The organism is Chryseobacterium sp. OV279, from assembly GCF_900128945.1.
Taxonomy (GTDB): domain Bacteria; phylum Bacteroidota; class Bacteroidia; order Flavobacteriales; family Weeksellaceae; genus Chryseobacterium.
In genome coordinates, this window is record NZ_FQUD01000002.1 from 451,635 (window position 1) to 509,305 (window position 57,671).

52 protein-coding genes, 1 tRNA gene and 1 riboswitch (2 of these 54 cut by a window edge) are annotated in these 57,671 nt (G+C 37.9%); of the genes, 22 read left to right on the forward strand and 31 right to left on the reverse strand.

Going from position 1 to position 57,671, the window contains the following annotated elements:
- The 4 genes from BUA72_RS09980 to BUA72_RS09995 form a co-directional block, all read right to left on the reverse strand.
- Positions 1-2,645: the 5' portion of an ABC transporter permease/M1 family aminopeptidase gene (locus tag BUA72_RS09980; RefSeq protein ID WP_072922807.1), read on the reverse strand. It extends 523 nt beyond the left edge of the window; the window shows 2,645 of its 3,168 coding nt (coding positions 1-2,645); the start codon lies at positions 2,643-2,645; its stop codon lies beyond the left edge, outside the window.
- Positions 2,646-2,647: 2 nt separating this feature from the next.
- Positions 2,648-3,520 (reverse strand): ABC transporter ATP-binding protein, encoded by an 873-nt coding sequence (locus BUA72_RS09985; protein ID WP_072922808.1) that lies wholly within the window; start codon positions 3,518-3,520, stop codon positions 2,648-2,650.
- Between the two features lie 285 nt (positions 3,521-3,805).
- Positions 3,806-4,009 carry a helix-turn-helix domain-containing protein gene (locus tag BUA72_RS09990; RefSeq protein ID WP_034726695.1) on the reverse strand — a complete coding sequence of 68 codons (204 nt, stop codon included), beginning with the start codon at positions 4,007-4,009 and terminating at the stop codon, positions 3,806-3,808.
- Positions 4,009-4,524 (reverse strand): DUF2975 domain-containing protein, encoded by a 516-nt coding sequence (locus BUA72_RS09995; protein WP_072923155.1) that lies wholly within the window; start codon positions 4,522-4,524, stop codon positions 4,009-4,011. Before BUA72_RS09995 ends, BUA72_RS09990 begins: the two co-directional genes overlap by 1 nt.
- 165 nt (positions 4,525-4,689) lie before the next feature.
- On the opposite strand from BUA72_RS09995, the gene BUA72_RS10000 reads away from it, so the two are divergent.
- Entirely contained in the window at positions 4,690-5,034 is a 345-nt protein-coding gene (locus tag BUA72_RS10000) for a TfoX/Sxy family protein (protein ID WP_072922809.1), read from the forward strand.
- A 67-nt stretch (positions 5,035-5,101) separates the two neighbouring features.
- On the opposite strand, the gene BUA72_RS10005 is transcribed toward BUA72_RS10000, so the two are convergent.
- From BUA72_RS10005 to BUA72_RS10030, 6 genes are all read right to left on the reverse strand, one after another.
- The gene (locus BUA72_RS10005; protein WP_072922810.1) at positions 5,102-6,163 is read right to left on the reverse strand and encodes a nucleotidyltransferase domain-containing protein; all 1,062 of its coding nucleotides are present in this window, start codon (positions 6,161-6,163) and stop codon (positions 5,102-5,104) included.
- Complete coding sequence (locus tag BUA72_RS10010) at positions 6,163-8,403, reverse strand: ATP-binding protein (RefSeq protein WP_072922811.1); 2,241 nt, start codon at positions 8,401-8,403, stop codon at positions 6,163-6,165. The genes BUA72_RS10005 and BUA72_RS10010 overlap by 1 nt, the downstream gene beginning before the upstream one ends.
- Positions 8,379-9,620 (reverse strand): ATP-binding protein, encoded by a 1,242-nt coding sequence (locus tag BUA72_RS10015; RefSeq protein ID WP_047448873.1) that lies wholly within the window; start codon positions 9,618-9,620, stop codon positions 8,379-8,381. The genes BUA72_RS10010 and BUA72_RS10015 overlap by 25 nt, the downstream gene beginning before the upstream one ends.
- A 152-nt stretch (positions 9,621-9,772) precedes the next feature.
- On the reverse strand, positions 9,773-10,504 hold the full coding sequence (locus tag BUA72_RS10020; RefSeq protein WP_047448870.1) for an ATP-grasp domain-containing protein: 732 nt from the start codon (positions 10,502-10,504) through the stop codon (positions 9,773-9,775).
- A 34-nt stretch (positions 10,505-10,538) separates the two neighbouring features.
- Positions 10,539-11,144 carry a hypothetical protein gene (locus BUA72_RS10025; protein ID WP_072922812.1) on the reverse strand — a complete coding sequence of 202 codons (606 nt, stop codon included), beginning with the start codon at positions 11,142-11,144 and terminating at the stop codon, positions 10,539-10,541.
- Positions 11,145-11,220: 76 nt separating this feature from the next.
- Positions 11,221-11,970: a nucleotidyltransferase domain-containing protein gene (locus tag BUA72_RS10030; protein WP_072922813.1), complete on the reverse strand. Its 750-nt coding sequence runs from the start codon at positions 11,968-11,970 to the stop codon at positions 11,221-11,223.
- 342 nt (positions 11,971-12,312) lie between these two features.
- On the opposite strand from BUA72_RS10030, the gene cobT reads away from it, so the two are divergent.
- From cobT to cobC, 3 genes are read left to right on the forward strand one after another with little or no spacing between them, the layout of a single operon-like run.
- Complete coding sequence (gene cobT, locus BUA72_RS10035) at positions 12,313-13,317, forward strand: nicotinate-nucleotide--dimethylbenzimidazole phosphoribosyltransferase (protein ID WP_072922814.1); 1,005 nt, start codon at positions 12,313-12,315, stop codon at positions 13,315-13,317.
- Entirely contained in the window at positions 13,318-14,100 is a 783-nt protein-coding gene (locus tag BUA72_RS10040; protein ID WP_083544173.1) for an adenosylcobinamide-GDP ribazoletransferase, read from the forward strand. It begins immediately after the preceding gene.
- Positions 14,085-14,639 (forward strand): alpha-ribazole phosphatase, encoded by a 555-nt coding sequence (cobC, locus tag BUA72_RS10045; protein WP_072922815.1) that lies wholly within the window; start codon positions 14,085-14,087, stop codon positions 14,637-14,639. The genes BUA72_RS10040 and cobC overlap by 16 nt, the downstream gene beginning before the upstream one ends.
- Before the next feature lie 257 nt (positions 14,640-14,896).
- Here the strand turns inward: cobC and BUA72_RS24450 are convergent, their stop codons facing one another.
- The 3 genes from BUA72_RS24450 to BUA72_RS10055 form a co-directional block, all read right to left on the reverse strand.
- Positions 14,897-15,034, reverse strand: a complete 138-nt coding sequence (locus tag BUA72_RS24450) for a hypothetical protein (RefSeq protein WP_165571878.1) — start codon at positions 15,032-15,034, stop codon at positions 14,897-14,899.
- Positions 15,035-15,478: 444 nt separating this feature from the next.
- Positions 15,479-16,498 carry a helix-turn-helix transcriptional regulator gene (locus BUA72_RS10050; RefSeq protein WP_072923157.1) on the reverse strand — a complete coding sequence of 340 codons (1,020 nt, stop codon included), beginning with the start codon at positions 16,496-16,498 and terminating at the stop codon, positions 15,479-15,481.
- Positions 16,499-16,970: 472 nt separating this feature from the next.
- On the reverse strand, positions 16,971-17,303 hold the full coding sequence (locus BUA72_RS10055) for a HopJ type III effector protein (protein ID WP_072922816.1): 333 nt from the start codon (positions 17,301-17,303) through the stop codon (positions 16,971-16,973).
- 156 nt (positions 17,304-17,459) lie between these two features.
- On the opposite strand from BUA72_RS10055, the gene BUA72_RS10060 reads away from it, so the two are divergent.
- From BUA72_RS10060 to BUA72_RS10070, 3 genes are all read left to right on the forward strand, one after another.
- A complete protein-coding gene (locus BUA72_RS10060; RefSeq protein WP_072923158.1) occupies positions 17,460-18,842 on the forward strand; it encodes an RtcB family protein in 1,383 nt (460 codons plus the stop codon).
- Positions 18,843-18,942: 100 nt separating this feature from the next.
- Positions 18,943-19,040 (forward strand) — tRNA-OTHER (locus BUA72_RS10065).
- Between the two features lie 188 nt (positions 19,041-19,228).
- Positions 19,229-20,980: a hypothetical protein gene (locus tag BUA72_RS10070; protein WP_072922817.1), complete on the forward strand. Its 1,752-nt coding sequence runs from the start codon at positions 19,229-19,231 to the stop codon at positions 20,978-20,980.
- A gap of 167 nt (positions 20,981-21,147) precedes the next feature.
- On the opposite strand, the gene BUA72_RS10075 is transcribed toward BUA72_RS10070, so the two are convergent.
- Both BUA72_RS10075 and BUA72_RS10080 read right to left on the reverse strand, forming a co-directional pair.
- On the reverse strand, positions 21,148-22,332 hold the full coding sequence (locus tag BUA72_RS10075) for a DUF1501 domain-containing protein (RefSeq protein ID WP_072922818.1): 1,185 nt from the start codon (positions 22,330-22,332) through the stop codon (positions 21,148-21,150).
- A gap of 165 nt (positions 22,333-22,497) precedes the next feature.
- Positions 22,498-23,880: a DUF1800 domain-containing protein gene (locus BUA72_RS10080; protein ID WP_072922819.1), complete on the reverse strand. Its 1,383-nt coding sequence runs from the start codon at positions 23,878-23,880 to the stop codon at positions 22,498-22,500.
- 238 nt (positions 23,881-24,118) lie between these two features.
- Between BUA72_RS10080 and BUA72_RS10085 the strand changes: the two genes are divergently transcribed.
- The 6 genes from BUA72_RS10085 (at position 24,119) to BUA72_RS10110 (ending at position 29,746) form a co-directional block, all read left to right on the forward strand.
- The gene (locus BUA72_RS10085) at positions 24,119-24,682 is read left to right on the forward strand and encodes a membrane protein (RefSeq protein ID WP_034726654.1); all 564 of its coding nucleotides are present in this window, start codon (positions 24,119-24,121) and stop codon (positions 24,680-24,682) included.
- A gap of 115 nt (positions 24,683-24,797) precedes the next feature.
- Positions 24,798-25,847 carry a glucokinase gene (locus BUA72_RS10090; protein ID WP_047449166.1) on the forward strand — a complete coding sequence of 350 codons (1,050 nt, stop codon included), beginning with the start codon at positions 24,798-24,800 and terminating at the stop codon, positions 25,845-25,847.
- Positions 25,848-25,993: 146 nt separating this feature from the next.
- The gene (locus BUA72_RS10095) at positions 25,994-26,560 is read left to right on the forward strand and encodes a YceI family protein (RefSeq protein ID WP_072922820.1); all 567 of its coding nucleotides are present in this window, start codon (positions 25,994-25,996) and stop codon (positions 26,558-26,560) included.
- Between the two features lie 78 nt (positions 26,561-26,638).
- Entirely contained in the window at positions 26,639-27,268 is a 630-nt protein-coding gene (locus BUA72_RS10100; protein WP_034726648.1) for a YceI family protein, read from the forward strand.
- 389 nt (positions 27,269-27,657) lie between these two features.
- Positions 27,658-28,299 (forward strand): alpha/beta hydrolase family protein, encoded by a 642-nt coding sequence (locus BUA72_RS10105; RefSeq protein ID WP_034726646.1) that lies wholly within the window; start codon positions 27,658-27,660, stop codon positions 28,297-28,299.
- A gap of 103 nt (positions 28,300-28,402) precedes the next feature.
- The gene (locus BUA72_RS10110) at positions 28,403-29,746 is read left to right on the forward strand and encodes an ammonium transporter (RefSeq protein ID WP_072922821.1); all 1,344 of its coding nucleotides are present in this window, start codon (positions 28,403-28,405) and stop codon (positions 29,744-29,746) included.
- A gap of 86 nt (positions 29,747-29,832) precedes the next feature.
- Here the strand turns inward: BUA72_RS10110 and BUA72_RS10115 are convergent, their stop codons facing one another.
- Both BUA72_RS10115 and BUA72_RS10120 read right to left on the reverse strand, forming a co-directional pair.
- The gene (locus tag BUA72_RS10115; protein ID WP_072922822.1) at positions 29,833-30,456 is read right to left on the reverse strand and encodes an FMN-dependent NADH-azoreductase; all 624 of its coding nucleotides are present in this window, start codon (positions 30,454-30,456) and stop codon (positions 29,833-29,835) included.
- Between the two features lie 60 nt (positions 30,457-30,516).
- Positions 30,517-31,095, reverse strand: coding sequence for a Crp/Fnr family transcriptional regulator (locus tag BUA72_RS10120; RefSeq protein ID WP_072922823.1), 579 nt, complete (start codon positions 31,093-31,095; stop codon positions 30,517-30,519).
- Between the two features lie 191 nt (positions 31,096-31,286).
- On the opposite strand from BUA72_RS10120, the gene BUA72_RS10125 reads away from it, so the two are divergent.
- Positions 31,287-32,705 (forward strand): L-serine ammonia-lyase, encoded by a 1,419-nt coding sequence (locus tag BUA72_RS10125; protein ID WP_047448829.1) that lies wholly within the window; start codon positions 31,287-31,289, stop codon positions 32,703-32,705.
- 96 nt (positions 32,706-32,801) lie between these two features.
- Here the strand turns inward: BUA72_RS10125 and BUA72_RS10130 are convergent, their stop codons facing one another.
- The 3 genes from BUA72_RS10130 to BUA72_RS10140 are packed head-to-tail and all read right to left on the reverse strand — an operon-like array spanning position 32,802 to position 35,303.
- Positions 32,802-34,433 (reverse strand): serine hydrolase domain-containing protein, encoded by a 1,632-nt coding sequence (locus BUA72_RS10130; RefSeq protein ID WP_083544174.1) that lies wholly within the window; start codon positions 34,431-34,433, stop codon positions 32,802-32,804.
- Positions 34,434-34,438: 5 nt separating this feature from the next.
- On the reverse strand, positions 34,439-35,020 hold the full coding sequence (locus BUA72_RS10135; protein ID WP_072922824.1) for a YIP1 family protein: 582 nt from the start codon (positions 35,018-35,020) through the stop codon (positions 34,439-34,441).
- A gap of 10 nt (positions 35,021-35,030) precedes the next feature.
- Positions 35,031-35,303, reverse strand: a complete 273-nt coding sequence (locus BUA72_RS10140; RefSeq protein ID WP_072922825.1) for a DUF2089 family protein — start codon at positions 35,301-35,303, stop codon at positions 35,031-35,033.
- Between the two features lie 349 nt (positions 35,304-35,652).
- On the opposite strand from BUA72_RS10140, the gene BUA72_RS10145 reads away from it, so the two are divergent.
- Complete coding sequence (locus tag BUA72_RS10145) at positions 35,653-36,330, forward strand: hypothetical protein (protein WP_139259584.1); 678 nt, start codon at positions 35,653-35,655, stop codon at positions 36,328-36,330.
- Between the two features lie 187 nt (positions 36,331-36,517).
- On the opposite strand, the gene BUA72_RS10150 is transcribed toward BUA72_RS10145, so the two are convergent.
- Complete coding sequence (locus BUA72_RS10150) at positions 36,518-37,360, reverse strand: prephenate dehydrogenase (RefSeq protein WP_034726627.1); 843 nt, start codon at positions 37,358-37,360, stop codon at positions 36,518-36,520.
- A gap of 201 nt (positions 37,361-37,561) precedes the next feature.
- Positions 37,562-38,047 carry a hypothetical protein gene (locus BUA72_RS10155; protein WP_072922827.1) on the reverse strand — a complete coding sequence of 162 codons (486 nt, stop codon included), beginning with the start codon at positions 38,045-38,047 and terminating at the stop codon, positions 37,562-37,564.
- 339 nt (positions 38,048-38,386) lie between these two features.
- Between BUA72_RS10155 and BUA72_RS10160 the strand changes: the two genes are divergently transcribed.
- Entirely contained in the window at positions 38,387-39,037 is a 651-nt protein-coding gene (locus BUA72_RS10160; RefSeq protein ID WP_072922828.1) for a hypothetical protein, read from the forward strand.
- 426 nt (positions 39,038-39,463) lie between these two features.
- Here the strand turns inward: BUA72_RS10160 and BUA72_RS10165 are convergent, their stop codons facing one another.
- The 7 genes from BUA72_RS10165 to tsaE all read right to left on the reverse strand — a co-directional run bounded on the left by BUA72_RS10165 (position 39,464) and on the right by tsaE (position 46,256).
- A complete protein-coding gene (locus tag BUA72_RS10165; RefSeq protein WP_072922829.1) occupies positions 39,464-41,746 on the reverse strand; it encodes a cation:proton antiporter in 2,283 nt (760 codons plus the stop codon).
- A gap of 321 nt (positions 41,747-42,067) precedes the next feature.
- The gene (locus tag BUA72_RS10170) at positions 42,068-42,457 is read right to left on the reverse strand and encodes a hypothetical protein (protein WP_072922830.1); all 390 of its coding nucleotides are present in this window, start codon (positions 42,455-42,457) and stop codon (positions 42,068-42,070) included.
- Between the two features lie 109 nt (positions 42,458-42,566).
- On the reverse strand, positions 42,567-43,277 hold the full coding sequence (locus BUA72_RS10175; protein WP_072922831.1) for a LytR/AlgR family response regulator transcription factor: 711 nt from the start codon (positions 43,275-43,277) through the stop codon (positions 42,567-42,569).
- Positions 43,255-44,025 (reverse strand): sensor histidine kinase, encoded by a 771-nt coding sequence (locus BUA72_RS10180; protein ID WP_083544175.1) that lies wholly within the window; start codon positions 44,023-44,025, stop codon positions 43,255-43,257. Before BUA72_RS10180 ends, BUA72_RS10175 begins: the two co-directional genes overlap by 23 nt.
- Before the next feature lie 195 nt (positions 44,026-44,220).
- Entirely contained in the window at positions 44,221-44,592 is a 372-nt protein-coding gene (locus BUA72_RS10185) for a hypothetical protein (protein WP_072922832.1), read from the reverse strand.
- A complete protein-coding gene (locus BUA72_RS10190) occupies positions 44,592-45,785 on the reverse strand; it encodes an alanine dehydrogenase (RefSeq protein WP_072922833.1) in 1,194 nt (397 codons plus the stop codon). Before BUA72_RS10190 ends, BUA72_RS10185 begins: the two co-directional genes overlap by 1 nt.
- Positions 45,786-45,854: 69 nt before the next feature.
- Positions 45,855-46,256: a tRNA (adenosine(37)-N6)-threonylcarbamoyltransferase complex ATPase subunit type 1 TsaE gene (gene tsaE / locus BUA72_RS10195; RefSeq protein WP_034726600.1), complete on the reverse strand. Its 402-nt coding sequence runs from the start codon at positions 46,254-46,256 to the stop codon at positions 45,855-45,857.
- A 339-nt stretch (positions 46,257-46,595) separates the two neighbouring features.
- Between tsaE and BUA72_RS10200 the strand changes: the two genes are divergently transcribed.
- The 3 genes from BUA72_RS10200 (at position 46,596) to BUA72_RS10210 (ending at position 48,569) form a co-directional block, all read left to right on the forward strand.
- Positions 46,596-46,883 (forward strand): hypothetical protein, encoded by a 288-nt coding sequence (locus BUA72_RS10200; RefSeq protein ID WP_072922834.1) that lies wholly within the window; start codon positions 46,596-46,598, stop codon positions 46,881-46,883.
- A gap of 131 nt (positions 46,884-47,014) precedes the next feature.
- A complete protein-coding gene (locus tag BUA72_RS10205; protein ID WP_228407869.1) occupies positions 47,015-47,728 on the forward strand; it encodes a GLPGLI family protein in 714 nt (237 codons plus the stop codon).
- Between the two features lies 1 nt (position 47,729).
- The gene (locus BUA72_RS10210; protein WP_175548879.1) at positions 47,730-48,569 is read left to right on the forward strand and encodes a GLPGLI family protein; all 840 of its coding nucleotides are present in this window, start codon (positions 47,730-47,732) and stop codon (positions 48,567-48,569) included.
- Between the two features lie 71 nt (positions 48,570-48,640).
- On the opposite strand, the gene BUA72_RS10215 is transcribed toward BUA72_RS10210, so the two are convergent.
- Positions 48,641-51,610, reverse strand: a complete 2,970-nt coding sequence (locus BUA72_RS10215; protein ID WP_083544176.1) for a T9SS type A sorting domain-containing protein — start codon at positions 51,608-51,610, stop codon at positions 48,641-48,643.
- 130 nt (positions 51,611-51,740) lie between these two features.
- Between BUA72_RS10215 and dnaG the strand changes: the two genes are divergently transcribed.
- A complete protein-coding gene (dnaG, locus tag BUA72_RS10220; RefSeq protein ID WP_072922838.1) occupies positions 51,741-53,723 on the forward strand; it encodes a DNA primase in 1,983 nt (660 codons plus the stop codon).
- Positions 53,724-53,842: 119 nt separating this feature from the next.
- Positions 53,843-54,529: an ATP-dependent Clp endopeptidase proteolytic subunit ClpP gene (gene clpP / locus BUA72_RS10225; protein ID WP_034726592.1), complete on the forward strand. Its 687-nt coding sequence runs from the start codon at positions 53,843-53,845 to the stop codon at positions 54,527-54,529.
- A gap of 194 nt (positions 54,530-54,723) precedes the next feature.
- Here clpP and BUA72_RS10230 read toward each other — a convergent pair whose 3' ends face one another.
- Positions 54,724-55,848 (reverse strand): T9SS type A sorting domain-containing protein, encoded by a 1,125-nt coding sequence (locus tag BUA72_RS10230; RefSeq protein WP_072922839.1) that lies wholly within the window; start codon positions 55,846-55,848, stop codon positions 54,724-54,726.
- Between the two features lie 66 nt (positions 55,849-55,914).
- A riboswitch (cobalamin riboswitch) is annotated at positions 55,915-56,107 on the reverse strand.
- Positions 56,108-56,655: 548 nt separating this feature from the next.
- On the opposite strand from BUA72_RS10230, the gene BUA72_RS10235 reads away from it, so the two are divergent.
- Positions 56,656-57,671: the 5' portion of an esterase-like activity of phytase family protein gene (locus BUA72_RS10235; RefSeq protein WP_072922840.1), read on the forward strand. The gene runs 247 nt beyond the window's last position; 1,016 of the gene's 1,263 nt are visible here — the first part of the coding sequence; the start codon lies at positions 56,656-56,658; its stop codon lies off the right edge, out of view.

Here is a 57,671-nt window from a genome sequence, read left to right on the forward strand (position 1 = left end):
GCCGATGGATAGGCTGTTGCTGCAAAACCTCTGGTGAAAGAGGAGATTTCAGCAAAACTGACCGTTTTAAAAGGATATTTTCCAAAATTCTGTTCACAGTAATCCAGCGTAATTTTTGCATTTTCAAGAAGATGATCTGCGTTTTCGAAATGCTTTTTATGATAGAAGATATTGATGGTAATGCCTTTGTATAAAACACTTTTCACCTGATAGTCTGCAGAAGAAACCGCAAACCTGAACGGAATATTTTCCGCTTTGTACTGAAAATAGTTTCGCCCCGACTTCTTCCATTTTTTAACCAGATCTCCGGTGCCAAGGGCCGTCTGATCACCTTCCGTAGAAACCGTCATGTCTAAATTGATAAAATCCTTTTTAAAGACCTCTGGAGCTTCCGGTTTTTTCAGCTCTGCGAGTTTTCCCAGGTTGTTTTTCTTCCGCAACTGCTCGTCTTGGATTTCTTCATCTTTCTGATACCCGATCACAGGATAATATCTGCTGATCCGCATAAAAGAGCCATTTTCTATCACGGCATTGAAAGACTGATGCCCGTTAACTGCATACCATTTATAAGAAAGCTTGAAGTTAAGGTGAGCAGTTTCTCCGGGTTTAATGGCTTGTTTTAAATGAACCTCAGAAATGTTGTCATTAATTTTAACCGTCTCGGAACCTGTCTGAAAAACGGCGGATTCTGTCATAAGATCAGGGTTAAAATTAATCAAGACCTTATCAATAGGATGACCAGTAAAATTGGTCAGGACATATTTTCCTGTAATCTGGTAGGAGTTTTCGGAAGGATTCAACGTAATCTCAGTGATTACATCAGTGATTTCCGGCTGAGGCGTGTTTTCATACTTCTTAAAAACTTTTTCGTACTGAACGGCCGTTGCTATGTCTTTCTCTTCATTTTTAGGAATATAACCTGTCATAAACAGAGTTCCTGCAAAAATGCCGGAAATAAGCAAAACAAGGCTGGGAATAAGGGGGATCAGATTAAATTTTTTCGATCTGATCGCTTGATCTATCATCCATAAAAATGAAATGATTCCGGCTCCGAATAAAAGCCTTTCCGCAAAGGCATACAGATAAATGCCATAACCATTAAAATCACTGTAACTCCCTTTAAAGTCTGAAAATACTCTGAATAAAGGATAAGGAATGATCTTCCCGGATGCAGGACCGGCCAATAGAAATACCGCCAGAACGGAAATGCCCAGAGCAATCAATTTATTTCTGATCGCATGATTGATCAGAAGGATGAGTCCTGAGAAAAGAATCAACGGAAATGTATTGAAAAGAAAAACGCCCAGATAAGCATTCCAATCAATGTGAAGATATTGATACATGGTCTGAAAGACAATCCCCTGAACGATTAAAATTCCGGTAAAAAAGAACAGCAAAACACAGATAGAAATGAAATGCCCCGAAAGTCTGATTTTTGAGAAAAACGTACTGTCTTCAATCAGCGAAAATCCGGATGAACGGCTTCTCCAATACAGGTCATTGATGAAATAAGCCACAAGAAGAAGTCCAAACAATGGAAAGTTTTCTGAAATAGTGGTTGCCATAAGACCTGAACCAGCATACTTCTGCGGAAGACGGATTCCTTTTTCGATCTCAGCGTACATTTCCATTCCGACGAAGAACAGTAGCAGGATGGAAACGGCAGGAATGGTGATACTTTTGAAGAGGTAGAGTAAGTCAATTTTCGCATAAGAAAGGATCGATTTAAAAGCATTTTTATGACCGAAATTCACCCGGGATATGGTGTACGCAAATGATGAACTGCTTTTAATTTCTAAACTTGAATTTACTTTTTTTACTTTTTGCTTTGAAACAGAGGAAAAAGAAAACAGCCGGTAAGTGAGCCAAAGAAATAACAAAGACGCCACTGAGAAAATGACCCTGTTGATGATTAAATATCCCGAAAATGGTACTAATGAAGCGTTTTTCTGATCTACAGAAAGTGTTCTGGCTTCAAAAAAATAGGATGACAGTCCGAATGGATCCAGGAAGGCAGAAACTTGCTGCGTTTCTATGGATTGAGGCAAACCTCCAGCCATAAACGGAGAGTTAGAAAATACCAGAACCACCATGTACAGGACATACAGTAGAAGTCCGGCAACGACAGCAAGCAGTTTCTTCTTTGCGATTAATGAAATCAGAAAGATAAAGCTGCAGACAAAAAAAGTGTTGATGAGACCAAAAATCAACATAGGATACAGATAATAGCTCAAATTGAACACATCTTGCATTTCACTTCCGGTTCGTGTGACCTGACCAATGAGGAAACCCAGCATTAAAAAGGAAAAGCTGAAGAAAGTTTGCAGGAAATAGGTGCTGAATTTTCCGCTGAGATACGTCCATTTCGAAAAAGGAAACGAAAAGAGCACAAGATCAAATTTTGAATCCTGGTCCTTAAAAAGCAACTGTACGGCATAAATAACGGCTATAAATATGATCGAAAGACTCATCATTCCGGTCATAAAACCAATGGTGTACGGTGAATTGAGATAGATTCCGTCTCCAGCCGTCAGATTGAACTGGCTGCCGCAGAAAATACCGATGCCTGCTAAGAGTAAGGCGATAAGATAGGCTGCCCAGTGCTTGGTGATGCGTCTGGCTTCAAATAAAAATAGGGCGTTCATGACTAAGGTTTTTGAGTGAGTGTACGGAAGTAAACGTGCTCCAGAAGCGGATTGACTGCGTTGAAATCTTTCGGTTGGTCTTCTGAAAATACGGTAATATGGAGTTCTCTTTCAATCAGCTGGCGGCTGATGATGTCGTGGCTGGAAAGGTAATGGTCCAGTTCGTTTGTGTCGATGGGTTTGGACCAGATCCTGTCTTCCAGTTCAGAAATCAATTCTGCGGGTTTTCCCTGTCTTAAAATCTGTCCGTTATTCATCACCGCCATTTCCGAGCACAGATTCCTGACATCTTCCACCAGATGAGTTGAAAGGATGACGATAACCTCTTGACTGATGTCATTCAATAGCGAGTTGAAGCGGTTGCGTTCTTCGGGATCAAGGCCGGCCGTTGGTTCGTCTACGATAATGATCTTAGGATTTCCAAGGAGCGCCTGGGCAACACCAAAACGCTGTTTCATTCCCCCTGAAAAAGTATGGACTTCTTTCTTCCTGAAATCCGAAAGATTAACTTTTTCCAGCAGGCCGAAGATCTGTTCTTTGCGTTCTGTACGGTCTGTAATCCCTTTTAACACAGCAATATGTTCCAAAAGATCATACGCAGAAACTTTCGGATAAACTCCAAAATCCTGTGGAAGAAATCCGAGGTTTTGTTTAATGTAATCGGGATCTTTTGAAACATCCTTTCCGTTGAAGATAATATTTCCGGAAGTAGGTTTTTGCAGTCCCACAATGGTTTTCATTAAAGAGGATTTTCCGGCACCATTCGGACCCAATAATCCGAACATACCGTTCCCGATGTCGAGCGATATGTCTTTAACCGCTTGAAAGCCATTCTTGTAAATGAGGCTTAAATTGTTGATAGATAAAGTATTCATATGATAAGGTTTGGATAATAGAAGGGTAAGGCAGACCGTTGTGGTTGCTTGTGTATAGATATGAGATTTCAGATATCAGACGTCAGATTTTAGACTGATACAATGTCAATGGTGAATTTGAGAAGCAAGAGGCAAGAGGCAAGAGGCAAGAACCAAGAATCAAGATTTCAGATACAGGATGATCATTCATTAGCTTAATGACTACCAACTAGCAACCAGCAACTGACAACCAAAATTCATTCTCAAACTCTCCGACTCTCAAACACGAATCTAGCACCACGTAGTCTATTCCCTAAACTCCAAAATATCCCCGGGCTGACATTCCAGAATTTTGCAGATGGCTTCCAGGGTATCGAAACGAACCCCCTTTGCCTTGCCGGTTTTAAGAATGGATAGATTAACAGGGGTGATTCCTAATTTTTCTGCCAGTTCTTTACTCTGCATTTTTCGCTTGGCTAGCATGACATCTAAGTTGACTATGATTGGCATTATATAAATAGGTCTTGTTCGTTTTGCAAATGTAGTCCTTGCTTGAAGATATTCGCAAGAAACAGACAGAAAATTCCAAGCATGAAATGGATAAACACCAATCCCCAGATCATACTTTCTACTTCCACAAAGAAACTTGCTATGATAACTATGGGGAGGGGAATGAAAATATTATACAGGTAAAATCGCTTAAGCTGAAGTATATTTTCTTTTATAAACAGTTTTGACTGGAAAAATACTTTGAAAACTTTCGCCGAAAGCCAGAAAAAAATTCCATAGGAAATTAAGACCAGTGAAAATGAAAAGATGATATACGGATAATTACGTTCAATATTCAGAAATGGCTGCTCTGTAAAAGGATAGTTGATATGCAGAAACATATTATCCTTATACGGGGTGATCGCAAAACCGGTGAGCAGGCATACAATTGAATAGACAAAAGTGATCAGATACCCCGCCGAAAGTACGATACAAATGTAGTACAGAATCTTCGCAATAATTTTGGTCTGGTTCATGGCAATAATCATTTAACTATTGCAAATTTATAATTAATTATCGTAAAACAATAATTATTTTAAATAAAAAAATATTTATTGAATTTTAAACGGAGATAGAAAATGAAAAGATATGTGTTGTTTACTATGGTTTTTGCTTAAATTTAAATGATAAAATTATTTCTCATGGCATATAGTATTGAACTGGCGGACAGAGTTCGTGAACGGCTTTCGGAAATTCCTGATCTTGAGATTAAGGAAAAGAAAATGTTCAGCGGATTAGCATTTTTGGTCAATGATAAAATGTGCATTAATATAAGCCATGATCAACTCATGTGCCGATATCATCCTGATCTGGAAGAGGAAGTTTCAGAAAGAATAGGTTTTCTTCCCATGATCATGAAAGATAAGCAGCTCAAAGGATATTGCTATGTGGAACCTGTAGGTTTTCAAAAACAGCCTGATTTTGAGTACTGGATAAAAATATGTCTGGATTACAATGCAATAGCCAAAGCATCAAAGAAAAAATAACCTTAATATTCCTAATCTTTTTTTTACCACTAAGATGAAATTGAGTGATTAAGAATATTAAGATTGATCACTGGCAGTATAATTTTTCGCGTATTTCTATTAAAATTTTTTCCGTCTTTTTTATATCCGGACTGTCGGGAAGCAGAGAAGTTGAATGCTCATGTTCTATCGACTCTATCAGATCTTCAGCTTTTTGCATTACTTCTTCATAAGACCAGTTTCCGGCTTTAATATCAAGTAATTCCTCTCTGTTGTCTACGCGGATCTGTAAAGAGTTTGTCTTAAAAATATGCTCACACGACTGCAAAAGACGGATGGTATGCATCATGTTCTTGCTGTCATAATTCTGGCCATGCTGCTGATTGACGTTGTAGCGGTCTTCATTACGTTCAGACACCCATTTCCAGTATTCCTTATAGTCTTTGCAATAGGTGGAGTAGGCGTCCAGATTGCATGAAAGATAAGCTATGGGTTTTTCATCCTTAGGAACGGAAGACAGAGACACCTGATTGGCTTCTTCATGCTGAATAATTCCTTTATAACCCAGAGTTGCGGACTCATCATAAAACACGGCGTGCATCCCTTTTGTATTCCCGATGCTGACCAGTCCACATTTTTCCTGAACTTTTCGGTTGTCGGAGAGCCATTTTTTCAAAGGAACCGATCCCTGATTTTCAAGAATGTTGCAGAAATCCAGAACAGATTTTCTTTCTTTTTCGACGGGATTAAGAATCTTTTTATTGAGACCTTTTGCTTTTTTGATCTGTGATACAGCGTATCCTGCAAAGGTGTCTTTACATAATTTGGATAAAAAGTCTTTCGTACGAAGCAAATCCATCAGCGGATCTTTGTGCAGGATAAATTCTTCCGGACTTGCGAGCATTTCCAGAATATTGGGGTTGTTTTTCTGCAGAAGTTCTACAAATCGACCAATCTCATAATAAGTGATATCATTGGTTTCATTAGAAATCTGCGGGATATAATTCAGTCCGAAAAAATCTTCTTTCGGCAGATAATAAACCCCACGGATATCCGTATCCGAATTTTCTGTAGCCAGCCCGAAAGCGCGGCTGCCGGAGATGGCTTCGAAGAGGATGAGGTGGTTGGTTTTTAAGTCTTGGATGGTCATTATTTTTTTTCTCTTTTAAGTATTTTCTGTTCAAAAAATATTCTCTGTTCTTTGGGTAGCTCATAAAGTGCTGCCTCATTTTTATTAAAAATGACTTCAAGATAGGTATGTGCATATGATTCCAGAATTGTAAGTTCAGGAATGGTACTTAAGTTTCTTTGAATGAACGCTATTAAAAGTTTCAGGTCTGATACCACTATATCTGATGAGTTCATTAGAATATTGATGATCCAGTTGGACAGGATTTCGTTTAAATGACCTTCCTTAATGTCTTTCTCAATTTTATCTGATAATGTGAAAAGAGTATAATAGAATGGTCTTCCGGATAAATTTTTATAGAGTTCAGTTCGTTGATCTGCAGATAATGTGTCAAGATAATTTAGATATTCTGTTGTGAACTTTTCTTCTTCATTATTCCATAAATATGAGACTATTTCCAAAATAATGAATTTATATCTATGTGAATAATCTTCAAAATCTAAATTTATGATTTTTGAAATAAGTAGTTTTGCTTCATCATTTTTTTTTGCAACGATAAGATCAGCGCCTTTTAGAAGTCTTGAAAAGACATATTCGTCTGTAATAATTCCGTTATTTTCATGAATTTTATGTGTTAATTCTATTGCTTCTTCTATAAGCTCAGGCTGTTTATATTTTTCGGAAAGTTTAATTAATGTATGTGTGAATCTTTTATAAAAATCAGTATCATTTAATGCATGAGGACTTATAAGGAAAGATTCCTCAGTGTGAGTTTCTCTAAAATAAGTAAGGGCGTCTTCGTATTTCTCTAATTGATGTAAATGCAAAGCGATCAATGTGTTGATTTCATTCTTGTTTTCTGAAACTGTTGTGAAATAAATTTCTTTAGCTTTATCGTAATCTCCATTCGTTACTAATTCAAAAACTGTTATAATGATTTTTTCCAGTTTTTCCTTTTTTATATCCAGAGCCTGGTGAATCGCCTGAATCTCATAGAGAATATCTTTCTGCTCTTTTTCATTACAGGTATCCAGAAGTTCGGAGAACTTATTGTTTCTTTTAAGAAGTTGTTCTATATTATAATAGTGTGCCAAAAAATCAATAAACAATGTAGTAATTCCTTCTCTGTGCTCACCAACCTCTATGCTTATTCTGAGTAAAGGCTCGCTGATATCATAAAATTTGTTTCTTTTGTCGCTGGGATCTGTAATAATATCAACCAGATTTTTTCTGGAAAGCTCACTCATCTGCTTGCTTAAGGATTTCTGTTCTATAAAGCAGCTTTTAGAAATTTCTGTTCCTTTTTGCGGCTTTCGGGCAAGTGCGATGTATCTCAGTATCTTTTGCTGTTGAGGAGGAAGATAACGGATATATGTTTCGTAGTAAGGCTTTAAGTCATTAATAGTTTTAATAAAGTTTTCCGATACTTTAGCCAGAGTATCAGCCTTAAGAAAATGGTAAAACGTTACCAATAGACGATGGTTCCCTTTCACGAGATCATAGATGGCCCGGACTTGAGATTTTCCCTTTGTTTTTAAGTGTTCTATCAGTGCTTCATCTTTATCCAATTCAGCTAAAGACAACAGAAAATAATAAGACTCATCAAAAGAAAGATTTTTAAGATAGTAAGTCGTGAAGAAGCCATAAAAGGGACGGTCTTCTTTATCGAAGTCATCACTGATCGACTGGCTCGTTGCTATAATACTGACTTTATCATTTTCATATAACCAGGATCTTAATCTGCCCTGTTCCTCATTTCCCATGTGCCCCAGGATATCCCCGAAGTTCTCTGTGAGAATAAGCAGGGGTTTTTCACCTATGAACTTTTTAATGATTTTTTCCAGGTAAGCTAATTGATTCGCGGAAGAAGTGTTTTGCAGGGTCTGTAATTCCTTTTGCAGTTCTGCCTTTTCTTGGTCATACCATTTAATAAACGAATTTAAGATCCGAAGCAAAAAATCGAAAAAATTATCTACTCCGTATTCTTCTTCAGCAAAATAAGCTACGACCAGCTTGTTTTCTTTTACATAACGCTGTATTCTTGAATGCAGGACACTGAGGAGGTGGGTTTTTCCCATTCCCCGCTGGCCTATAATCAGCCAGAACTGGTTGTTGTGGTGCTGGATAATAGCATTCACTTTATCTTCCATAAAATCAGCTGCTACAGCTCTTCCTGTAAGCAGTTGCTCCAGTATTTTAGGATTGACGCTCTTTGCCCCGAAAGACAATACCGTATTTATGCTTTGTTTATTCTCCACCATTCTTTGAAAATTTTATATTTAAAATTATATACTCTGCCATCGGATGTCATTGTTTTTGTGAGATAATGGTCACTCACCAATACTTCCAGGGCTTCTTTGGTCTTTTCTTCATCACCGTTGATTTGAGGAATGATCTGGGATTCTGCAATACCAGCTGCATTTCTGGATAAAATGGAAAGAAGATCAGTCATGAGCTTTGAGGTTTCACGATAGTAAATGACAAGTCTTTCTTTCAATTGATTAAATGCTTTCTGATAAGTGGAATTGTTTAAAATTAAATCATATGATCCACTGATAGAGGTGTCATTAATTTCCTTATTAAATTCAGATTGAATAATAAGGAATAGGTTGGCGATATAATAAGGAAGTCCGTTACATAATTCATGAACGGTTTCAAACAGTTTTTTCTTTTTTCCAGGATCAACTGTATATCCGGATAAGAGATAGCATTCCATTAAAAACACCGAATCTTCTTTGGAAAAAGGGTTAAGGTTGAATTCGTACATGTCATTTGTAGGCTCACCTGTATAGCTTAGGTTATTTCTTAATGTTTGCAGGATAACTTTAATACCGATTGACCCGCAGTAGACAAATCTCAGACCCTTACTTTCCAATTCCTGTCTTCTTTCCCTGAGGATATCTAAAAATTCAGTTACTTCATCATGTCTTCCTGCCTGATACCATTCCCAAAGCATAATGGGAAGCTCATCTAGAATCAGAATAAGTTTACAGTTGTCTTTCTGTAAATTATCGCTTACATTTTCAAGGGTCTGAAAAAATATTTTTTTCCAGCTTTGTTTATATTCCGGGAGATTGACTGAGAATTCAGCTCCGTAAACATTTACTTTTACAGAGCCTAGTAATTTGTTTAAAAACTCACTGGTTTTTGAGAGGTCGATCTGATACCATTTTTTAAACACATTAAAACCATGAATTAATGTGTCAATCACTTCTCCCAGGTCTTTTCGGCCTTGTAATGAAAAGTAAATAGCTTTAAAATTCTCTTTTTTTAATTCTTCAGGGATTTCGTTGTTATTACAAAGGTATACGAGTTTTTTCAGAAGAAGTGTTTTCCCCATTCTTCGCATTTCTTCAATGGTAATGCTTTGAACACTGAGCGACTGAAGAATATTGAGTATTTCTTTTTCTCTTCCTATGATTTGTTCTTCTCTGATGGTGCCTGTAGAGGGAGTGAGTGGAAATGGTGTCGTTTGCATATTGTGTATTTTAAGCTAATGTACGACAAAATTATCTTACGACAAAATTATCGTAAGATAATTTTGTCGTGTTTTATTGGAAAATTATATTTTGATAAAAGCTCTTCTTGTTTAGATGATTGCTGCGAAATCAGATTTGGAGAAAAAAAAAATTAATTCTTCACACAACTCTCCACAATCACCTCCAGTGCCTTCTCCGCATCACAAGCATACAAACCGGAACACCAGGCCGGATTCGCTTCGATCAAAGCCCAGCCTTTTTCTTTGATAATCCCAAAATCCAAAACAATGGCTGCGGGAAGGGTAGAAGCATATTTTCTGATAAACGAATCAAAAAATATAAAAAGATCGTTTTCTTCCTGCTCTGAAAGTGGATTCATATCAAATGCATCGTTCCGCCAATAGGAAGAATAGGTTTTTATTTCACCATGTAAAACAAAGCATCTTACTTCCAGCAGCCACTCCACAACTTCTGATGTGAAAACTGTAGAGTTGAGATCTACCGTATCAAAACCTTTGATATCCGTAACTTTTTGATACACTCCGGCCTTGAAACTTTTAAAATCAGAACATTTAATGAACATATTTTCCTGATCAATATAGTCTTTCATCTGTCCGTAAGAAATTTTACGTTTTGTAAACTCCTCAGAAATAAGAGAAAGGCAGTTGTCATCAGGTTTCATAAGCGTCAGTCTACACTGATCAGCAACAATCTCGGCATAAATATCTTCACCATATACTGCAATAACATCTTCCCGGAACTCTTCGGGAACATTCCATTTGGCATTAAAACGGTTCAGTTCGTAAGGCGAATTGATGGACGCCTTTTTCAGATTGTTGCTGTCTTCCGTATACATAGGAGAAAGCGCTATTATATTTTTCATGTGTTCTGTTTTTTATTTCTACTAAAAGATTCTGCTAAAAAGGAAAGTTCTTATTTTTCTCTTTTTCATCCAGTAAATTTTGGATAATATCTTCCAGTAATTTAAAATCTTCCAGTTGTTTATATTGTATGCCAGCTGTTGTTTTATAAAGTCCATTAAAACTGGGATAATTCTGTCCTACATATCCTTTCAGTTCTGTGTTAAGGAGCAGATTCTCATAATCGAAATTAAGCGTGATCATAAGTTCTTCACCCGAAGCTTTAAATTCAGCATAGCATTGATTGATAAGATCAAAGTCCATAGTATTGCTGTGAAAAGAATCATTCCTGAGATTGAATTCAAATTTTGCCTCGTCTAATTGATCCTGTAAGTTTTTTAAATCCGCATCTGCACCATATACTTTCTCATAGTGCTCTACAACTCCTTGAATAAATTTTTCATTATAAAATACTTCAAGAAAATCATTGTCAAAATGCCAAAAAAGGCTGTAATAATAATGATCTACCGGAAGATTGAAACGAATCAGACAATCAATGGAAGACTGTGGAACAATCAACCCAAACTCTTCCTTTAAAAACTGGCATTGCTTTATGAAAGGATGAATTACTGATGCAGCATTTTTCACCTCCTTTTTAGCCATCAAAGGTTTATTTTTCCGTTTAAAAAAATCAAATAGTCCTATTCTCATAACTCATAACTTATCATTCATAACTCATCTACAGTTTCAATATCTCCCTAAAAACCCTCTCCATCTCCCTTTTATCCGGTTTCCCACCTCTAAGGCTTTTAGATTTCTCTTCGTTTTCCATAACTACTTTCTCCAAAAATCCAAAAAGCTCCCAGTCATTCGGGTGGTAATAGGATTCTCCTTTGGTAGCTTTTAAAGCGATAAGGTCTTCTATCTTTTTTCGGGTATGATCATCAACCAAAACCAATAGTTCACTGAATAAGACCGGTGGAACCGTTCCTTTTTCTATAATCCATTTTCCGGTCAGTGCCGTTCTCAGGCAATAAAAATAACTTTTCAGTTTTACTTCATCACTTCTGCAGGCTTCCAGATATTTTTTACTCATGCTTAGATAATGATAAGAAACCGCTACCGGTGAAAAACAGGCATCTGCCAAAGGAGTAAACAGTTCCAAAAATTTATCATTCTTCTTATAAACGATAGGTGAATAAAACCAGCTCAACAAAGCCGCATTCGACTTCAGCAACAAATGGAAAGTCTTTCGCAAATCCCATCCGGAGCCGTCCAGATCGTCTTCTGTCATAAATTCTATCGTCTCATCTTTATCCCACGGAGAAAGATACCAATCTTTTTCATGACGGTAGATAAAACGGATATCATAATCGCTGTCCGGAGAAGCAAAACCCCAGGCTCTGCTTCCGGATTCTACGGCTAGAAGGACTTCTATCCCTCGTTCAGCCTCTATTTCTCTTATTTTTTCTAGTATTTTTGGTGTCATTTTGTTCTATTTTAATGCAAAGTAAAAGAGGAAGTGCGCAGTGTTTTCGCGTTGCTTTGGTGAGTTTGAGAGTCGGAGAGTTTTGAAGAGTGATGAGTTATAAATTATGAATGATGAGTGATGAGTTTTGGTTGTTAGTTGCTGGTTTATGAGTTGCTGGTTTATAGATATATCATGTTGTGCATCTGGAATTTTGTTTCCTAACTATTGACTAAAATTAAAAGGTCATAATTTTCAATCTTCAGCACAATCTCTACAACCTGCTACCTAATATCTGCCACCCTATTCCTAATTTCACTAATATTGCAACTTCACAATTCTATTAAAACTACATACACATCCATGTTAGCACAACAACTACAGCATACAATAGATTTTAAAACAAAGCCCCTGGGAGCATTAGGACATTTGGAACATCTGGCTCACAAAATAGGAATGGTTCAGAAAACCGTTTCGCCAAAGCTTTCTAATCCGCATATGGTAGTTTTTGCGGCTGATCATGGGATTGCTGCTTCGGGAGTGAGTGCCTATCCACAGGAAGTTACTTATCAGATGGTCATGAATTTTCTGGGTGGAGGTGCAGCGATTAATGTTTTCTGCAGACAGCATGATATAGCCATTAAAATAGTGGATGCCGGAGTGAATTTCGATTTTCCTGAAGGCTTGGAGCTGATTGATAAAAAAGTGAGAAAATCCAGCCGGAATATTTTGGAAGTACCGGCTATGACAGCAGAGGAGTACCAAAAAGCTTTAGAAAACGGTAGATCTGTGGTGTCTGAAATTGTCAAAACAGGCTGTAATATTATCGGCTTCGGTGAAATGGGAATTGGAAATACGTCTGCATCTTCACTGATGATGAGTAAATTGTTTGATCTGCCGGTTGTAAGCTGTGTGGGTCGTGGAACGGGTCTGGATGATACCCAGCTGTCGCATAAAATTCAGATTTTATCAGAAGCGATTGAAAAATATCCTAATGTGAAAACAACGGACGAAATCGCACAGACTTTTGGTGGGCTGGAAATTGTGCAGATGATGGGAGCGATGGAGGAAGCCTGGCAACAGAATATGCTGATTATGGTAGATGGATTTATTGCAAGTATAGCCGCCGCGACAGTTTGGAAAAAAAATCCTCAAATAATGGACAACTTCATTTTCTGTCATGTCAGTGATGAAAACGCCCATCAGAAACTTTTAGAATTATTGGGACAGAAAGCTTTGTTGAATCTTAATCTGCGTCTGGGAGAAGGAACCGGCTGTGCATTGGCTTATCCATTAATCCAAAGTGCGGTGAATTTCCTGAACGAAATGTCAAGTTTTGAAGATGCCCATGTATCAAATAAAGAATAAATGAAAGTTATAAAAAACGAACTGATCTATTTCGCTACAGCACTGATGTTTTTCACTAGAATTCCCGTTCCGTTTACAATTCCGTATTCTGTTGAGATCATGAATAAGTCGCAGAAGTATTTCTCATGGGTTGGACTGTTGGTAGGTTTTGTGAATGCAGTGGTACTGTACCTTTCATATCAGCTTTTTAATCTGGATATTGCCATTGTTCTGATGATGATCAGCAGTGTTCTCCTGACCGGAGCGTTTCATGAGGACGGTTTTACAGATGTCTGCGACAGTTTCGGCGGCGGATATGGTAAAGAAAAGATCCTGACCATTATGAAAGACAGCCGGGTAGGAGCTTACGGAGCGGTAGGCATTATATTGCTGTTTGCTTTGAAATTCTTCAGTATTCAGGCTTTGGGGACTGTAGATTTAATTAAAACCCTTGGTCTGATTGTTCTTGCTCACACGGCAAGCAGATTTATTGCCGGAACCATGATCTATACGCACCGTTATGTGACGGATATTGATGTCAGCAAATCAAAACCTTTAGCCAATAAACCTCTGGATGGATCAGCATTGATGGTTAGTTTTATCAGTGTTTTGGTTTCTTTTCTTCTGATTCCAGACTGGCGTTTGATTCTGGCATTTGCATTGGCTTATTTGGGGAAAATCTGTATGGGCTGGTACTTTAAAAAGCATATCGGCGGATATACCGGAGACTGTCTGGGTTCTGTACAGCAGGTGACTGAAGTTTTGTTTTATTTAGGAGCAATGATTATATGGAAATTCATGTAATCCGGCATACAGCTGTAGAAAATCCTGAGAATCTGTGTTATGGTTTTTCAGATATTCCGTTGCGAAATGATTTCAGTGAAGATTTCAATGAGGTGATTATTGATGAGAAATTTGATAAGATTTTTTCAAGTCCGTCCGGCAGATGCATTCTTTTGGCAGAGCATTTTAAATTGAATTACAAGACGGATGAAAGGCTCCGTGAAATGAATTTCGGCGACTGGGAAATGAAGAAATGGACAGATATTCCCAAGGAAGAGATCCATCCATGGTATGAAGATTTTGTTCAGATAAAAGCAACTGGTGGAGAAAACCTCTTGGAAATGCAGAATCGTGTTTTAAACTTTTGGAATGAACTTACTTCTGAAACTAACGCAGATAAAGTGTTGATCATCACCCATGGAGGAGTCATACGCCTGATTCTGCAATCTATTTTACAGTTTCCTCTGGAGAATATATTTAAAATCCAGATTGATTACGGAAAGAAAATGATTATTGAATTCAATGAAGGACACTTTTCTGTGAAAAAGCTGAATGTATAATTTGCTTACACAAATAAGAAAGATTGTCATTGCGAACCTTTAGGTGAAGCAATCTCAGATTTAAGTCTTAAGAGATTGCTTCGCCGCTTCGCTCCTCGCAATGACAGTGTACAATTTTATCGAAGATAAAATCCTTGCGCCTTACAACAAGGAGCATGAAAAAAAATAGAGTCTTTGCGATATTCCAACAAAAAAGAGGCTATACAAATAATTGACAGCCTCTTTTCAATAAAATTAAATTCTAACTACTTCTCCATTTAAGCAGTAATCTGCTTAGGTCCTTTTCCTTTATCTTCTTCTTTTTTATCCAATCTCTCAGATATCTTTTTTACGATATATTCTATCGCAATAGGTGCTATAATTGCAATCAATGCTTTAAATATTCTTGATTTCATAGTAAGATTTTTTAATGTGCAGATTAATACAATTTCTGAGCCACTTTGAAATTATTTGTGGTAGCAGGTGTTTTAAAGCATACATCGAACCACGCCTTCATAAATCTTTTAAATTTTCGCTACCTTCCATGGGAGAGGAGTTTTTCGCAGGTTCAATGATTATTACTCATCAGTATAAAAATCATTGATATTTATAGAACTTATATGATCTTCTTTTTACAAAGTATTTAAACTTCTAGAAACTTAAGTGTAAGGCTTTTGTGACTTTTGTGGTTGGATTTTTTAACCACAGATTGCACAAATTTTCACAGATGTTTATGGATAGTATTCCGAATAAAAATCAAAGATTTTCATAGAACTTAAGTGGTCTTCTATTTTCAAAGTTTTCAACTTCAAAATAACTCAAAAGTTCAAAAAACTTTGGTTTCTTTTGTGGTAAAAGAACTAGCCTTCATCAGGAATATCCAGTTTTTCATAGTTCTTAAACCCGGCACTAAACTTTTCCTGCAACCGTAATCTTAGCTTTCTCGGTTTGTGAACGATCAGAGATTCGCCAAAACCCAGCAGTAATCTTTCCAGTTCAAAATTGATCTGTACACAGATCTTAAATAACGTTCCTTCCTCCGTTTCATTTAGAATTTCCTGACTTTTATGAAGCGGTTTGGTCTTTACATACGGAGCGTTGTGAGCATCGACAAAGAAAATGACATTTCTCGGAGCCATGGTTTCCGAAACCGTAACGCCGACAATATCTTTGAAATACTCATCGCCATCCAGATCTTTATCAATATACGGAACATTTTCATCAGGTTCAATACTTTCCATCCGGTCCAGAGCCAGATTGTACATTTTTCCCTTATGCTGACAGATCAGGAACCAACGGTTGTTAAACTCCTTCAACAATTGAGGATGAACCACATAATTACTGGATTCCCTTGCGGTAAAACTGCGGTAAAGAATATTCAGGACTTTTTTATTGGAGATACTTTCATAAAGGATGTCGATATGTTCCAACCCTTTCAGCTGTTCATTTTTATCCAGATGAATGATTGATTTCTGTCCTGTAGAATGGATGGAATCCTCCAGTTTCTGAATCACCCCGTTCATCTCTTTAAACATCGAGAAATCCTTGAACTGTTTCAGGATCTGAACAGCATTATTCATCGCTTTCAGGTCACTTTCATTGACGGAAATATTATGAATACTGTACTCAGAATCACTGTAGCGATAGTATTTTCTTTCAAATACCTCAATCGGAGCTTCATACCCGAATTTTTCACTCCGCATATTCTGAAGGTCAAGCTGAATGGTCCGTCTGCTTACATAAGATTCCTTTCCTTCAAATTCAAAAAGGGCATCAGAACACGCATCAATAAGATCATCCAGCGTATATTTCCGGTATTTGTTCTTAAGACATTTATCTAATGTTTTATAACGGATAAGTGCGTTTTTATTGGATGACATGGTTGTGTGGTTTTTGGGAGGGGATAAATGTGAATTGTGAAATGTCAATTTTGCTTCGCAAGTCAATTTTTTAATCATTTTCATAATTGACCATTCACTTGCGCAGCAAAATTGACCATTGATTTTATTTTTTTGAGGGTTGAAAAGTCAATTGTGAATAGTGAATTTTGCTTCGCAAGTCAATTTTTTAATTTTGGATTCTGGATTTTGGATTTTGAATCTTACTGTCCGCCATCAATTGACCATTCACTTGCGCAGCAAAATTCACTATTGACTTTAAAAACGATTTCTCTTTCCATTCATCATCTCCTAACATTTCAATCGTTTTTAAATTGACTATTCACTTGCACAGCAAAATTCACCATTGACTTTAAAAACGATTTCTCTTTCCATTCATCATCTCCTAATATCTCAATCGTTTTTAAATTGATTATTCACTTGCGCAGCAAAATTCACCATTGACGTTAAAAAACTATTTCTCTTTCAATGCTTCTCCCTCGAAAGAAATCCCATCCCAGCCAAACTCCATAAAGTTTCTGATATTCTGGTGATCTGTTCCTTCAGGGTTTTTTAAAACATCTTCTCTGTAGAATTCTCCGAAAAGAGGAAGTACCTGTTCTTTTGATAATCCCTGAAGCCTGGCAAAACTGAAAACCTTACACGAACCGTTATTCTGACCGGCTTCGTTCACTGTATTTCCGTTTTTAAATTCAGTAGGGGTAAAATCATACTGTTCATCAATATGGGCAATTACCTCTTTGAACTGAAGGGTTTCAGGATTGTTTTTTAATTGTTCTAACAACATATTTCTTTATTTTTAATCGTTGGATAGGGACAGATCATGCAAATTGGTCTTTTTTGCTTTTCTTCCTTTTCAACAAAAATAATTAAAATAATTTTATCTACGCAGAATTATTGCGCACTTGTGTCATTACTTTGCATTATCAAAATGAAAAAACAGATGGAATTTAACGGAAATCACCTGATTGAATTAGGATATAGACCAGCCAAATGGTTTAAAGATGCGATTACACATATCAACGAAAATAATCTGGATGAAGTTCAGATCAGAGAATATCTGGATCAGTTCAGGCAGCCTGATATTGTTCCGCTTCATGATACAGCGAAAGATTTTATCATCAACATCAGAGCAGAACATGAAAGTGAAACCGATAACGTAGAGAAAGTGATCAATACGATGAAAGTCTTAATGAAAACACCTACGCTGACTGCCGGTGCCCTGATGCCGGATGCCTGTCCCACAGGACCTGAAGGATTGATTCCGGTAGGTGGAGTAGTTGTAGCTAAAAACGCAATCCATCCGGGATTTCATAGCGCAGATATCTGTTGTTCTGTGATGCTGACGGATTTCGGAGATGCAGATCCTAAAGAAGTACTGGATGCCGCTCACTCAGTGACGCATTTCGGATACGGAGGAAGACCGAGAGGAGAGCAGATGCCGATGTCTCAGGAACTGATGGATGCTTTCAGAGAGAACTACTTCTTAAATGATGAAAAGCTGATCAGTATTGCCCGTTCTCATATGGGAACTCAAGGAGACGGAAACCACTTCCTGTTCGTTGGAAAGTCCAAAAATACAGGAAATACGATGCTGGTTACCCATCACGGATCCAGAGCTCCGGGAGCTGCTCTGTATGATAAAGGAATGAAGGTGGCCAACCGTTTCAGACAGGATATTTCCCCTGAAACATTGAGAGAAAATGCATGGATCCCGTTCGATACGGAAGAAGGACAGGCCTATTGGGAAGCTCTTCAGCTGATCAGAACATGGACTAAGGAAAATCATACAAATATTCATGATGCGGTTTTAAATAAACTGGGTAGTGAAAAGAAAGATAGATATTGGAACGAACATAACTTCGTTTTTAAAGATGGTGATTTGTTTTACCATGCGAAAGGAGCCACTCCGCTGGATGATAAATTTATGCCGGATATCACAGGACCAAGATTGATTCCATTGAATATGTCAGAACCCGTTTTGATTGTTCAGGGAAAAACGAACGAAAGAAACCTGGGATTTGCCCCTCACGGAGCCGGAAGAAATTTCAGCAGAACACAGCATAAAAGATCATTGGCCCATAAAACGGTTGAAGAAATTTTCGATGAAGAAACCAAAGGACTGGATATCCGTTTCTTCTCCAATGAGATTGATATTTCCGAGCTGCCAAGCGCTTATAAAAGTGCTAAAAACGTAAGAGCACAGATTGAAGAATACGGACTTTGCGAAGTTCTGGATGAGGTGATGCCTTACGGATGTATCATGGCGGGTGATGTAGGAAAAAATGCACCGTGGAAGAAAAAAAAGAAGTTGAGAAAAGCATAGTGTTGATAACGATGCTTAAACCTTATGGGCTTCAAAAGCCTGTAAGGTTTATATTCTCGATAATGATCAACTTGTAAAAGTTTATAAAATAAAAATCAATGGGGCAGTAGCTCAGAAGGTAGAGCAGTGATCACTTTCCGCTATTGGCAGACAAAGTTCCTATCTTACGGGTCACAGGTTCGATTCCTGTCTGCTCCACAATACTGATGAAAAATACTTATATTTGAATACCATTGAAGTGTTTTCATCAGTAAAAAAAAAATTGAAGGCAAACAGAGTTCCTATATTGGTATTACTCTCCGCCTTTTTCAAAATAATAGGTAAAAGGAGTTCCTATATCGTTTTTTAAAAAAGCCCTACTCCTCACTTATTTAATTTTAATCACAATGAAAACACTTCAATTATTTAATGCCGTACTGGCCAAAAAAACCGAAAGTACTCCTTTTATTTCTGACGCAGGTTTTGTAATCGAAGCGGATGCCGTTTGGGCAAAAGACGGGATCATTCAATTTTACGAGAAAGAAAAATTAAACGGAAATGATCTGAATAAGACCTTCCATAAATCCTGGCAGAAAATAAAAGACAGCACGAGACTCGAGTTGTTCATTGAGCAGCTTAAACATTATATTTCAACCTATGGAAGCAATTTCCAGGATGAAATCTATATTCCTGATGAAGTGCTGAATGTTCCCAATACAAAACTGATTTTTAAAGTCGTTAAAGCCTATTCTGCAGAAGAAATGACTGAAAAATGTCTTTCCCTGTTAAAGTCAGGAATTGCACTGAATGAAAAAACAATGAATGATGTACTTTCTGTTTTAACGAAAGAACTGAATTATACTTTTACAGGAACTGAGAATATCAGAAACAAGGAAGCTATTGTCAAGATTGCTGATCTGTATCAGGTGTATCCTGCCAATCCCGTAGAGTTTTTCAGATATGTGATTTATAAAACGACAGATACTACGCTTTTGATCAAAAATGATGAGTTGATTAAAGCCATTAAGGAAAGTAAATTTAATCCGTCAGCTTTATTTGAAAAATACGGACTGGAAAAGCTTGCTCAGATTTTCAACAGGTTCAAACCGTTGTTTTTAGCGTATAAAAAAAGATCTTCGAAAACCATTAATAAGATTTCAAAACTATCCAAAATTCATCATCAGCCATTGGTTTCCAATCCATTGAATGAGGCGACTCATACATTGCTGGAGAACAATGACCTGCACTGGCTGGATAATGCGACACCGTTTGCGTTGTTTAAAGCTTTGTCTGCCTGTTATTTGAGAATGTATGGTTTAGATACCTTTGTGTATAGAATCAGGAATGGAAAATCCTGGGTAAAAACCGGAAAAACGGGAACCGTAGGTGAAAAAAACTATGATTTTATCCTGAATTATGTGAGGTCGAGATTTGATCTTATCGGAAAGAAGTTTTATTTCCCTGAAAATGTAGAATTCGGATTGCCAACTTCTGAAAAAATGTTTGTGGGAAATATTCCTGCCGGAACAAGATTTCTTGGTGAAAAACTGGCCGTCGGAATTTACTGGGAAGATGGATGGGGAGCGAATGATCTTGATCTTTCCGGATTGAATATCGGAGGAAAGACAGGGTGGAATGCGGCCTATAACCAGGATAACGGAAGCTTGATGTATTCCGGAGATATGACCTCTGCGCCTAATGGTGCTGTAGAATATCTGTATGCTTCTCAAGGATTGAATGCTCCGACCCTGATCATGAACAACGTGTATTCCGGAAGTGCGGATTGCGGTTATAAAATCGTGATTGGAAAAGGAGATCATATTTCCAGAGAATATATGATGAACCCGGATCATGTTTTTGCCGAAGTGAAATGTAATTCCGTCCAAAGACAAACTGTTCTTGGAATAATGCTTCCGAAAGGAGAAAAGCAGTGTTTCGTACTTCTGAATTTCGGAGCGGGACATACCCATGTTTCAGGAAATTCCGAGATTTCGGTAATGGCCACGGAAGCATTGTACCAGCAATGGTATGAACCTCTATCTTTTAATGGACTTGTCACAGAATTAGGTGCAGAAATAACTTCCGAAAAAGAAGAAGCTGACTTCGATTTCTCCCTTGAAAGTCTGGAAAAAGATAGCTTTACAAAGGTTTTTAAGTAATATAAAGTATAACATCAACATCTCCTAAATCTGTAAAATCAGCGAGAGATTAAAAACAATTAATATAAACTCCAAACCTCATAGCTTTCAAAAACCTATGAGGTTTATTTAAGACACTTAAAAACAGCTATTTTGATTTACTATTCAGAATGGCTGTTCTTTTTCACTTATATAAAATCATAGATCCCATTCTTCCAGCCCAACACCTTCGAAGAATCCGCTTTAAGCCAGTTTTTCAAAATCGTAGCATAGACTTTTCTGAAATCTTCGGTATAAATTAAATCTCCTTCATTCAGTTTCTGCAGATCAGGAAGCGCGTTCAGAAGACCTTTCTTTTTAAGACCTCCGCTGATAAAGAACATTTGATTGGCAGTCCCGTGGTCGGTTCCATTGCTGGCATTTTGAGCTACCCGGCGTCCGAATTCTGAAAAAGTCATCAGCAACACATCATTGAAAATTCCATTACTTTTCAGATCAGCGACAAAAGATTTTACAGCTTCATTGATATCGCTGAACAGCTTGGCCTGCCTTTCGTTCTGATTAACGTGGGTGTCAAAGCTTCCCACAGAGAGGTAATAAACCTGTGTGTTGATGTCAGATTTAATGAGTGAAGCAACGGTTTTAAAATCCTTTCCCAATTGAGAGTTCGGGTAGACTTGATCTGTTTTTTTTGACTTACTCTTTTCAAAAATATAATCTGCATTATTGATCGTGGAGCCGAGGGTTTGGTATAAATAAGAAACCGTTTCATCATCGTGATGATGATCATACAAAGATTTAAAATATTTCTCCTGACTGGTCTGATAAAGCCTTTTAGGATCTTTAAAGGCAAATGCTTTATTGTTTTCCCCTTTCAGTGCCAGACTCAGCATATCATCAACCTCCAATGCCTGTGTGGGATGTTCACAACAGTAACATTCCTCATCCAGAAAACGTCCCAGCCATCCGGTTTCCAGAAATTCATCACTGCGGCTTGCAGAATGCCAGATATCCATACTTCTGAAGTGAGACTTATCCGGATCGGGATAACCCACATTATTCATCACCGACAGTTCACCATTATCGAAAAGCTCTTTGAAATAAGAAAGTGCGGGATTGATTCCCGTTTCATCATTCAGTGCTAAAGAATCCTTGATAGCTATATTGTTTCTTTCTTTAAAATAAATATCATTTTTTGTAGGAATAATCGTATTCAAACCATCATTTCCGCCCGTAAACTGCAGCACGACAAGTATCTTCTGATTGGGCTTCAGGGCTTCATCCAGTGCCATTGCTTTCAGAAAATTGGGCATCATCAGCGATGCGGTAGCCAATGAACTTATTTTTAGGAATTCTCTTCTTTTGATTAGCATGATTTTTTCTTTGTTTGGTTAGAGGGATTAGGGATTAGGGATTAGGCGAAAGGAGTTAGGGGAGTTGTAATATAACTTTTAAGTTTTTGATTGATCATTTATCATTCATTTGTTATTTTAAAATTTGAGTTTCAGTACTAATCCCTAATCCCTTTCGCCTAAGCCCTACATCAACTGATATTCCGGTGTAGACATCAAATTAATAATCCCCATCTTAATACTTTTATCCGAAAAGTTCTTTACAGTATCCAGATCAAGGGTTTTGGTATTTTGGATCAGGTAATCTTCGCAGTTTTTGTCATTAAAAATCTTTTCCAGTCTGCTCCAGTCGATGGTGATATTAGGGTTTTTGAAGGATTTATTCATTGCGTTCTCCCTGGTTTTCATTCCCATATCAATATCATCATCCTGTCGCGGACTGTATTCCAAAGGACGCAATCCCGACCAGATCTGTGGAATCTGCAGCCTCACCATCAGGGTAGAACTGTCGATCCATGATTTTCCATTGGGCCAGCCGGCGACATTCGGTGGATACAGGAGTATTTGCCCCAGCAATTTCTGATAAACGATGAGGTTTTCCGGGTTTTGGATATTCATCGGAAGCATTCGCATGATTCCGGCCATCAGTTCTATCGGGGATTTTATTCTGTTGCCTATGTTCTTTTTATCGTAAAACCATGAGTTTGAAAATATATCGTTCATCAGTTTTTTGATATCATATCCGGAATTATAGAATGTTGAACTTAATGGCTCTATAATTTTGGAATCTACATTTTCATTGACGAAGAACTTGTATATTTTTGTCGTGATAAAGGTAGCGGTGGCTTTCTGTTCAAGGATGATATTTAAAACATCGGTTCCGGTGAAGTTTCCGGTTTTTCCAAGGAATGTTTTTGAGCCTTCATCATGCAGGTTTTTCCTCTCTTTAAAATTACCTTCCTTATCATAGCCCCAGCCGGTGAATGCTCTTGCGCCTTCACGGATATCTTTTTCGGTGTAATTTCCTCTTCCCATGGTAAATAATTCCATCACTTCGCGGGCAAAATTTTCATTGGGATGATCCTTTTTATTCTGTTGATTGTTCAGGAAATTCAGCATGGCAGGGGATTGGCTCACTTCGAAGAGCAGCTCTTTAAAATTTCCCAGAGCATTCTTTCTGACCGTATTCAGAAGCTGTTTATTGAATTTTGAATTATTCACTCTTGATGCAAAATGCCCGTGCCAGAAGAATGCCATCTTTTCTCTTATCTGATCTTTGCTGTTCACCATCTGGTTCAGAAAATTCAGGTTCAGTTCATTGTTTTGGTCTCTGATGAGCTTCTGCATTTCCTTTTTCTTATCTGCCGGAGTTTTACTGTCCATCATCATATTGTCTGAAATAGGAACGTCAGGGGTATCATAGTTGATTTCTGTGAAAGTTCCTTCTTTAAATAATTCATTAACCAACGTTTTTGTGTTGGTATTTTTCAGTTCCCCGATCTGATTGATCCCGGCTCCGAAACCGGCACGCCAAAGAAGGTGTTTGTTATGTAACAGTGAATCGGCCATAGTAAGAGAATTTAATTTTTGGATGCTGTAGAAAGAAAAAGGTTAAAATCATAACGGTTAAGAATTCTTAATATTATTTTTTTTATGATTTGATTTAAACAATCATTTAATTTTAACTTAAATTAAGATATTGGTAATCATTGTTTTATAATTGTGTCCAGTGTTAAAATCCAAAAATAAGCTCCTCTTGGCACGATTTTTACAGCTTACTGCATTAGTAAAATTTAAAATTAGAGTTATGAAAATGTTAAAACAAGCAGTATTACTGGCTGGAATATTAACAGCTGGTATCGCAAGTGCACAGAGCTCAAAGATGAACAATATGATCAAAGTAGGAGCGAATGTTGGTTTAGCAGTTCCTTCAGATAATCTTTCTGCAGCTGCGGGTGTAGATGTATCTTATCAGAATTTGATCACTCCCGGATTTGGATTAGGTATTGCAACAGGATATACTCATTATTTTGGAAAAAGTAACAACGGTTATGATAACAATGATGTAGGCGTAATTCCTGTAGGAGCTTTAATCAGAATCTATCCTAAACAGACCGGTTTCTATTTTGGAACTGACTTAGGATACGGATTTTTGGTAGGAAATGAAAAAGTAGCTTCCAATAGTTCTGCTGACAGACCGGACGGAGGTTTCTACATCAAGCCGGAAATCGGATACCACAACAGAGACTGGAATTTCTTCGTACAATATCAGAAAGTTTTTGTAGGAGATAAAGGCGATATCGCTGGACAGAACTACAATGTGGGGAACATCGGAGTAGGATTCGGATACAATATTCCACTAGGAAAGTAGTTAGATTTATATATAAACAATTATTAGCCAAAACCTTTTTATGAAAATGAAAAGGTTTTTTGCTTCCCTGCAGGATTTACGAAAACAATTATTATATTTGATAAAATTTGAGGTTATGATTTTGAATCCAAAATTTCCGCTTTATTTACCAGGAGTAGAGAACAGTAATAATGATCATGTTACTATCATTGGAGCAAGTCTCCGTGAAGATATAACCATCTTAGGCTATTTTGTTTCCAGTAACGGAGGTCTTGAGATAAAAATACAGAAAGAATATAGTACGAAAGACTATTCTTCATTTTCTGATATATTAAGAAAATTCATTCAGGATAATCAGCTTGAAAATGTAAAGCGTCTGGCTTTGGCTGTACCGGGACCGGTAATCGATGGGAAAAGCAGCCCGGCGAGATTGGGCTGGGATTTAAATATTGAAGAATATACCAAAGATTTCGGGTTTGAAAAAGGAGATATGCTGAATGACCTTGAAGCTTCTGCTTATGGAATGGGTCTTCTTGAAGACAGCGACCTTGATCCGATCTACACCAGCGGACATCTTGAAAAAGGAAACGTAGCGATCCTGGCTCCCGGAAACGGACTGGGTGAAGCAGGATATTTCTTTGACGGAAAATACCTGAGACCTTTTGCAACGGAAGGCGGGCATTCGGAATTCTCACCGAGAACGAATGTTGAAGTTGAATTTTACCAATTCTTAAACAATATCTATGGTATTGTAAGTTGGGAAAATGTATTGTCTAAAACCGGACTTTTCAATATCTACAGATTCTTAAGAGACGTAAAAAGACATCCGGAACCGGAATGGCTGGCAGAACGTCTGGCAGGACCGAATTTTGTTCAGGAACTGTACAAAGCAGCCGTAGAAGAAGATGTCATGATCTGCAGAATCGCTTTAGATACTTTCCTTGAATTTCTGGCAAGAGAAGCCAACAACCTTACCCTGAAGCTTAAAGCGACAGGTGGCCTGCTGATTTCAGGAGATATTCCACAGACGATCAGAGAATATATTGACAAAGGAAAATTCTATGATAAGTTTAAGATCAGTGATAAGATGGAGGAAATGCTAAAAAACACGCCGATATATCTCATCAAACAGAATCACACGGCATTAAAAGGTGCCGCCCTGTACACTGCTTACTATCAAAATTAAAATACAAAACTCCGAAACTTTCGGAGTTTTTTTATGGGATGATATTATTCATGAAAAAAAATATTTTAATTGATATACATCAATGAAATCTATTAAATAAGTAGACTATATTTGCACCGTTAAAACAAGTAAATAACTTTATTCAAATGAAAAAAATATTCTTATTAGCAGTTGTTGCCAGCGGTTTGGCATTCGGACAGTCAAAGAAAGTAGTGGCATCTGATGTTCACTGGTGGGGGTACAAAGTAGCAAAATCTGAGGCAAGCTCTCACGATGGTACTGTAAAAGTAAAATCAGGAGACATGATCATGAAAGGAAATAACCTTGTAGGAGGAAGCTTTGTATTGGATATGACGTCTATCAACGCAACTGACCTTTCCGGAGAATATCAGCAAAAACTGAACGGACACCTTAAGAACGGTGACTTCTTTGAAGTTGAAAAATTCCCTACAGCTTCTTTCAAAATTACTTCTGTAAAGAAAAACAGCGATAAGATCTATAACTCTTTAGTAACAGGAAACCTTACTGTTAAAGGAAAAACAAGCGCTATTACTTTCCCTGCTAAAATTGCATATAGCAAAGGAGTAGTAAGCCTGGTTTCTGAAAAATTCTCTTTCGACAGACAGAAATTTGACGTTGCTTACAAGTCTACCATGCAGGATGTTTTTGTGAAAGATGACATCGAAATGCTTGTAAAGGTGAGTGCTAAATAATTTAATCAAAAAAAGATTGTTAAAAGTGTAGAAGTTCTACACTTTTTTTTATTTTTGTTGAATTGTAAATAAAAAAGAATGAAAAGATTACTATTGTTTGCTATGGTGTGCGCGAGCATATCATTTGTTTCTGCACAGAGGAAATTTGATAAGGTTTCAAAAGTGACTTCATCAGAGATCAGGTGGTGGGGATATAAAGTCGTAAAAACTGAGGCTTCATCGCATTCAGGGACGGTAAAGCTGAAAAGCGGAAAATTCAATTTCGATAAAACGGTCCTTGTAGACGGAGAGTTTGTAATAGATATGAGAAGCATGATGGCGGGAGACGTTTCCGAGGAAGATCAGATCAAGCTTACCAACGAACTGAAAAGTACCAATTTCTTTGAAGTTAAGAAATTCCCTATCGCGAAATTCCACTTGACTAAAATTATTCCTTTAGCAAACAGCGAGTACAATTCTACGATCTATGGTGACATTACGATCAAAGGGGTAAGAAAAACGATCACTTTCCCTGCGAATGCATACGTTACTCAGTTTACAGTAGTGATTGAATCTGCGAAGTTCTCATTAAACAGAAGAGACTTTAAAGTATTCTACCAGTCTTCACTGAAAGACTATTTCATCAAGGACGAAATGGATTTCCAGTTCAGAGTTTCTACAGAAAAACTGGACAACGATAACAGAGTTCCTGTGAAGAAAAAGAAATAAGTAAAATATACAATCAAATAATACAATGGGCGGTTTTTATAACTGCCCATTTTTTATTTTGTTTTCATTCTAATAATTAAAATTAGGCGTAAAGGCTGTAGCGCGATAAAAATGAATTACTCTCGCAGATAAAGCAGATTAAAAAAAGTAAAATCTGCATCATCTGAATAATCTGCGTGAATTTTTTAAACCATTATTGATGCACTTCCTTCATCAGAATCAATGAAGTTGATTCCATTCTTTGCTTCACTTAAATTTACACAGTAGGATATTAATCTTTGCGTTTAACAGAGCATCTAGTATGTCTTTATCTTCTAAAATCTCTTAACAGTTCAGAAACCTCTGAAATTATTCTGCATCTTTTATCATGTTTTTCTTAAATTAGTACTATGAAAATTTATGTAGTAAGCGGTCTCGGAGCAGACTTTAAGGTGCTGGAAAGACTGGAATTCCCCGAGAACTGTGAATTGATTTTTATAGACTGGCTTATCCCCGAGAAAAATGAGCCCTTTCATTCCTATGTTGAAAGAATGGCGGAAAAAGTAGACGTTTCCGAGCCTTTCAGTCTGTTAGGATATTCTTTTGGTGGGATTATGGTACAGGAGATCAATAAACTGAAGCCTGCCCAAAAGGTCGTCATTATGGGCAGCATCAAATCAGATAAGGAGAAATCTAAATTTATAAAGACCGGTGAGATCACGAAAATTCCCAGAATATTTCCTGTAGGTATGTTCAATGATAAAGCGGCGAATGTGTATTCTGTGGTCAGAAAACTCTTCGATCCAAAAAATCCAAAAATCCTTCAGTACTTCAGAGTAAGAGATCCATACTATCTGAAATGGTCAGTAGAAAAGGTTTCAGAGTGGAAATTTGAAGAAATTCCGGAAGTGATTCAGATATTGGGTGACAAGGATATCGTTTTCCCAATCAAATATTCAAAACCGGACTATGTGATTAAAGGGGGTACCCATCTTTTTCCGGCTACAAAATCCAAAGAAGTATCCAAAATATTGAAAGAGGTGTTTATTTAATTATATAAATTTTGATTTAGTGTTTTTTTTAGGGGTTAAATTATAAAATCATATGTTTTTATAAAATTTATGTTTAATTTTGATAGGGTTAAACATAAACTGTATGAAAATTGGTTTAAAATGGATCGTTTCATTCTCGGTCATTACCCTTGTGGCATTCGGAGGACTTTTTTGGAGCCCGATCGTTGATTTTCCCAACACCGGAGAGTTTCTTGGCGAAGATAAAATCGTTGGAGCTGATGTAGCATGGATACTGGCAGCAGCAGGTCTCGTATTGCTGATGACCCCCGGGCTGTCGTTCTTTTACGGAGGAATGGTTGGCCGAAAAAATGTAATCTCTACGATGCTGCAGAGTTTTATTGCGCTCGGAGTTATTTCTATTTTATGGGTGGTTGTCGGATTTTCGTTGTCGTTTGGGGATTCTTTAGGATTTGAGATCAATGGAGTGCACTACGGGATCATCGGAAATCCGTTGAGCTATCCGTTTTTCAGCCGTGTAGGGGTGTTGCCTCATAAAATGATGGCTTCTACTATTCCTTTTGTGCTTTTTGCCCTTTTTCAGATGAAGTTTGCGGTGATCACACCTGCGCTTATTACCGGTTCTTTTGCCGAACGGGTTCGCTTCATCTCTTACCTTCTGTTTATGGTGCTTTTCAGCATTTTCATCTATACACCGCTCTGTCATATGGTATGGCATCCGGACGGACTTTTAAATAAATATTTCGGTGTAAAAGACTTTGCAGGCGGAACTGTTGTTCATATGAGTGCCGGGTTTGCTGCTTTGGCGGGAGCTCTGGTTCTTGGAAACAGGAAAAATCCTCATCATGAGCCTTCCAATATTCCTTATGTTCTCTTGGGAACCGGAATGTTATGGTTCGGTTGGTTTGGGTTCAATGCCGGATCTGCTTTAAGTGCTAATGCTTCTGCAGCCATGGCTTTCGGAACCACTACGATTGCTTCTGCCTCTGCCATGATGACCTGGATTTTTTTCGACAGGATCAATGGTAGAAGTGTTTCTGCATTGGGTGCGTGTATCGGAGCTGTTGTCGGTTTGGTCGCTATTACACCCGGTTGTGGTTTTGTGAGTATTCCGGAAAGTCTTTTTATAGGATTTGCCGCTGCTATTGTTTCCAATCTGATGATGAACTGGAAAGCTCTGAAGAAAATAGATGATACCCTTGACGTTTTTGCCTGCCATGGAGTAGGAGGGATCATGGGAATGGTTCTGACCGCTATTTTTGCTCATGGTGAAAATGCCAGCCTGCTTCATGGAGGAATCGGTGTTTTTGGTCATCATATGGCGGCTTTGGCTCTTGTTTCGGCTTTTACCTTCTTTGGTTCGCTGCTTTTATATAAAATTACAGATTCCATCATTACATTGAGGGTTTCCGAAGAATCTGAAGAGATGGGACTCGATCTTTCCCAGCATCAGGAGAGTTTCAAGTGATGGTTTCTACAAGAAAATCAGGGCACAGTTGTATGCTCGGAATACCCTGATTGAAATACTGAAATTAAAGGAATGTTTTCCCGATCTTATTCAATAGACTGGATGGCACTGAAGATGTTATTTTTTGAATTTTCAAACACTTCACCTCCAAATTCTTCATTGTCTAATGAGAAAATACGAATGTCTTTAACCCCCATAATTCCGAAAATATGTTTTAAATAGGGAGTTTGAAAGTTGATATGTCCGTTCTTTTCATTTTCTCCGTATCCGGTATCACCTCGGGCAGATAATATAAATGCTTTTTTATTTTCGAGTAAACCAACGTAGTCTCCATCTGGAACTCCTGACCTGAATTTCCAGGTTTCATTGATCCGCATTATCTGGTCTATATAAGCTTTTAGACCACTTGGAATAGTCCAGTTGTACATGGGAGTTCCAATGACATAGATATCATGTTCTTTGAGTTCCTGTACCAGTTCATTACTGATCTGTAATGCCTTATGGTTTTCTTCTGTTCTGTCAGACGGCTTTTTGAAAGCTCCTGCAATCCAGGCCTCGTTAATGTTGGGAATACTGTCAATACCCGTTTCCCGGTACGTAAATACATCCAGGGGATATTTGGTTTTCCAGTTTTCGACAAAGAGCTGGGTGAGTTTTCGGCTGTAAGATCTTACATTTCTTACACTGGCGTTGATAATCAATACTTTCATTGTTATAAATTGTATAACAGCAAAATTCCTGATTATTCATTCCTTAAAAATTGATCTAGTTCAAGAGGATTTATTTTTTTTCCGTATTCGGCTTATAAATTCGGCGGACACGCCTAAATAGGACGCAATTAAATATTGAGGAACCTTGGAGACAATATCCGGATAGGTATCGAGGAAATCATAATACTTCTGCTCAGCTTTGTACATATTGTTGAATACGATTCTCTTCTCAAGAGTTCCCAGATAGCTTTCTAAAATAATCCTGAAATATCTTTCCAGGGAAGGAATTTCCTGCAGCATTTTTTGAAAAGACTGATGGCTGATCTGCAAAAGGCTTGTTTTTTCTACAGCCTGAATATTGTAAATAGAAGCTTTTTGTTTAGAAAAGCTGGAGATATCCGTCGCCCACCAATGGTCAATAGCTAAAAAAAGGATCTCCTCATTTCCGTTTTCAGAATTGATACAGAAGGCTTTTAAAACACCTGAAACAATATAGCTGTCATGCCGGCAAATTTCTCCGTTTCTTAAAAGATATTCACCTTTTTCCAATGTTTTTTCTGTCCAGAAGCTTTTGAAAATGGTAATTTCTTCCGGACTTAAGCTGACATGCTGACCAATATTTTTAATTAATGTATCCATTCGAAATGATTAAAAAGAGAGAGCAATTTATATAATAGGTTGAGGAGACCATACGGTACCCAGCTAATTTACAAAATACGTATTAAAGGCGTCTCATGATTTGTGAACTGTTATGAATTCTAAGATCCGGGGATGCTTTTATTGGGATTTATCGCGTATCTTTGTGGTAAGAGGAAAATGAAGAATTATCTATGGAATCAATATCGGTTTTTGAGATTATTAAAGTAGGAATAGGCCCGTCCAGTTCGCACACGATGGGACCATGGAATGCAGCTTCTGCATTTATCAGAATTATAAAAAGGGAAAGATCCATTGCTGAAGTGAAGGAAGTTTTCCTTGAGTTTTTCGGTTCTTTAGCGAAAACAGGAATCGGGCACGGAACGGATATTGCCGGAATGCTTGGATTAAATGGGGAAGATTTTACAACCATCAATACATCAAAAATTGATGAAAAAATAGAGAAGATCAAAAAAGACCAGATCATCCATCTGGGTGGAGAAAAAGAAATTCCTTTTATCTACGGCTATCACCTGGTTTTAAATATGCAAAAGTCGCTTGATTTTCATCCGAACGGGATGATTTTCAAAGCTGTTTTTGAAGACGGAACCGAACTGGTTCAGGATTTCTATTCTGTAGGCGGTGGTTTTATTGCAAGCCAGGAAAAAAACTCCATAGAAAAACATTGCGTCCGAACACTGTATCCTTGTCATCACGGTTCAGATATTGTAAAGTACTGTGATAAACTGGGATTGAAAAAGTTTTCAGATCTGATCATGATCAATGAAGAAAGCTGGAGAACCCCGGAAGAAACCAGACTGCAGGCGCTGAATATCTGGAAGAATATAAAAGAATGCATCTACAAAGGCGTTAATAAAGAAGGCATCCTTCCCGGAGGCCTGAACGTGACCAGAAGAGCGGCAGGAATCAACAGAAAACTTTTAGGAGACAAAGTCTATAAAAATATCGACGAGTGGTTCCAACAGGTCGTTGACGCAGAAGAAAACTTCACCAATATCAATAAATGGATTGCATGTTTTGCACTGGCAGTGAATGAAGAAAACGCAAGTTTCGGAAGAATCATCACGGCACCTACCAATGGAGCCAGCGGTGTTATTCCGGCGGTTTTAATGTATTCGCAGGCATTTACAGAGTGTACCAGCGAAGATGACATTGTAAGATTTTTACTTGTTGCCGGAGAGATCGGGACATTATTCAAGAAAAATGCTACCATTTCTGCGGCAATGGGCGGATGTCAGGCAGAGATCGGAGTTTCATCAGCGATGGCGGCGGCAGGATTGACGGAAATCTTAGGCGGAAGCATTGGACAGGTCATGATGGCAGCAGAAATTGCCATGGAACATCACCTTGGACTGACCTGTGATCCTATCAAAGGTCTTGTACAAATCCCATGTATTGAAAGAAATACAATGGGCGCAATGAAAGCCATCACAGCCGCAAATATTGCTCTGGAAAGTGACCCTACGAAAGCAAAAGTAACCCTGGATGAAGTAATTCAAACCATGTGGGAAACGGCTTTATCGATGAGTGACCGTTTCAAGGAAACCTCAGAGGGTGGGCTTGCCATTGCAGTCAATGTTCCTGAATGTTAAAAGAAAACAATACTGTTTTATATATAAAATCCTTAGATGATGAGTCTAAGGATTTTTTTTATGGCAAAATTTAAAACTTAATGATAAAAATTCAGACTACTTTTTATTCAACAAATAAGTCTTCCCATTCTGAATCAGTTGCATCTGCTTACTTTCCGGGATAAAGAGAATGACAATGTCGGCCTGTTCAAACCTGTATTTATTTTTTTCAATGTTTTCCAGTGGAAATTCAGGTTGTCCTGTTCCCTGTGCATACAAGATTCCGTCTTTGGAAAATACAGTCAACGGAATCGGGATTTCTTCTGTTTGATATTCTCCGGCATATTTTTCCAGTTCAACATCTGATTTTGTATCAAATGACGGATATTGATAGTCTCTTCCATACAATTGATTTAAAATGCCAACATATAAATCGTTGTGGGCTAAATTTTCTCCATTAACAGTTACTGCAAAAGAAAGTTTGTCCGTTGGCTCATAAGTTAATATTGAATGGGAACCGGCCGTGTCGCCACCATGTCCGTAGGCAATGATATTGTAGAACGGTACTTTCATGATTCCTGTTCCGAAAAATTGTTCTTCTTTATTGGAAATCATCATGTCAAGCGTTTCTTTCTTAATGAATTTACCATTGAATAATGCATCCATGAAGGTATTCATATCCTCAGTAGTAGAGGTGATATCTCCTAAGCCAATGCAGTTGTGGAAATCGAAATCCGCCACTTCTTTCCAGCTTCCATCTGTAAATTTGTAGGATTTAAAGATGTTTTTAGGATTGTCCAACACAGAGAACGTATGCTTCATTCCTGCTTTTTCAAGAATATTTTCTTTCAGGATGACATTGTAAGGTTTCCCGGACAGCTTTTCCAGTATTCTGCTTAAAAGAAAATACGCTGAATTGGAATATTTGGTTTTCTTTCCCGGTTCAAAATTTACGCCCAGTTTTTTAATTTCTGCAATAATTGCTTTATCTCCAACTGCTTTTCCGAAAAGCCAGTTATCCTCTGGTTCACCTACATAATCACCAAGTCCGCTGGTGTGGTTCAGCATCTGCTGTATGGTGATTTTTTGAGCGTTGGGAATTTCAGGATAGTATTTTGACAGCTTGTCATTCAGTTTAAGTTTTCCGTTTTCAACCAATTGCATCAGCATTACGGCTGTAATCATCTTACTGATAGAGCCGATCTGATATTGGGTGTCTTTATCGAAAGTCACGTTTTTTAACTGCGACTGTCCAAAATCTTTGTGGTATTCCTGAACACCATTTCTGAAAATAGAAACACTCCCGATTCCCTGATTTTTTGATGAAATATAATTCAGGAAATCATCAATTTTTTCTTTATTAATGGCTTTTCCGTTGAGATACTGAGCTTCAGTATTTTTAGAAACCGGTAGATTTCTGAACAGGTTTAAAGGAAGTATTTTTCCATTCTGATTCAGATTTCCTTCAAAATGATCCTCTTTGAAAATACCTTTATAGCTGGCATTGATTTTTTTAATGTCAAAACTAAGCTCATTATTACTGAAAGCCGTTTTGTCTACAGGAATGTCATCTTTGCTTTGCTTGGGACTGTTGAGCAGGGAAGTATAACCTTCCGGTCCTTTTTTAATTTTCAATACAACAGGAAGTTTCATCGTCTGGATATCCACTTCACCGTTCCAGGTTCCTTCGATTTGGGCGTGACAAATATGTGCCAGGAAGACCAGCACAAGTAAGAATTTGATTTTCATGATATTTAGAAGTATTTAGATAGTAGAATCTGACATACCAAAGTCATGATCAGGGATACCGCTGCAAAAAGAACGATATGCTGCCATTTTTTGATATTGGTGGCCGTCTTAAAGCCATTATAATAAAGGGTTATGCTATAGATTAAAATAATAATGGCAAACGATGCCATACTTAGTGTCACGGCAATGTCTAAAATGGGTAACGGATCAGAAGGATGGGTCTGATGAGCGATCACTTTTTTCTGAGATTCTTTTACGAATGATAACCTGTCTGTTGCCTGCAGGAGAACCAGTAAAAGCTGTGAAATTAATACGGTGTTAACGATATCAATGAACCTCGTTTTGCTGTTTAAAATCTTCCCTAAAATGAAAAGAACCACTATGGCAAATACAAAACTGATTAAGGTGGGAACAGCTACAGCCTGAACGGTTACCTTATCCAAACTATTAATCCTATAAATGCTGCTAAAATAAGTACCTGTCCAGTATCCCGTCAAAATAGCCAACGCTGTTGCCAGTATCCCAATACCGAGCAGCACTTTATCATCAAATCTTTCAAAAGGATTAAAAATTGTTTTCCAGTTCATCGTACTGAGTTTACAGGTTAGTTTTTATTTGTCCGACTTTAGTGATCAGATCATCCATTTTGTTTCTCATGGTCGGGTAGGAAAGGCCCGCTTGTTTCGCCATTTCCTTAATGCTTCCGCTGGAGAGGAAAAAATTAAGAACAAATTCCTGCTCTTCACGGTTCAGTTTAAGCAGAACGGGAAGTTCGTAATCGCCACTTACCTCCGTTTTACAGTTCGGGCATTTCATCTGACTTACATTTAAAGTATTGTCACAACTTGGACAGACGGTTGGGAGTTTCATTAATTAATTTTTTACGAAAATACTATTTTTTTTAATAAAGTTAAAATGTTTTTTAATAAAGTTAAAAATTTGATTGAGGAAAGGAATGTTTAGGTAGGAGATTATAGGTGGCAGGTTGCAGGAAATAGGTGGTCAAAGTTTGAAAGTACAGTCTTTGATGTATTACTGAAAGCAAAAAAAAATAGTGGTAAAAGACACCCAACAGAAATAAAATTGTTGTAAAGTCCCGTTACCCGCGACCTATAACTCGCGACCTACTATCTGTTACCTATAATCTGCTACCTGTCACCTAAAAATAAATTTGCATTTCCGATAAAAACAGATATTTTTGCCTGAAAAATTAACGATCATGAAAAAATTCTTTACACTGCTGTGTATCGGGGCCTCTTTGGCTGCCTATTCTCAAATCAGTATTCCTGAAACTTCTCCGAAAGGAACGATCACCACTCAAAATGGAATGACTATTCAGTATAAGGATCTGAAATTCAGCAAAGGAAAAGTAACCTATAAAAATGTGCAGAATGGAGCAGAGGAATTTCTCTATGAAAACTCTGTGAAAGCGGTGCAGGAAGCCAGTCCAAATGAAATGGGAAAGGTCTCGACTGAAACTCCTGTAGCAACGGTATCTGAACCGAAACAGGAAAACCCAAAACTTACTGAAAAGTACGATATCAAAAATTATCTTCTGCAGAAGCAGGATTCAGAATATATGAAAGGAAGAACGGTTAATAACCTGGGAACCGCATTTATTGTCGGAGGAGCCGCATGTTTTGTGGTAGGCGGGGTTCTGAATCTTTCCAAGGCTAACGATACGAATGTAAGAAACGGTGAACCAAAAAATGGATCTCCTGTACCTTTGATCATCGGTCTTATCGGAATGGGAGCAGGGGTTACGCTGAAACTGGCGGGACATTCCCAAATGAAAGATGCCATTAATAACTACAGAAATACCGCTGCATCAAGATTCACTCCAAGTTATTACGTTCTGAATAACAGTAATGGAGTGGGACTAATGATGAAGTTTTAGGGATTAGATGGTAGGGATTAGGGATTAGGTTATAGGTAGTGGGTGGCAGGACTTTACAACAATTTAATTGATATTGAGTGTTGTTGTTCACTATTTTTAAAAGTATTCTTTAATAAATTTAAAGGCTGTACTTTTAAACTTTGACCACCTATTACCTGCAACCTGCTACCTATTATCTACCATCTAATTACCTCAATATTCCTCTGATCCTGTTCGCATTCGTGATCAGTTCTTCCAGGTATTCATAGTTTTCTTTTTCCAGGGCTGCTTTAAATTTTCTTAGTTGGCTGATATGCTCGTTCAGAACATCCAGAACGTTTTCCTTGTTTTGTTTAAAGATGGGAACCCACATTTCAGGATGTGATTTGGCAAGACGTACCGTACTGGAAAAACCGGAACTGGCAAGCTGGAAAATGGTTTCCTCTTCACGTTCCTTTTCTAAAACGGTATTGGCCAGGGCGTAAGATGTAATGTGTGAGATATGTGAAATATATGCGGTATGAATGTCGTGATCTTCTGCGTTCATGTAGATCAGGTGCATGTCAAGGCTTTCTGCTACTTTTTCTGCCAGTTGAAGGGCATCCGGTGCAGATTCTTCTTTGTTGCAGATCACTCCTGCTTTTCCTGAGAAACTATTGGAAACCGCAGATGCCGGGCCACTGTTCTCGGTACCCCACATCGGGTGAAAAGCCACAAATCTTGAGCGTTTAGGATGGTCTTTGACCGCATTTACGATGCCTGCTTTTGTAGATCCGGCGTCCATTACGGTCTGTTCATCGGAAATCAGATCAAGGACGTCGGGCAGCAGCTTTCTGGCCGCGTCTACCGGCACGGCAATGATAATAAAGTCAGCATTTTTAACGCCATATTCAAGGTCTGTACCTGCGTCTATAATGTTAAGTTCCAATGCTTCGCGGATATGCTCCTGGTTGTTATCGATTCCGTAGATGAAATCTGCAATGCCTTTTTCTCTTAGTTTTAAAGCCATTGAACCCCCGATTAAACCTGCACCAATAATACTAATTTTCATCTTTTTAAATTTTTAAAAATAAAAAACCCCGTCCTGGGACGAGGTTTTAAGTTATGTTCATAAGAATCCTAGCCCAGATTTGAGTCAAAAATTCTATAATAATATGTTCCGTTATTGAAATTCACCAAGCGAAGGTATAAAATATTTTTTAAACACAGGATATTTTTGGTTTAAATTATCATGTGATCATTGAACACAGTTTTAATCTGCGCTGTGAATAATCGTTCTTTTAACGTCCTTATTCTGTTGTTCGAGGCTTATACTTGTTACTCCACCTTCAAAAAAGAATTCTATATCAGTTTTTTTAGGACCAACGGTGTAGGTTATGGAAATAAGGCCGTCCTGGTTTATTTCTTTTGTCGTATTTGCTTTTGGAAGATTGGCCGACAGCAGCTCTGATTTTTCTACTTCTTTATCTTTGATCGTTCTTCTGTAAACTTCATCAATAGAGGCGTTTTTAAAGATGCATTCCATTTCAGTTTCGTATTCCACCTGTTTTTCAGTACATTCTTTCTGGGTAAGAATTCCTTTGGTTTCAGTAATAGGCGTATTTTCAACGGCAGGTTTTATAACCGTAGTGCTGTCTTTTTTAACTGTTACGGTGGTTTCACTGACTGTTTTTTTTGATTCATTTTGACAGCCTGTAAAAACTAAAAGACCAAGGCAGAAGAAACTTATTTTTTTCATTGCGTATAATTTGAATGTATTGGGCTTAAAAATAATGAATATTCTTCTTTAAAGTTGATTAAATCTAAGATTTTAAAGTTTTTTTTAATTGATGAACTTAAACAGGTTTTATTAAAAATGATATTCAAAATCTATTTTTGAAGCTGAATTTAAAAAAATGCAACAGAATTATGATCATATTCCCGCAAAAAATATGATGGATGACAGAGGAGATTCATCTATTTTTATACTTCATAATTTGTTGTTTGTAGAAGAGGTTCATGTAAGCTTTACAATAAATCTTTCGTATTTAAAGAATTGATTAGATTTGTAAAATAACCGGTCCAAAACACAATCATCATGAAGACTTGTTTTTTCTACACCTTGTTGATATTGATAGCTTCTGTAAGTCTAAGCCATGCAGGAACCAATACAACGGATATGGATAAACTTTATTCCATAAAATTTGATACAGTAAAAATCAAAGAATCATTCAAAGAAGATGATACTTCCGTTAATGAATTTTTGAAAGACAGGTTGAAACCCATCCGCAACAATTTTAAAAGAATCAATTCCATTACAAAGTGGAGTTCCATAAAAAAGAAAGATATAGAAGGAGAATCTGCAGAAGGCGGTGAAGCGGTATTTTATGAGCAGAAAGGTCGCCTGGAGAAGATAACGGCAAGACTTTACGGAGAAATGGGACAGGTACTCACCGAATATTATCTGCTGAACGGAAAACTGTCTTTTGTTTTTGAAAAAATCTATACCTACAACCGGCCTATGTTTTATGACATCAAAGCCATGAAAGAAAATAATGACACGGAAGCTTTTGACTTTGAAAAATCTGAAATAGAAGAGAACCGGAATTATTTTGAAAAAGGGAAACTCCTTCATGCAATCAACAGTTTAGATTGTGGAGCGCCTTTCAGCAGTGATTATATTGCTGAAGAAGAGAAAAGATTTTCGGAATCATTTCAAAAGCTGCTGAAACTGAAGAATGAGAAATAGGATAATGTAACAATGTATCAATGTACCAGTTTACCAGTTTACCAATGAATTAATCAATCCAAATAATATAAATAATTATTAATCAATTAATTGTAGTGTTTGTTAGATTATTACATTTCTAGACTGATAAATTGTTAGATTGTTACATTGTTACATTACTTAAAAACTCTGCAGATTCCCCGGCAGCACACCCTCTGCAGGAAGGTTCAGCCGCCGGATCTACAGTTCCGGTTCAGTATAGGTCAACGGGATTTGGAGTATACTTATCAAATTTATTTTGCTGACCAATACCGGAAACGGAAGTTAATATGGACTGTGTGGACTGTTGTTTTCTCGTTACATAAAAGAGGGTATTCTGCGCAACCTGTTCAATATTGTTACACTATTAAATTGTTACATTGTTACACTGTTACATTATTCAAAAACCTATGGATTGGAGATAATCAATGTTGAAGGAATATCAGACAGCCACAGACTCTTACTGTCGATCAGGTTTTTCCAGCTTTTGCTGCTGACCAGCATCAGGTCCTGCGCGTTCAGGAATTCTTTCTCGATCTTTTTCTCGTTATATAAAGTGATGTGATTGGGTGCTACCTGTTCGATGCTTCTGATCAGTTCCTTTACCTCAATATTGTTGCGGATCTGTCCTGCAGCATCCAGAATAATGATTTGTGAATTGTTATTGTTGATCAGCCTTTTGGCATATTCAAGCAGATAAAAATCGCTCAGGTTAAAGATTGGAACAAATACCTTATCGGCGGATTTGAAATCTTTTTCTACCATAACCCCAACAGGAATATGGGTTTTGTCGAGAATCTGAAGCGTAAAGTCGTCAAAAGGAGAGTTGTTGAAAATATTTCCTTTGCCTTTTACCGTGTTCAGAAGTTTTTCCGGGTTGATGATCTTGGTGGTGAATCCTAACAGTCTTCCGAGCAAACTTCCTTCATACATAGATTTACCCAGCATGATCAGAAGAAGGTCATAATTTCCTTTATTGGAGATCCCCGTAAGGTCGTTTTCAATGTCTGTAGACGCTTTGAAAAGAGTAGTCACTTCCAGTTTCAGGTCATGGGATGTTTCAATCACATTTTTGAACTGAGCATCTTCATACTCATTGATGTCGTAGGCATGCATTTCATCTACCGGAGCAATATTCACTGCAGTAATGCTTTTGTTGCCGTTCATTTTATTGGTAAAATCATGAGCCAGTTTCAGCAAAGTACTTCCGGATTCAGGTTTATCAAAAGACAGCAGGACACGGTATTTGGAATCGTTGTCGTCATGGGTTTCTTCGTCGCTGCTTTTTTTAGATTTAAAAATAAAATTAATAAAGTCTAAAGCAGGTCCCGTCATAAACGTGGTAAATAAAGCCATAATAACCAACATCGCGAAGATTTCCGGGCTTAATACCCCAAGATCATACCCGATGTTCAGGACGATAAGTTCCATCAGTCCCCTTGTATTCATCAAGGCACCGATCGTTAAACTTTCTTTCCAGTTGATGCCTACAAACCGTGCCGTGAGGGCACTTCCTATAAACTTTCCTGTAACCGCGGTTAAGATGATAAATCCTGCCGTAAGCCAAAGGTGACCGTCATTCAATAGCCCGATTTGTGTACGTAAACCGGTAAATACAAAGAAAAGAGGAAGTAAAAGAACTAAAGCCACATCTTCCACTTTATCGATGAAAAGGGTGCGGAATTTCGCATTCTCCGGCATAATCGCTCCCGCCATAAACGCTCCGAATAAAGCATGGATACCAATCACTTCAGTAGCATACGCAGAAAGGATCAGGGTCAGGAAAAAAATAGCGACCATTGGTTTGCTGATGGTATTTTTGCCCGCCTGAAGATCCCCGATTCTTTTCAGGAACGGTCTCACGATTTTGATCATTAAAAATACATAAGCGATGGCCATAATGATCACATAGATGGAACTGGTAAAAGAACCTGCTTTTACAATTGCAATAACGGCTGCAAGGATACACCATGCCGTAATATCATCGGCTGCGGCACAGGTAATAACGATGGTTCCCAGTTTTGTTTTCTGAAGATTTCTCTCCTGAACAATCCTGGCCAGTACCGGAAATGCCGTGATACTCATTGAAATGGCAATAAACAGGGCAAAAGATGTAAACTGAATGCCTTCTGGCGCAAATTCCTGATACACAAAATAAGAAAGTCCTATTCCCAGGGCAAATGGGATGATAATACTCGCATGACTGATGACTACGGCATCATGAGCTTTTTTTCTTAGTACACTCAGATCCAGCTCCATTCCTACGATATACATAAACAGAATAAGTCCTATCTGGCTTAAAAACTGTAAGTTACCTAATGATTCTTTCGGGAAAAGGAAAGCAGAGAATTCAGGGAAGTACATCCCGAGTAATGAAGGTCCCAAAACAATACCCGCAATCATTTCACCGATGACGGTAGGCTGCTTGATTTTCATACAGATCCATCCGAAAAGTCTGGCAACCAGAATGATGGTGACGATCTGGGCAAGAAGCAATGCTAAAGGATGATGAAGATTGGCTTTAAAAGATTCCTGGAAGTTGTCCCAGGTAGAGCCGGTGCTTGTTTTAGTGACTATATTTTCCTTGATCTCCAGCGTCTGTCCCTCTATAATAAAGAAGTACATCAGGCAGGAAAAAAAGGCGATGGTGGCTATGTAAAAAATTAAATTTCTGTATTTTCCCCAGTTCATGATTCCTATATTTTAATGCAAAGTTGATGAGAATATATTGATGTTAAATGCTCCTGTTCTTAAAATGTAATAAATGTTCTAAAAAATGTAATAAAAACGGGATGAGGGTTGGAAGATGGAAGAGGGAGGCGGGAAGTTACTGTGGGATATGTTTTAAATTTCTACTTTTAAATTTAATTTCTTACCCATGTCAAGGTTCAAAACCTTGACATGGGTAGCTGGAATAAAGCAGTTCTTGAATTTAATAAAAGTGTACTTCATTTATATTTCAAACCTCCATAACTTCCATCCTCCAGCTTCCCTCTTCCTTTCTTCAAAAATCTACCTGAAAGAATACCCCAATCCGATTCCTACTTTCCAGGCTCCGTTTTCAGCGGCGGTTTTTGTATTGTAATACACCGGTATCTGAAGCGCTATCTTTTTGTAAACCGCAGTAATACCAGCTCCCAGGTTGGGCGTGACAGGACTGTTTTTGGTTCCCGGAGAACGGTCCTCTTTAATTCTAAGCGATGGAAGCATTCCGGCGATCAGTTTAAGGTCTTTATGGGTAAAGCTTACATTCGGGCCTGTAAAATTGATAAAAGCTCCATGATCCACATATCCGGCCGCTACAATTCCGTCGAAAAAGGAGGCCTTAACCTTTGAACCTGTTTCCTGGGAAAAGCAAAGCCCGGATATGAGAATTCCTGCTGCATACAGACAGTTTTTCATTATAAAATCATTTAATCAGCAGCAAAAATACGTTGGAAAGGTCGTGTAAAAGGGGAGGATGTAATGAAACCGTTACATTTTGCAGTGAAACCGCAAAGGTCTGAAAGATCTACTTTCCGAAGCGTTCCATTAATGAATGTTTATAAGCTTCCCCGATCTGAAGCTTCAGGAAATTATCGCCTTCCGACTGAATCGTACTGATAATTTCGTTGGTGGAAAATACTTTAATGGAAGACAGGGCAATGATCTCCTTTTTATTCACCTGGGCGAAATCTTTGGAAGGAAGCATTTCGAGAAGCGTCTTAAAACTGAGGTTTTTAAGGACGATGGTGGTTCCGTCGTTCAGGATGATATCTTTGTCGCGGCTGTCGATGTCCGAGGTTTTAATATAAGCGATCTGTTCTGTGAAAATAACCGTTCTGCCGATATTGGTATTCCATTCGATCAGATCTTTTTTGTGAGGAAGATCCACCAGCTCTTTTGCTTTTTCGAAGGCCTGAATCAGTCTTTCTTTTTTGATGGGTTTTCGGACGTAGTCTACCACATTCAGGTCAAAAGCTTCGGCTGCATATTCTTTGTAAGCCGTAGTAAAGATGATTTTTTTGGAGCCGGAAATAATTTCTGCAACCTGAAGCCCGGTCATTCCCGGCATTTCAATATCAAGAATGCAAAGATTGCAGTCGATGTTATCAATTTCACTCAGGAAAATTTTAGGGTCGTTAAATGCCTTTACCACTTCTACATCTTCGATCTGCTCGCATAGAAGTTTTAAATAACTGATGGCCAGTAATTCATCATCAAGAATAACGCATTTTATCATAGAATTCCCCTAGATTGATTTTTAATTCTGCCGTGAAGATACCGTTTTTTGAGCTTTTCTCGAGCTGATAATGATTGTTGTAAATCATTTTCAACCTTTGATCCAGTGACTGGCTTCCAAAACCGCTGTTTTCCTTCGTAAGAATATTTTTTAAAGAAGCTTTGTTACTGACTTTCATGATGAACATTCCGTTTTCAAGTTCCAGATGAATGGAAATAAAGGAATCCTGGGCCAGAAAATCAGTATGTTTGAATGCATTTTCAATAAGATCAACAGAGATCAGCGGAGCGAAAACCTTTTCTTCATACACGGTATCCGACTTATTGATTCTTGATTTGATCCTGAAATCAAAAAGTGGATTGATCTTTATTTTATTGATCTCGATAAGGCTTAAAGCGAAATTCAGTTCCTCCTTAGGGCTTACAAATTTATTGTTGCTTTCGTATAAAATATAATCCAGAACATTCGCAAGTTTATCCAGCGACATATACGTCTGGTAGGCATGCGACTGGACAGAATTCAGAATATTTTTGAAAAGATGGGGATTCAGCTTGGTACCGATATGTTCCAGCTGGACCTCATTCAGTTTCTGTTCAATGATTTTATTCGTTTCGGTAAGTCGGGTGTTTTTCTGTCTGAACCTGCCGTTCTGGCTGAAAAGATAAATACTGACCGTAAGCAGGAAAAAAATAGCAAATACTCCAATGAATATCAGATAATCGTGGATCATGTAGTAATTGCCTTCCATAGAAAATATGATTTGATGCTACTATTTAAAATCAGTTCAATTTAACCATTAAGAACATTTAAGCTGCTAAGATTAATGAAGAAAAATATCAAAGGTATTTGTAAAGCATGCTGCTTATTATTTGACATCGTCAAATTCTTAATTATTCTTTTTGGATCAGTTTCTAAACTTCTTAATGTTTAAAATAAATTTTACTTACTTCAGTTTTTTCAAAGAGTTGAGCGTGACCGTTTCCTCACATTTTTCAAAAGAGATCTCATACAAAGGATTTTTCTCCGGATATGTAATCACATAGTCAGGACAGGGCTTTTTCTGAGCATGACTTCTGTCGAAATCTACTTTTCCGTTGGTAATGATACTGTCTTTTATAAATTTCTCATCAATTTTATAGGTAGCCATTCCGTTTTTAGCCTCTTCAGAATATTTGAATTCCTTAGAAAGGGTTTCTGCAATCACACGGCTGTTGGGAAGATACCCGCTGCAGCTCGCGCCTTTTTTGTTTAGAATAAAAAATACAAGAATCAGCCCCGGAATAAGGCCTATTAAAAAGAATTTAATTTTTTTCATTAGAAAATTAAAAGATTGATATCGTGGTAAGTAAGTCCGAAACGGTCGCAGATCACTTTTTTGGTGTGTCTTCCTTTGTACATGTATAAGCTCTGCTTCATTTCGTTTTTGCGGATCAGCATATTTTCAAAACCGCCTTCCTCATCATAATTCAGGATATAGGAAAGGAAGAAATTGGAAATCGCTTTGGTCGTGGTTCTCGGCATTCTGGACGTAAGATTCGGAAGTCCACAGTGGATTACACCGTGTTTGATGATGTAAGGATCTTCCATCGTTGTCAGTTCGGATGTTTCGATCACTTTGCCGTTATCTATAGTAATATCTATGATGACACTTCCTTTTTTCATTTTCGCGACCATTTCTTCGGTAACGATAGGTGTCATATTTAATCTTGGAAGGGCACCGATCACTACATCTGCACGCCTCAAGGCTTTGCTTAACTCTTTAGGATCAATGATGGAAGTTGGAACCCTGCTGTCTACAAGGGTGTGCAGTCTTCTCAGCTTGGAAAGTGAGTTGTCAAAAACCCTTACGCTGGCTCCCAGTCCGATGGCTGCTTTTGTGGCAAATTCGCCCACAATTCCTGCACCCAAAATAACAACTTCCGCAGGTCTTACTCCTGTGATACCGCCCAGCATTAAGCCGTTTGACAGGGCAAGAAGTTCGGATGCATATAAAATAGAAACGGTTCCTGCAATTTCGCCGACCAGTCTTACCAAAGCAAGCTGTTTGTATTCGTCAACGATAAATTCAAAAGCAATGGCATTGATCTTTCTCTCTGCCAGTTTCAGGAAATAATCTTTGTCTCTCAGATTGATCTGAAGGGCCGAAACCAGATAGGTATTCGGTTTCATGAATTCAATCTCTTCTTCTGTAGGAGGATTGATCTTTAGAATAAGATCCTGCCCGAAAGCTTCTTTAGGATCATTGGTGATCTTTGCTCCCGATTCAGAATACTGAAGATCTGTAAAAAAAGAGCCTTCACCGGCACCGGCTTCTATAATAAGCTCATGACCGTGTTCTACCAATACCTGTACCGCGTCCGGAGTAATGCAGGTTCTCCTCTCATTAAGACAGGTTTCTTTAGGAATTCCAATACTGAACTGTTTTCCTTTCTTTATAACCTCCAACTTTTCTTCTTTCGGCATCAATTCTTCTTCAGTAAAAGGAGTAAAAATATTTGTAGTACTCATTCTTTAAATAAATTATGTCTTACAGGTTGTTGTTTTTCAATTGAATTTATAAGCAAAGATACATAATATTTACTCGAATGAAATTTCTCTTTCATCCCCTGTATTCACGATGCTCATTGTGTGGTACTTAAGCCCGTAGAGCTCTTCTTCGTATACCTCAGGCCATTCTATGATACACAGAAAGGCGTTATCCAGATATTCTTCAATGCCGATATCATACACCTCTTCGATGTTTTTTAAACGGTAAAGATCAAAGTGATAAATCTTACCTTTTGGAGTATTGTATTCGTTGACAATAGAGTAGGTAGGAGAGTTCACTTCATCCTCACTTCCCAGATTTTTGAGAAGAAACTGAGTGAACGTTGTTTTACCCGCGCCAAGATTACCCTTTAATAGAAGGATGTTATGCTGTAAGTCAGGAATGATCTTATCGACAACTTCCTGCCATTGTTGTAAGGACTGTATTTTCATCTATAAAATTTGGTTCAAAATTACAGATTTTAAAAAATATTGAGATGTTTATTTTTCGCTGCTTTTTATCTATATCAATAGTATTGATGTTGAAAATAGAGTTCCCATTAAAATTGTTTTAGTGATTGTTTTTTTATTAGTAATGTGGCGAATATTTTAGATTCTATTCATTTTTATTTTATTTTTAATTCATATAAAATAACACGTAATTGTTTGATATTATATGTGTTGTAATTTGTGATTTTAACATTAATTATTTTGCAGTAAGTACATTAGCACCATAAAAGAAATCAAATGTGCTTAAACTTTGATTCATTTTCAAACTTAAAAAATAACACAATGAAAAAAACATTTTTATCTCTAGTTTTAACAGTTACTTTCGGATCTAACGTTTTTGCGGCTGTTTCGAATAATGAAAATCATAAGTCATTAAAGTCTGTAAGTATTGATGATGTAAAGTTTTTAAAAGGATTATGCACTATGCGTCTTACTTATACCAACCCTAATACAGGGCAAAGTACAAGCTGGATTGAATCATATGAGACAGCTACTGCTGAAGAATGCGGGAAATTATTAGCTAGTAGGCTTCGGGAATTAAGCGCAAATACTATTACAAGTGCAGATTAGATTATTAAATTTAGATGAGACTGCTTATAGTTGCTTTTCGAGATGTATTATAAGCAGCCTTAATTTTCTTTAAATATAATTTTAAACAAGTTCGAATGAAGAACAAAATTTTTCTTTTTTTAAGTGTATTAATGCTGGTTTTCACACGGTCTCAAAATTTACATATTAAATATACTTATGTAAATCCCGTCAATTTTTTAATAAATGAAGATTTATATGTATCGGGCAATTATGCTTTAAGTATAAGAGATTCTGTGATGCTTAAAAAGGAAAAAAATCAGTTGAAAGTTGAAGGGAATAATGTTGAAATACTAGGGAAAGTAACGAAACAAAAGACTAAATACTATAAAACTTCTTTAAATGAAACCTTAATTATTAATGAATTTATTGGAGAAAATTCCTATTGGATTTCTGACCAGCTTCCGAAAATAGTCTGGAATACAAATTTTGTAGAAACCAAAAAAATTGGAAAGTATGTTTGCAAAAAAGCAACAGCCGTCTTTAGAGGAAGCAAAGTAGCGGCTTATTATGCCCTGGATTTACCCTTTAGTTTTGGACCCTATAAATTCAGTGGATTACCTGGTGTTATTTTAGAGGTTACGGAAGATGAAAAGTCGGTTAATTCGTGGAAAGCAGACCTTATTGAATCTTATGTTTCAAAAAAAATAGAATTAATGGCTCCGAAGAATAATACGATTTCCTATAAAGAATTTATTCATTTACAGGAAAATAAAGACCTTGAGGAAGTGAAAAGGCTAACTTCCAACCTTCCAAGAGGAGCAGTAGTACATATTGATTCACCCAAAAGAAATGGTATCGAAAAAAAATATGAATGGGAAGAGTAATATGACGAAACTTTTAATCTGTCTGTTATGGTGTTCATTTTATTTTGGACAACATAACAGGATTACATACGAATATACTTATAAAACGGACTCTTTACATAGAGAAAGGAAAGAAAAAGAAGTGATGTTCCTCGATATTTCGGAAAAGGGTTCTAATTTCTATAGCTATCCCAGATATGTTTACGATTCTTTAAAAAATGCTCAGATCCATAAAACGTCCTCATTAAAATTGAGTGAATACAACTTTTCAAACTTTCAGGATAAATCGAAGGTGAAATTTTCAGTCAAAAAAGTATATCCGGATTACGAAATTCTTCAGCAGGATCAAATAGGGACAACAACCTACACAATTAAAAAAAATAATACGTTGCATTGGAATATTCTTCCTGAGAAAAAGAAAATCAAAGGTTTTACCGTTCAAAAAGCAACAACGTCTTTTGGAGGTAGAAAATGGGTGGCTTGGTTTACTGATGAAGTTCCAATTCAGGACGGACCGTACTGTTTTCATGGCCTGCCAGGTTTAATTCTGGATGTTGAAGATAGTTTGGGAGATCATGCCTTCAGCTTAATGGGCATTAAAAAAGAAATTCCTGATTTTGAAATAACTGGTACAACCGGAACTATAATTTCACCAGAAAAATTCAATCAGCTTTGGAATAATTACAGGAAAGATCCTTCAGTCAGCATTAAAAATATATTTTTAAACTCTAATATTCAGGCTAGTGTAAGTTGGAACGGTGAAGAAATGAAACAAAGTGATATTATCCGAAATCTGGAGAAACGAACAAAAGAGGAGCTTAAAACGAATAATAATTTTATTGAATTGTCTTTATATGAATAATGGAATTAAATGATCATAAAAAACCGGCTGAAAAATACTTCCAGCCGGTTCATCATTTAATAATACAAAGACTACTGTTTAATGATCTTGTTGATAACGGTCTGGCCATTGTCCAGTGTTACCTTAAGGATGTAAATTCCTGAAGCTAAATGTTCAAGCGATACTTCCTGTACCTGACCTCCTGTTTTCACAAGCTGTCCGGAAATAGTATACAGCTCAAAAGATTTTACTTTCTCCTTCGAATCGATCTTTATAAAAGATGCGGCCGGATTCGGGTAGATTCTTAACTTATCTTTTACCGTTTCAAGAGTAGATAAAGTACCCGCCTTGATTTCAAAATTGTCAAAAGAAAGATCAAAATCTCCCGCCGTCCTGTTGGCATTAATTCTAACTTTTACAAACTGGTTTTGATAAGCGGCGAGAGAATATGTTTTTTTGATATAATTTCCTGTACCCGGTTCGTTATTTACCGTTCCTATGGTCGTCCATGTTGCTCCGAAATCCGTAGAAATCTGTACATCAAAGTTCCCCCAGGCAGCTGATGATGCAAACGGGCTGCTGTAGTTCGTCTGTTTATAAGAGAAACTTAACTCATAATTAGCTGCATTTAATGGTCCCACATTGATACTGCTGAATGTTCCGGTTGTGGAGTTGGCAAATAGGTTTTTATACAGATTGGTAGCTGTAGTTCCGTTTCCTGTTGCACCTCTTTCTGATCCCAGTGCGAACGATTGTGGGCTTGTTCCGGTAGTCCATCCCTGTGGGAAAGTGGTGGTCATAAATTCTTCCTTCCATGGAGCCGGTGTTGTTGGGACGGTAGAGAATGCGACTGTTTTCCATGGGCTTTTTTCACCCGGCGAACATATTCTTCTGATCCAGAAATAATAAGTACCGTTTGAAAGACCTGAAACCACTACAGAATTGGTTCCTGAAGCTAAGGTTACAAATGTATTGGTGTCCGCCGGTGGCGTGTTCACCGAAGAAACAAAATATTCATATCCCGATGCTGGCTGTTGATTATTAACGTTCGTCCATGAGATATTAGCTCCATTGTAAGTTTCCGCATTTAAGGTCACAGAAGCAAGTTCAGTACAGCTTGGTGCCGGTTCCCAGATTACATCATCCACATACATATAAGACCATGTGCTTCCGTCCACTCTTCTGATTCCCAGATGATCGGCGGATCCTGAATAATTGTTTATATACACTACATATTCCTGATATGTCGTAGTCAACGGTATGGTTTCAATGATTTCAACGTTGGCAGAAGAAGTTGTTCCTGTTAAAGCCACGATCTGAACTTTGATATCAGCCGAAGTTCTTCTTGCTTTAAAACGGAGTCTGTGCGTTCCGCTGCTGATGTTGGTCAGTTCAGGACTCACCAGAATCATTTTCGTAGCAGCCTCCGTTGCAGTGGCGCCATTTCCGTAAAAACTGATGTTATTCGGTGACGAATTGGCATCCGTTGTGGTTAAGCTGATGGTTGGTGTAGAACCGTTATTCGAAGTCAGAATTTTACCCCAGCAATTGGGAAGATTATTGGTTCCTGAAACGGAATCAAAACTTTCGTAGAATGAAGAAGCTGGCGTACAGGTTGTATAAATACTTACCGTACTGGAATAAGAGCTTTGACACTGAGTGCTTACACTTTTTCCGCGGATGAAATACTGAGTATTCGGCTGTAGTCCTGCAATATGTTGTGACAAAGTAGAAGTTCCCAATGTGAAAGGTGATCCCGCTACCATTGAAGTGAAATTACTGTCTGTAGCCACTTCAATTACGGTGTTAATCGGCAGTGCGCTTCCGTTTTCAGTAACAGGCCATGTTACGTCAAATGAATGGGTATTGGCGTTGGAAGCTGCAATCCCATTAACAGGAATCGGGCAATTGGTGATAGAACTGCTTACAGGATTCTGAGTGTTGTATAATGGTCCATTCGTACAGTTTGAATTCACTGCATAAACCGTGTAGGTATACTGATTATTTCCGCGGATGCCGTGGTTATAATTGTTTTCAAAAGTAGTATTGGCTCCGTAATACGCTACATAAGCATTCAGAGAAGTATTTTCTCCCGTAGTGTATACCGTTCCGTTGGCGGGAGCATTAGGTACCGTTCCGTTTACATTTCTCAGGATAAGGTATTTGTCAGCGACCGGAGAACTGGCTGTAAAACTTCCGTTGATGATGATTCCTGTATTCGTTAAAGCTAAATTGGAAGGCTGGGCTGTTGGAGCCATACATGGAGTGGGAGCCGTCCAGTTAAAAGTCAGGCCTTGTGCAGCCAGAAAACTGTAGTTACTAGCGATTCCTGCAGAAGAATTGCTTCCTGCTACCGTATTATTCCAGTTGCTGGTGGCATTTCCGGAAGCCGTTCTGTTGTTGTAATCACTGCTTGAAGTTCCGCGAAGTCCCACCTTGGCATTGGTTGCACTTGGCGTTCCCTGAGAATTCATGCTGTAAACGTATTTAATGCTTCCGTTTTCATGTAATCTCGCCTGGAAATTCCAGTCGTGGTGAGAGGCCGCAGTGGCAGGAGAAGCCCCATAAGGCCTGAAATGACTCCATTGAACCACAAATTCACGGTTGGGAGCACTTCCGGTCACCGCATAATCAATAGATCCCTTTAATCCATTTATATTAAAAAGAGATTCAAGGTCTGCAGACAAAGGGGAAATCACCCCCGAATAAGAAGTTCCTGAACCGATAGGATCCGTGGAGCTGGATGTTGTACTTCCAAAGCTGATGAACCCATTGGCGTGTACTTTTATGGAATTAAATGCAGTTCCATTAAAAGGAAAAGAGAAGGGAATAACGTCATTCAATGTGTAGACATTTTCGTCCAGAAGTCCTATTCCGGTAGATGCCGTAGCAGTAGCGATATTGGTTGCGCCGGATAATGGTGTATACGTTCCCTGATTCTGTGAGAAAGAATAATAAGAGACAATCTGTGCATTCATAGAGGCCCATCCTGAGAGGACGAGAGCTCCGGCCATGCGTAATTTTGACCGCGTGAGCAGTCTAAAGAATTGAGTTGTAATCATGCTTAATGTTTAAAAATTTTCAATGCAAACTTATTATTTTTAATTAGAATTGATTTAAATAAGAATTGTGATATAAATCATTCTTTTCAGGGAAGTTTTTTTCTTCAAACTAAATATTTAATTTTACACTATGATTTCCAAACAGACCATAGACAAAATTTTCTCAACGATACGGGTAGAAGAGATAGTAGGAGAGTACGTTCAGCTGAAAAGAGCCGGGTCTAACTTCAAAGGGCTCAGCCCTTTTCATGAGGAAAAGTCGCCAAGTTTCGTTGTTTCACCAAGCAAACAGATTTGGAAAGATTTCTCCACCGGAAAAGGAGGAACGGCCATTTCTTTCCTGATGGAGATCGAGAATTTTACTTATCCTGAAGCCCTTCGTCATGCCGCTAAAAAATACGGGATTGAAATCGAAGAAGATCAGCGTGAATTTTCAGAAGAAGCAAAACATGCACAGACGGAGAAAGATCAGTTATACAAAATTCATGAAGTAGCCAATTCCTATTATCAGGAAATTCTTTGGGATTCTGAAGAAGGAAAAAGTATTGGTCTGGCTTACTTCAGGGAACGTGAGCTGAAAGATGATATCATCAGAAAATTCCAGCTTGGATATTCGCCGGAAAAGAAAAATTCCTTTACGCTTTATGCCGAAGAAAAAGGCTATACAAAGGAGATTCTTGAAAAATCCGGACTTTCCATATTCCCTGAAAATACACCATCCGGGATCGACCGTTTCCGTGAAAGGGTTATTTTCCCGATCCACAGTTTTTCGGGGAGGGTTTTAGGTTTCGGAGCCAGAATTCTTAAGAATAATGTAAAAACCGCCAAATATCTCAACTCGCCGGAAACGGAAATTTACCATAAGTCTAATGTACTTTATGGTTTAAATCAGAGTAAACAGGCTATTTCAAGAAAAAATATCTGTCTTTTAGTAGAAGGCTATATGGACGTAATCGCGCTTCATATGTCCGGAATCGAAAACGTTGTAGCGAGTTCAGGAACGTCTCTGACAACGGAACAGATCAAGCTTATTAAAAGGCTGACAGAAAATGTGACGATCCTTTTTGATGGGGATAATGCCGGAATTAAAGCCAGTTTCAGAAGTATCGATATGCTGCTTACGGAAGGAATGAACATCCGTGTTCTTCTATTTCCTGATGGCGATGACCCGGATTCATTCTCAAGAAAACATCCGCAGGAATATGTAGAAAAGTTCATCGAAAATGAAGCGATGGATTTCATTGATTTTAAAGCTGAAATTCTTTTAAAAGAAGTCGGAAACGACCCCATTAAAAAAGCGGAAGCCATCAGAGATATCGTAAAATCTGTAGGCTTTGTTCAGAATGCTTTAAAACGGGAAGTTTATCTGAAGGAGGTTTCCAATAAATTCGGACTTTCGGAGCAGAGTCTTTTCAACGAGCTTGATGTTCAGAAACAGATCACGCAGAACCAGACACAACACGTTCAGCAGCAGAAAGAAAAAGTTCAGCCAAAGCTTGAAATAGTACCTCTGGATGAGGAAAAAGAAGATCCTTATCTGTATGACGTTCTGTTTATGGAAAGTAAGCTGGTAGATCATATGCTGATGTTTGGAGATATTGTTCTGAAAAGAACCAATGAAAAAAATGAGGAGTATCAGATTACCGTGATTGAAGAAATTCTGCTGCATTTTGAAGAAGAGCAGTATAGCTTTTTGGTTAAAGGGAACGAAATTATCATCAATCAGGTGAGAGACGGTATTCAGAAAGATGAGCTGAGAAGCGGAAACTTTTTTGTGTCTCTGATGGACGAAGAAATTACGTCAAAAGTGGTGGATGCCCTGATGCCTTTGGATGAGCTGGAAAACTGGGGCTCCAGAAATATTTATCCTCCAAATTATGGCGACAAAATAGCAGAGCAGGTCCAAGGTGATGTTCTGTTGCATAAATATAGGTACATCGATTATCTGATCAAAGAAACAGCACGACAGCTGGACCAGTACAGCGGAACGGATGAGGTAAAATACTACGAGCTGATTAAAAAGATCACGCTGCTGAAACAGGCCTCAATCAGACTCAGCGATATTATTGAATATTCTCCTATCAAAGGCATCTACATCGACAGGAAAAGATAAATTGACAGACATTCTGCTGATCATCACGCTGATATTCTGTGACAAAAAGTCCTATAAAATTTTAGGAATAAAAGTTGTAATTTAAACTTCGAAAATAGTTAATAATACATAATAGAAATATGGACATTAAAAAAGACTTCAGAGATTTCTCTGTAAAACATTTAGGAAACAACGGTTTGGTTACCGATCAGTATATGGGAATGTACGGCCCAACAAACCTTACGCCATATATCATGGAAGAAAGAAGATTGAACGTTGCACAGATGGACGTATTTTCACGTCTGATGATGGACAGAATTATCTTCTTAGGAACCGGAATCGACGATCAGGTGGCTAATATCGTAACTGCCCAGCTTTTATTCTTAGAAAGTGCAGATCCATCGAAAGATATCCAGATCTACATCAATTCTCCTGGAGGAAGCGTTTATGCAGGTTTAGGGATCTATGACACGATGCAGATCATCAAGCCGGACGTAGCCACAATCTGTACAGGTATGGCAGCTTCAATGGGTGCTGTTTTATTAGTAGCAGGAGAAAAAGGAAAACGTTCTGCGCTTAAGCATTCAAGAGTAATGATTCACCAGCCATCAGGAGGTGCTCAGGGAGTCGCTTCAGATATGGAGATCAACTTAAGAGAAATGCTTAAATTAAAGCAGGAGCTTTACGAAATCATCGGTCACCACTCAGGACAGACTTACGAATGGGTAGAAAAGTCTTCAGACAGAGATTACTGGATGACTTCTGAAGAAGCAAAAGGCTACGGAATGGTAGACGAAGTTTTACAGAGATCTACAGAGAAAAAATAATTTCCTTTTTTGGAAATAGTGAAAAGCGCACCGGTATCGGTGCGTTTTTTTTATTTTAACCACAAAAGAGGCAAAAGTTTTTGAACACCTTAGTTTTTTAAGTTTACATACTTTGAAAATAGAAGTTCACCTAAGTTCTATGAAAATCTTCGATTCTCAAAAGTGATAAAAATTTGTACCCAAAGGCATTTTATTTATTTCTTAATAATCTTATGAACCGTAGTATTCTTAGAGGTTTTAATTTCTACTAAATAAATGCCGGCTTTCAATGCCTGAATATTAAGCTTTGTAGTATTTCCAGTCAATAATTTCTGCCCTGATACGGTATAAATATTTACTTCTTTAAGATCTTCAGCATTCTCTATTGTGATAAAATCACTTGCAGGATTAGGGTAAATTCTGAATTCCTTTTTACTGTTTTCAGAAACACCTAAAGTCAGGTTTGAAGCTTCTCTTGGAGTGAATGGCTGTCTCTGTCCAAAGCTAAGGCCCAGCCAGTCGTTATTACCCAACTGGATTTGCGAAAGATTGGTTTGTCCTCTCCAGCTTGAAAGATCTTTTCCTTTGAAAAGCTTCCAGGTATTGGTTCCGGATGCACTTCCTGTGAAGTTATTGAGAGACAGAGCGCTAATTTGGTTGCTGCCTGATGTAAAATTAAAATAAGGAGCCTGCGTATGGATGAGTTGCAAAGACTGTTCAGCGGTTAAACTTCCGTTGTATTTAATTCCAAAAACGAAAGAATGAGCTTCTCCGGCGGAACTGCTGGTTCCAAAATCGATAACAACAAGGCTGGTATTGCTTCCCGTTCCTATCCAGTTGGTGATTTGTGAAGAATTGTACCAGCCAGAATTGTAGGCCGCTACAGGAGGAGAGGGATGGGAAAGCGGAGGTGTAGTGGGAGTAAAGCCATAACCAAAGGATGCACCATACCATTTTGCATCGACCAGTGCATCATTGTTGGCCCCATTGTTCAGGTTCATATTTTCTGCGGTAGGGCCGGACCAGGTAGACCAATAGTCTTCAAGGCTTGGAATGTGATGATTGTAATTGATGCTGTAAAGAAACCCTGACGGTATTTCTGCTTCCAGTTTTGAATCTGCTGCGTCAATAGCATTGATGAGATCTTCCATGGTAAGGTTATTTGCATCATAACGGAAGCCCCAGGCATAGGATGTAGGATTATCGTTGTCATTAAAATCAGCGATGAAATACGCTTTTTTAGAGCCTGTTCCTACCCAGAATTTGATGTCATTTTCTGTAAACTGGGCGGAGATTTGCTGTAGACACAGCAGCAGTAAAAAAAGATAAATCTTCTTCATAATATAATTAAATTAAAGTTTTATTCCCGAAACTTTCCTTCCGGAAAAGAATACAAAGTCTCTTTCCGAAGTGAATTCAGATAAGGCAGGTCTCCTGGCTCGCTTCCTTAGATACGCCTTCCCGGATGGTGATCCAGTGGCATCATGTACTTAAAGTTTAAAATAGCTTACAGTTGCGGGTACAGCCCAAGCATTGAATTTCTTCTCACTTGATTCCCTGTTAATGAACAGATGTTCAGCCTTAACTGCTGCAAATATATCATATAAATTTTTGAATGCGTTTTGTGAATTATCTCGTTATTTATTTCTTTTGTTTAATGGTTGGATATTTTTTAGATCGTGATTTTCTGATTTAATAAAGAATAGGAGAGAAGGTTATTGATATTCGGATTAATCTTGTGTTTAAAATTTAAAGCTGCTGATTTATTACAAAATTTACTGAATATTGATTTTATAACTGCTATACACTGACTTCGGAAAATGGAGCGTTAAGAAAATAAATGTTGTGAACGTTAAGAAAATTCTACTGTCCGAAGCGCGGGGCTGTAATTGAAACGAAGCAGAAATAGTCATTCCGCGCAAGTTTTAGAATTTTTAGAGAACAGGATTTATTTTTAGCGGAAGTTTCCAGGTCTTGAACTTTTGATTCTTTTGTTTCAAGACAAAAGAATATGATAAAATATCTGGCGTATTTTATTGAAATTTTCCAACAAAAAAGTTTAAACAAGTTGATTGTTAAAATACAATTATTATTAAATTCAAGATCAGTTTATAATCAATGTATACTTTCGCGGCATAAAAGTAACTATGAGAAAACTGCTGTTATCAGCGATCGTATTCACAGCGCTCGCATCGTGTAAAGATGACGACAAGATGAATAACCAGGATGTCAATTATGCCAGGCTTCCCCAGGAATTTCCTTTCTCCAAATTAGCAACAGTCAATGGCGTGGATGTCATTAACGGAGGATTTGGTTCCGGTGCAGCGGCACATCCTACCAGAAAGGGTGAATTTTATGTAATTACGGACCGTGGTCCCAATACAGACTATCTGAACGGGAAAAAATTTCCGGCCCCAAATTTTACCCCTACCATCATGCATTTTAAAATTAATGCAGAAGGAAATATAGAGATCATTAAATATATCAAGCTTAAAAATCCTTCCGGCCAACCGATTACCGGTCTTCCCAACCCTGCAGGAATGGGCAGTACAGGAGAAACAGCTTATGATTCGTCAGGAAATGTTTTAGGAACAGACAATTACGGTCTGGACAGCGAGAGTATCGTTGCAGCAACAGATGGAACATTCTGGGTATCTGATGAGTACGGACCACACATCGTTCATTACAATGCGGAAGGAGTAGAGCTGGAAAGAATCAGCCCGGTTGGTGTTAATACCGGACCTCGAAAACTTCCTGCGGTTTTAGCTAAAAGAAGAGCGAATAGAGGAATGGAAGGTTTATGCATCACTCCGGACGGAAAGACACTGGTAGGAACGATACAGTCTACCATGTATGTCCCGACAAAAACGTTGGCCACCAATACCACTTTAACCAGAATTGTCACTTTTGATATTGCGACGGGACAGACGAAGCAATACCTGTATAAGCAGAATGGAGGTGCTTCAGACTCGGTATGTGATATTACAGCCATCAGCAGCACAGAATTCCTGGTCATTGAAAGAGACGGAAATTTCGGATCGCAGGGCGGAACCAAAAAAGTATACAGAATCAATATAGCCGGAGCTTCAGATGTGAACGGAACTGATATGACAGCCGTTGACGGAATGAAGATCAATAACAAAGCCTTAGAGCAGTCTACATG

Coding starts and splice junctions, on each gene's coding strand:
- BUA72_RS09985 (WP_072922808.1), bottom strand. CDS start 3,520: ATGAATACTTTATCTATCAACAATTTAAGCCTCATTTACAAGAATGGC.
- BUA72_RS09990 (WP_034726695.1), bottom strand. CDS start 4,009: ATGCCAATCATAGTCAACTTAGATGTCATGCTAGCCAAGCGAAAAATG.
- BUA72_RS09995 (WP_072923155.1), bottom strand. CDS start 4,524: ATGAACCAGACCAAAATTATTGCGAAGATTCTGTACTACATTTGTATC.
- BUA72_RS10000 (WP_072922809.1), top strand. CDS start 4,690: ATGGCATATAGTATTGAACTGGCGGACAGAGTTCGTGAACGGCTTTCG.
- BUA72_RS10005 (WP_072922810.1), bottom strand. CDS start 6,163: ATGACCATCCAAGACTTAAAAACCAACCACCTCATCCTCTTCGAAGCC.
- BUA72_RS10010 (WP_072922811.1), bottom strand. CDS start 8,403: ATGGTGGAGAATAAACAAAGCATAAATACGGTATTGTCTTTCGGGGCA.
- BUA72_RS10015 (WP_047448873.1), bottom strand. CDS start 9,620: ATGCAAACGACACCATTTCCACTCACTCCCTCTACAGGCACCATCAGA.
- BUA72_RS10020 (WP_047448870.1), bottom strand. CDS start 10,504: ATGAAAAATATAATAGCGCTTTCTCCTATGTATACGGAAGACAGCAAC.
- BUA72_RS10025 (WP_072922812.1), bottom strand. CDS start 11,144: ATGGCTAAAAAGGAGGTGAAAAATGCTGCATCAGTAATTCATCCTTTC.
- BUA72_RS10030 (WP_072922813.1), bottom strand. CDS start 11,970: ATGACACCAAAAATACTAGAAAAAATAAGAGAAATAGAGGCTGAACGA.
- cobT (WP_072922814.1), top strand. CDS start 12,313: ATGTTAGCACAACAACTACAGCATACAATAGATTTTAAAACAAAGCCC.
- BUA72_RS10040 (WP_083544173.1), top strand. CDS start 13,318: ATGAAAGTTATAAAAAACGAACTGATCTATTTCGCTACAGCACTGATG.
- cobC (WP_072922815.1), top strand. CDS start 14,085: ATGGAAATTCATGTAATCCGGCATACAGCTGTAGAAAATCCTGAGAAT.
- BUA72_RS24450 (WP_165571878.1), bottom strand. CDS start 15,034: ATGAAATCAAGAATATTTAAAGCATTGATTGCAATTATAGCACCTATT.
- BUA72_RS10050 (WP_072923157.1), bottom strand. CDS start 16,498: ATGTCATCCAATAAAAACGCACTTATCCGTTATAAAACATTAGATAAA.
- BUA72_RS10055 (WP_072922816.1), bottom strand. CDS start 17,303: ATGTTGTTAGAACAATTAAAAAACAATCCTGAAACCCTTCAGTTCAAA.
- BUA72_RS10060 (WP_072923158.1), top strand. CDS start 17,460: ATGGAATTTAACGGAAATCACCTGATTGAATTAGGATATAGACCAGCC.
- BUA72_RS10070 (WP_072922817.1), top strand. CDS start 19,229: ATGAAAACACTTCAATTATTTAATGCCGTACTGGCCAAAAAAACCGAA.
- BUA72_RS10075 (WP_072922818.1), bottom strand. CDS start 22,332: ATGCTAATCAAAAGAAGAGAATTCCTAAAAATAAGTTCATTGGCTACC.
- BUA72_RS10080 (WP_072922819.1), bottom strand. CDS start 23,880: ATGGCCGATTCACTGTTACATAACAAACACCTTCTTTGGCGTGCCGGT.
- BUA72_RS10085 (WP_034726654.1), top strand. CDS start 24,119: ATGAAAATGTTAAAACAAGCAGTATTACTGGCTGGAATATTAACAGCT.
- BUA72_RS10090 (WP_047449166.1), top strand. CDS start 24,798: ATGATTTTGAATCCAAAATTTCCGCTTTATTTACCAGGAGTAGAGAAC.
- BUA72_RS10095 (WP_072922820.1), top strand. CDS start 25,994: ATGAAAAAAATATTCTTATTAGCAGTTGTTGCCAGCGGTTTGGCATTC.
- BUA72_RS10100 (WP_034726648.1), top strand. CDS start 26,639: ATGAAAAGATTACTATTGTTTGCTATGGTGTGCGCGAGCATATCATTT.
- BUA72_RS10105 (WP_034726646.1), top strand. CDS start 27,658: ATGAAAATTTATGTAGTAAGCGGTCTCGGAGCAGACTTTAAGGTGCTG.
- BUA72_RS10110 (WP_072922821.1), top strand. CDS start 28,403: ATGAAAATTGGTTTAAAATGGATCGTTTCATTCTCGGTCATTACCCTT.
- BUA72_RS10115 (WP_072922822.1), bottom strand. CDS start 30,456: ATGAAAGTATTGATTATCAACGCCAGTGTAAGAAATGTAAGATCTTAC.
- BUA72_RS10120 (WP_072922823.1), bottom strand. CDS start 31,095: ATGGATACATTAATTAAAAATATTGGTCAGCATGTCAGCTTAAGTCCG.
- BUA72_RS10125 (WP_047448829.1), top strand. CDS start 31,287: ATGGAATCAATATCGGTTTTTGAGATTATTAAAGTAGGAATAGGCCCG.
- BUA72_RS10130 (WP_083544174.1), bottom strand. CDS start 34,433: ATGAAAATCAAATTCTTACTTGTGCTGGTCTTCCTGGCACATATTTGT.
- BUA72_RS10135 (WP_072922824.1), bottom strand. CDS start 35,020: ATGAACTGGAAAACAATTTTTAATCCTTTTGAAAGATTTGATGATAAA.
- BUA72_RS10140 (WP_072922825.1), bottom strand. CDS start 35,303: ATGAAACTCCCAACCGTCTGTCCAAGTTGTGACAATACTTTAAATGTA.
- BUA72_RS10145 (WP_139259584.1), top strand. CDS start 35,653: ATGAAAAAATTCTTTACACTGCTGTGTATCGGGGCCTCTTTGGCTGCC.
- BUA72_RS10150 (WP_034726627.1), bottom strand. CDS start 37,360: ATGAAAATTAGTATTATTGGTGCAGGTTTAATCGGGGGTTCAATGGCT.
- BUA72_RS10155 (WP_072922827.1), bottom strand. CDS start 38,047: ATGAAAAAAATAAGTTTCTTCTGCCTTGGTCTTTTAGTTTTTACAGGC.
- BUA72_RS10160 (WP_072922828.1), top strand. CDS start 38,387: ATGAAGACTTGTTTTTTCTACACCTTGTTGATATTGATAGCTTCTGTA.
- BUA72_RS10165 (WP_072922829.1), bottom strand. CDS start 41,746: ATGAACTGGGGAAAATACAGAAATTTAATTTTTTACATAGCCACCATC.
- BUA72_RS10170 (WP_072922830.1), bottom strand. CDS start 42,457: ATGAAAAACTGTCTGTATGCAGCAGGAATTCTCATATCCGGGCTTTGC.
- BUA72_RS10175 (WP_072922831.1), bottom strand. CDS start 43,277: ATGATAAAATGCGTTATTCTTGATGATGAATTACTGGCCATCAGTTAT.
- BUA72_RS10180 (WP_083544175.1), bottom strand. CDS start 44,025: ATGGAAGGCAATTACTACATGATCCACGATTATCTGATATTCATTGGA.
- BUA72_RS10185 (WP_072922832.1), bottom strand. CDS start 44,592: ATGAAAAAAATTAAATTCTTTTTAATAGGCCTTATTCCGGGGCTGATT.
- BUA72_RS10190 (WP_072922833.1), bottom strand. CDS start 45,785: ATGAGTACTACAAATATTTTTACTCCTTTTACTGAAGAAGAATTGATG.
- tsaE (WP_034726600.1), bottom strand. CDS start 46,256: ATGAAAATACAGTCCTTACAACAATGGCAGGAAGTTGTCGATAAGATC.
- BUA72_RS10200 (WP_072922834.1), top strand. CDS start 46,596: ATGAAAAAAACATTTTTATCTCTAGTTTTAACAGTTACTTTCGGATCT.
- BUA72_RS10205 (WP_228407869.1), top strand. CDS start 47,015: ATGCTGGTTTTCACACGGTCTCAAAATTTACATATTAAATATACTTAT.
- BUA72_RS10210 (WP_175548879.1), top strand. CDS start 47,730: ATGACGAAACTTTTAATCTGTCTGTTATGGTGTTCATTTTATTTTGGA.
- BUA72_RS10215 (WP_083544176.1), bottom strand. CDS start 51,610: ATGATTACAACTCAATTCTTTAGACTGCTCACGCGGTCAAAATTACGC.
- dnaG (WP_072922838.1), top strand. CDS start 51,741: ATGATTTCCAAACAGACCATAGACAAAATTTTCTCAACGATACGGGTA.
- clpP (WP_034726592.1), top strand. CDS start 53,843: ATGGACATTAAAAAAGACTTCAGAGATTTCTCTGTAAAACATTTAGGA.
- BUA72_RS10230 (WP_072922839.1), bottom strand. CDS start 55,848: ATGAAGAAGATTTATCTTTTTTTACTGCTGCTGTGTCTACAGCAAATC.